The 57,671-nt window shown below is 42.8% G+C and carries 41 protein-coding genes and 2 pseudogenes (2 of these 43 cut by a window edge); 31 read left to right on the forward strand and 12 right to left on the reverse strand.

All coding sequences use genetic code 11. The features are described 5' to 3' along the window. A protein-coding gene (locus tag ABWT76_RS11175) for a hypothetical protein (protein WP_156331501.1) crosses the window boundary here: on the reverse strand, positions 1 to 12 show its 5' portion. Its footprint begins 159 nt before the window's first position; only the first 12 of its 171 coding nucleotides appear in the window; its start codon is at positions 10 to 12; its stop codon lies beyond the left edge, outside the window. Positions 13 to 435: 423 nt separating this feature from the next. Between ABWT76_RS11175 and ABWT76_RS11180 the strand changes: the two genes are divergently transcribed. Then, positions 436 to 5,478, forward strand: coding sequence for a PAS domain S-box protein (locus tag ABWT76_RS11180; protein WP_354636105.1), 5,043 nt, complete (start codon positions 436 to 438; stop codon positions 5,476 to 5,478). Positions 5,479 to 6,187: 709 nt separating this feature from the next. Then, the gene (locus ABWT76_RS11185) at positions 6,188 to 8,110 is read left to right on the forward strand and encodes an ATP-binding protein (RefSeq protein WP_354636106.1); all 1,923 of its coding nucleotides are present in this window, start codon (positions 6,188 to 6,190) and stop codon (positions 8,108 to 8,110) included. A 245-nt stretch (positions 8,111 to 8,355) separates the two neighbouring features. On the opposite strand, the gene ABWT76_RS11190 is transcribed toward ABWT76_RS11185, so the two are convergent. Next, the gene (locus tag ABWT76_RS11190; protein WP_354636107.1) at positions 8,356 to 10,080 is read right to left on the reverse strand and encodes an ABC transporter substrate-binding protein; all 1,725 of its coding nucleotides are present in this window, start codon (positions 10,078 to 10,080) and stop codon (positions 8,356 to 8,358) included. A gap of 236 nt (positions 10,081 to 10,316) precedes the next feature. On the opposite strand from ABWT76_RS11190, the gene ABWT76_RS11195 reads away from it, so the two are divergent. Beyond that, a complete protein-coding gene (locus ABWT76_RS11195; RefSeq protein ID WP_354636108.1) occupies positions 10,317 to 10,793 on the forward strand; it encodes a Rieske (2Fe-2S) protein in 477 nt (158 codons plus the stop codon). Positions 10,794 to 11,243: 450 nt separating this feature from the next. On the opposite strand, the gene cobA is transcribed toward ABWT76_RS11195, so the two are convergent. Continuing rightward, positions 11,244 to 12,017 (reverse strand): uroporphyrinogen-III C-methyltransferase, encoded by a 774-nt coding sequence (cobA, locus tag ABWT76_RS11200; RefSeq protein WP_354636109.1) that lies wholly within the window; start codon positions 12,015 to 12,017, stop codon positions 11,244 to 11,246. Between the two features lie 838 nt (positions 12,018 to 12,855). Then, positions 12,856 to 14,571, reverse strand: a complete 1,716-nt coding sequence (locus ABWT76_RS11205) for an ABC-ATPase domain-containing protein (RefSeq protein ID WP_354636110.1) — start codon at positions 14,569 to 14,571, stop codon at positions 12,856 to 12,858. Between the two features lie 199 nt (positions 14,572 to 14,770). On the opposite strand from ABWT76_RS11205, the gene ABWT76_RS11210 reads away from it, so the two are divergent. Then, the gene (locus ABWT76_RS11210; protein ID WP_054464682.1) at positions 14,771 to 15,685 is read left to right on the forward strand and encodes an alpha/beta fold hydrolase; all 915 of its coding nucleotides are present in this window, start codon (positions 14,771 to 14,773) and stop codon (positions 15,683 to 15,685) included. Between the two features lie 386 nt (positions 15,686 to 16,071). Here the strand turns inward: ABWT76_RS11210 and ABWT76_RS11215 are convergent, their stop codons facing one another. Then, positions 16,072 to 16,809 carry a Uma2 family endonuclease gene (locus ABWT76_RS11215; RefSeq protein WP_054464683.1) on the reverse strand — a complete coding sequence of 246 codons (738 nt, stop codon included), beginning with the start codon at positions 16,807 to 16,809 and terminating at the stop codon, positions 16,072 to 16,074. Between the two features lie 283 nt (positions 16,810 to 17,092). Between ABWT76_RS11215 and ABWT76_RS11220 the strand changes: the two genes are divergently transcribed. The 4 genes from ABWT76_RS11220 (at position 17,093) to ABWT76_RS11235 (ending at position 23,008) form a co-directional block, all read left to right on the forward strand. Further along, positions 17,093 to 18,388: a protein kinase gene (locus tag ABWT76_RS11220; RefSeq protein ID WP_354636111.1), complete on the forward strand. Its 1,296-nt coding sequence runs from the start codon at positions 17,093 to 17,095 to the stop codon at positions 18,386 to 18,388. Positions 18,389 to 18,722: 334 nt separating this feature from the next. Continuing rightward, positions 18,723 to 19,280, forward strand: a complete 558-nt coding sequence (locus ABWT76_RS11225; protein WP_354636112.1) for a COP23 domain-containing protein — start codon at positions 18,723 to 18,725, stop codon at positions 19,278 to 19,280. 300 nt (positions 19,281 to 19,580) lie between these two features. Continuing rightward, entirely contained in the window at positions 19,581 to 19,844 is a 264-nt protein-coding gene (locus ABWT76_RS11230; RefSeq protein WP_354636113.1) for a hypothetical protein, read from the forward strand. Between the two features lie 452 nt (positions 19,845 to 20,296). Next, positions 20,297 to 23,008, forward strand: coding sequence for a tetratricopeptide repeat protein (locus ABWT76_RS11235; protein ID WP_354636114.1), 2,712 nt, complete (start codon positions 20,297 to 20,299; stop codon positions 23,006 to 23,008). Between the two features lie 959 nt (positions 23,009 to 23,967). Here the strand turns inward: ABWT76_RS11235 and ruvB are convergent. After that, positions 23,968 to 25,212 carry a Holliday junction branch migration DNA helicase RuvB gene (gene ruvB / locus ABWT76_RS11240; protein WP_375341523.1) on the reverse strand — a complete coding sequence of 415 codons (1,245 nt, stop codon included), beginning with the start codon at positions 25,210 to 25,212 and terminating at the stop codon, positions 23,968 to 23,970. A gap of 181 nt (positions 25,213 to 25,393) precedes the next feature. Here ruvB and ABWT76_RS11245 point away from each other — a divergent pair, with 181 nt between their 5' ends. The 13 genes from ABWT76_RS11245 (at position 25,394) to ABWT76_RS11305 (ending at position 41,397) form a co-directional block, all read left to right on the forward strand. After that, a complete protein-coding gene (locus tag ABWT76_RS11245) occupies positions 25,394 to 25,933 on the forward strand; it encodes a hypothetical protein (RefSeq protein ID WP_354636115.1) in 540 nt (179 codons plus the stop codon). A 538-nt stretch (positions 25,934 to 26,471) separates the two neighbouring features. Continuing rightward, positions 26,472 to 27,269, forward strand: coding sequence for an ABC transporter permease (locus ABWT76_RS11250; protein WP_190878445.1), 798 nt, complete (start codon positions 26,472 to 26,474; stop codon positions 27,267 to 27,269). A gap of 124 nt (positions 27,270 to 27,393) precedes the next feature. Next, positions 27,394 to 28,923 carry an ABC transporter ATP-binding protein gene (locus ABWT76_RS11255; RefSeq protein WP_354636116.1) on the forward strand — a complete coding sequence of 510 codons (1,530 nt, stop codon included), beginning with the start codon at positions 27,394 to 27,396 and terminating at the stop codon, positions 28,921 to 28,923. 318 nt (positions 28,924 to 29,241) lie between these two features. After that, complete coding sequence (locus ABWT76_RS11260) at positions 29,242 to 30,276, forward strand: sulfotransferase (RefSeq protein ID WP_354636117.1); 1,035 nt, start codon at positions 29,242 to 29,244, stop codon at positions 30,274 to 30,276. Positions 30,277 to 30,371: 95 nt separating this feature from the next. Beyond that, positions 30,372 to 31,706 (forward strand): glycosyltransferase family A protein, encoded by a 1,335-nt coding sequence (locus tag ABWT76_RS11265; protein WP_054469648.1) that lies wholly within the window; start codon positions 30,372 to 30,374, stop codon positions 31,704 to 31,706. A 53-nt stretch (positions 31,707 to 31,759) separates the two neighbouring features. Then, positions 31,760 to 32,821, forward strand: a complete 1,062-nt coding sequence (locus tag ABWT76_RS11270) for a bifunctional 2-polyprenyl-6-hydroxyphenol methylase/3-demethylubiquinol 3-O-methyltransferase UbiG (protein ID WP_190878395.1) — start codon at positions 31,760 to 31,762, stop codon at positions 32,819 to 32,821. A gap of 89 nt (positions 32,822 to 32,910) precedes the next feature. After that, complete coding sequence (locus tag ABWT76_RS11275; protein WP_354636118.1) at positions 32,911 to 35,661, forward strand: glycosyltransferase family 2 protein; 2,751 nt, start codon at positions 32,911 to 32,913, stop codon at positions 35,659 to 35,661. Positions 35,662 to 35,770: 109 nt separating this feature from the next. Continuing rightward, a complete protein-coding gene (locus ABWT76_RS11280) occupies positions 35,771 to 36,070 on the forward strand; it encodes a nucleotidyltransferase family protein (protein ID WP_054469665.1) in 300 nt (99 codons plus the stop codon). Next, positions 36,057 to 36,410, forward strand: coding sequence for a DUF86 domain-containing protein (locus tag ABWT76_RS11285; protein ID WP_054469650.1), 354 nt, complete (start codon positions 36,057 to 36,059; stop codon positions 36,408 to 36,410). The genes ABWT76_RS11280 and ABWT76_RS11285 overlap by 14 nt, the downstream gene beginning before the upstream one ends. A 226-nt stretch (positions 36,411 to 36,636) precedes the next feature. Beyond that, positions 36,637 to 38,511 (forward strand): glycosyltransferase family 2 protein, encoded by a 1,875-nt coding sequence (locus tag ABWT76_RS11290; RefSeq protein WP_354636119.1) that lies wholly within the window; start codon positions 36,637 to 36,639, stop codon positions 38,509 to 38,511. A 79-nt stretch (positions 38,512 to 38,590) separates the two neighbouring features. Beyond that, positions 38,591 to 39,340 (forward strand): sulfotransferase, encoded by a 750-nt coding sequence (locus ABWT76_RS11295; RefSeq protein WP_054469652.1) that lies wholly within the window; start codon positions 38,591 to 38,593, stop codon positions 39,338 to 39,340. Positions 39,341 to 39,496: 156 nt separating this feature from the next. Next, positions 39,497 to 40,075 carry a class I SAM-dependent methyltransferase gene (locus ABWT76_RS11300; protein ID WP_231636942.1) on the forward strand — a complete coding sequence of 193 codons (579 nt, stop codon included), beginning with the start codon at positions 39,497 to 39,499 and terminating at the stop codon, positions 40,073 to 40,075. 83 nt (positions 40,076 to 40,158) lie between these two features. After that, complete coding sequence (locus tag ABWT76_RS11305; protein ID WP_054469653.1) at positions 40,159 to 41,397, forward strand: glycosyltransferase family 4 protein; 1,239 nt, start codon at positions 40,159 to 40,161, stop codon at positions 41,395 to 41,397. A gap of 240 nt (positions 41,398 to 41,637) precedes the next feature. Here the strand turns inward: ABWT76_RS11305 and ABWT76_RS11310 are convergent, their stop codons facing one another. Then, on the reverse strand, positions 41,638 to 41,856 hold the full coding sequence (locus tag ABWT76_RS11310) for a type II toxin-antitoxin system HicB family antitoxin (RefSeq protein WP_354636120.1): 219 nt from the start codon (positions 41,854 to 41,856) through the stop codon (positions 41,638 to 41,640). Between the two features lie 20 nt (positions 41,857 to 41,876). Further along, entirely contained in the window at positions 41,877 to 42,092 is a 216-nt protein-coding gene (locus ABWT76_RS11315; protein ID WP_054469655.1) for a hypothetical protein, read from the reverse strand. 351 nt (positions 42,093 to 42,443) lie between these two features. On the opposite strand from ABWT76_RS11315, the gene ABWT76_RS11320 reads away from it, so the two are divergent. From ABWT76_RS11320 to ABWT76_RS11330, 3 genes are all read left to right on the forward strand, one after another. Next, positions 42,444 to 43,331: a hypothetical protein gene (locus ABWT76_RS11320; protein ID WP_054469656.1), complete on the forward strand. Its 888-nt coding sequence runs from the start codon at positions 42,444 to 42,446 to the stop codon at positions 43,329 to 43,331. Positions 43,332 to 43,876: 545 nt separating this feature from the next. After that, positions 43,877 to 44,425, forward strand: a complete 549-nt coding sequence (locus ABWT76_RS11325) for a heat-shock protein (RefSeq protein WP_054469657.1) — start codon at positions 43,877 to 43,879, stop codon at positions 44,423 to 44,425. Between the two features lie 232 nt (positions 44,426 to 44,657). Beyond that, positions 44,658 to 44,804, forward strand: a complete 147-nt coding sequence (locus ABWT76_RS11330) for a hypothetical protein (RefSeq protein WP_156332045.1) — start codon at positions 44,658 to 44,660, stop codon at positions 44,802 to 44,804. A gap of 145 nt (positions 44,805 to 44,949) precedes the next feature. Here ABWT76_RS11330 and ABWT76_RS11335 read toward each other — a convergent pair whose 3' ends face one another. Both ABWT76_RS11335 and ABWT76_RS11340 read right to left on the reverse strand, forming a co-directional pair. Further along, positions 44,950 to 45,168, reverse strand: coding sequence for a type II toxin-antitoxin system HicB family antitoxin (locus ABWT76_RS11335; RefSeq protein WP_054469658.1), 219 nt, complete (start codon positions 45,166 to 45,168; stop codon positions 44,950 to 44,952). A gap of 370 nt (positions 45,169 to 45,538) precedes the next feature. Beyond that, positions 45,539 to 45,622, reverse strand: a complete 84-nt coding sequence (locus ABWT76_RS11340) for a type II toxin-antitoxin system YhaV family toxin (RefSeq protein ID WP_354636403.1) — start codon at positions 45,620 to 45,622, stop codon at positions 45,539 to 45,541. Positions 45,623 to 45,897: 275 nt separating this feature from the next. On the opposite strand from ABWT76_RS11340, the gene ABWT76_RS11345 reads away from it, so the two are divergent. Further along, positions 45,898 to 46,398 carry a universal stress protein gene (locus ABWT76_RS11345; RefSeq protein ID WP_354636121.1) on the forward strand — a complete coding sequence of 167 codons (501 nt, stop codon included), beginning with the start codon at positions 45,898 to 45,900 and terminating at the stop codon, positions 46,396 to 46,398. A gap of 127 nt (positions 46,399 to 46,525) precedes the next feature. Here ABWT76_RS11345 and ABWT76_RS11350 read toward each other — a convergent pair. Then, positions 46,526 to 47,329, reverse strand: a pseudogene (locus tag ABWT76_RS11350) (cell division protein FtsH); the annotation flags it as partial. Between ABWT76_RS11350 and ABWT76_RS11355 the strand changes: the two are divergent. The 6 genes and pseudogenes from ABWT76_RS11355 to ABWT76_RS11380 form a co-directional block, all read left to right on the forward strand. Then, positions 47,325 to 48,020 (forward strand): annotated as a pseudogene (locus tag ABWT76_RS11355) (flavin reductase); the annotation flags it as partial. The pseudogenes ABWT76_RS11350 and ABWT76_RS11355 overlap by 5 nt on opposite strands. 1,374 nt (positions 48,021 to 49,394) lie before the next feature. After that, the gene (locus ABWT76_RS11360) at positions 49,395 to 50,711 is read left to right on the forward strand and encodes a VCBS repeat-containing protein (protein WP_354636122.1); all 1,317 of its coding nucleotides are present in this window, start codon (positions 49,395 to 49,397) and stop codon (positions 50,709 to 50,711) included. A gap of 61 nt (positions 50,712 to 50,772) precedes the next feature. Next, positions 50,773 to 51,492 (forward strand): hypothetical protein, encoded by a 720-nt coding sequence (locus tag ABWT76_RS11365; protein WP_054469662.1) that lies wholly within the window; start codon positions 50,773 to 50,775, stop codon positions 51,490 to 51,492. Positions 51,493 to 51,508: 16 nt separating this feature from the next. Further along, on the forward strand, positions 51,509 to 54,607 hold the full coding sequence (locus ABWT76_RS11370) for a TIM-barrel domain-containing protein (protein WP_354636123.1): 3,099 nt from the start codon (positions 51,509 to 51,511) through the stop codon (positions 54,605 to 54,607). Positions 54,608 to 55,105: 498 nt separating this feature from the next. Further along, positions 55,106 to 55,510 carry a hypothetical protein gene (locus tag ABWT76_RS11375; protein WP_354635024.1) on the forward strand — a complete coding sequence of 135 codons (405 nt, stop codon included), beginning with the start codon at positions 55,106 to 55,108 and terminating at the stop codon, positions 55,508 to 55,510. A gap of 69 nt (positions 55,511 to 55,579) precedes the next feature. Then, positions 55,580 to 56,221, forward strand: a complete 642-nt coding sequence (locus tag ABWT76_RS11380; protein ID WP_354636124.1) for a transposase — start codon at positions 55,580 to 55,582, stop codon at positions 56,219 to 56,221. 404 nt (positions 56,222 to 56,625) lie between these two features. On the opposite strand, the gene ABWT76_RS11385 is transcribed toward ABWT76_RS11380, so the two are convergent. After that, positions 56,626 to 57,671 carry the 3' portion of a pitrilysin family protein gene (locus ABWT76_RS11385; protein WP_190880843.1) on the reverse strand. 454 nt of this gene lie beyond the right edge of the window, so only the last 1,046 of its 1,500 coding nucleotides appear in the window; the start codon falls outside the window, past its right edge — the gene reads right to left on this strand; it ends in the stop codon at positions 56,626 to 56,628.

A 57,671-nucleotide genomic window follows, 5' to 3' on the forward strand; every position in this document is an offset into this window, starting at 1 on the left:
GTTGTCATACATCCCATTTGCGTTCCTTCTGGTTTATACCGTGAAAAAGAGGATTATTGTTAATTTTTGTAAAAAAATCAGCAATTGACTGAGAAAGTCTCAGGATAATATTGTAGGCCAAATTTTGCCAATCATCGGTTAATCGGCAAATACGGCATTCATTGGCTATTACCTAGGGTTTCCGGAGTTGAATCGATCTATTGTAGGATGAGGCGATCGCCAAAGCAATTTTTTGGCCGGACAACCACCGAGATTCAAACAACTTAACCACAAAATTTTCTGGAAATTGGTTGTTAACCAGATATTATAGATAATGAGTTCGGATTAACTCGTAGTCGCTGTTGATAGATTGCTTAAATCTACAATTTCAACTGCTGTTGAACATTTATTGAACCTTTGTTGAACCTTAAATAGTTTCTTATCGGTAAGCATATTATGGCTAATGACCAGAGCAACTATAAATATAAATCCGCGAAAAATCAGCCAAAAAAAGCGCATATGGGGAAAGAAATGGCCAACTTAGCCGCCTTAACAGCCGAATTTAATCAGCGATACGATCATCTGCCTTTTCCTTGCTTTCTCTTGGATCGATTTGGCAATATTATTGCCGTGAATTCGGCGGAAATTTATCAACTAGGCTACACGGTTGAAGAGTTAAAGCAGACGGATATTTTTTCTTTAATATATTGGCCTAACTTTTCTAAAAAAAATCAGTTAATTAATTGGCTAAATTATAATATAAAACAACATAATATACAAGATACAATAGCAAAAAATTATGAATTAAACCAGTACGTAAAGCCAGATTGCTTAGGTCAAATTTGCTCAAAAAATAACCAGTGCTTCTGGTTTAAAATAATTCCCGTTGTTATCCAGTTGGGAGACAATGAATCTGACAAAGAATCTTACAAATGTTTGATTTGCCAAGATGTGACTAACTTTCATCTAGAGCATCAATCTCATGCGATTTTTTTGGATGAATTGATGCAAATGACTCAAGATGTAATTTTATATTTGGATGCCGAAGGCAAGATTCGCCGATTTAGTCAGACATTTCTGGAATTATCCGGCTATGAAGCGAAGGATTTACAGGAAAAAAGTATCTTAACGGTCTTAGACACCGGGAATAATTTTCAGGAATTAGGGGATTGGCAATGGTATCAAAGTCTTTTTACCAAAGAGGAAACATTAGTTAATGGCACCACGGAGCATTCCACCGCTAAGTTTATTCACTCGATTATCTGTAAAAATGGCTCAAAAGTCGAGATATTTTGGACGATTCATGGTGTAAAAAATTCCGCTACAGTTCCTTGGGAGTGGATTTGGTTTGGTCAAACAGTTTTTAACTATATTCCAGAAGTATCCGCTACTCTCACCCAAGCCGATCAAAAAATATCAGTAAAACCTAGTTTAGAAAATTTCGCCGATGCGGTGGCGGTATTTGATAAAAACTACCGATATATTTATATCAACTCAGCGATGAAAGAAGCGCTAAATTTAGAGAATAAACAAGTAATCGGCAAAACCAATAAAGAGCTAAATATCCCCGAAAAATTGAAGAAGTTCTGGGAAGACAACTTAGCGGCAGTTGTGCAAACGGGGAAAACCGTTGAAGATAAATTCTTGTTTCCCCTGGAACAACCTAAGTCAGGAGAAGCTAGAAAATTACAGAAAAATAAATCACAGAAAAATAAATTTGTGCATCAATGGTATGAAGTTTGCTGGTTGCCTTTATGGGGTTCTACTAACTCAGTGGATTGGATTTTTACCATTGCTCGGAAAATTAGCCATCCGCTTGCCGATCGCCCGGTGGGGGAATTGGCGGAAAATTCCTTATCTGAATATGCTCAGAAAACCATTGAGTCACATATTCAGATATACTTTGAAAATCTCGATTGGTTAATCAGAAACGCCGAAGATGTGAATCTAGATATTTCCAAGAAAAATTTAATTATTTCTTGGGAAATTTTAAATAAAGAAATCAAAAAAGAGGTGGCTAATAAACACCGCCTAGAGAAAGCATTGCAAGAGAACCAAGAACGATTAAATTTGATAATTAATACGAATGCTGATGGATTGATGATTTTAGATAAAGTGGGTAATATATTGTTTATTAATACAGCAGGAGCGGCGATTTTTGGGCGGCCTAAAAAAGATTTAATCGGCAAATGGTTAGGGCGACCAATTATTACCCATGAAATCACGGAGTTAGAAATTTTATTGCCGAATCTGCAAGTGGCGATCGCCCAAATGCAGGTGGTAGAAATTCCCTGGACTCAGGTGGAAACTTATACTCAAAATTGTTTAATCGAACCCATGACTGGGGAGGAAAAAAGTAGCTTAAAAGTTGGCCAAGAGCAAGACAAAAGAGATAGTATTGCCTATTTAAGTTCTTTGCGAGATGTCACCGAGCAAAAACAAGCATTCGATCGCCTATTGTGGATGCAACAAGCGATTGAAAGTGCTTCGGATGCGATCGCGATCGCGAACCGAACCGGAGAAGTGGTGTATCAAAATCCTGCCTTTGGTCAGCTATTTGAATATAAAGATTGCCAGGAAATTAATCAGTTAAATCCATCGCCAGATATTGAGGTATTTACCTCAAGCAATTATCCTAAATTTTTATCAAATATTTTACGGCACAGTCCCTTAATTTCTCCCCTTTTTACTGACAAAAAGCTGGCGGAAGAAGTGCTGAAATGCGTGAGAAATGGTCAGTCTTGGCAAGGGGAAGTGACAATGCAGTCGCAGACCGGGAAAGTGATGCAGATTGCCCTGAAAGCGGATACTATTGAAAATTACCCCGGTCATATTATTGGCTTAATTTGTACTTATACGAATGTCACCGAACGCCGCAAAGCAGAAGAGATGTTGCGAATATCCTGGGCGCAAAATCAAGCGATGTTCGAGACTATTCCAGATATGTTATGTCGCATGAGTAAAGATGGAACTTATCTGGAATGTAGCGAAAATAGCGCCACGAAGTTTTATCATAATTTATCGGATTATATTGGCAAAAATTGCCAGGAAATTCTGCCTTATTTTTTAGCGAAAGAACAAATGGCAGCGATCGCTAAAGCCTTGGAAACTAAAAAAGTTCAAGTGTTTGAATATCAGCTAGTTTTGCCGGGAGAAAATGGCGAAAACAGTCTCTATGATTATGAAGCTAGAGTGGCGGCAATTGACGACCATGAAGTCTTAACAATGGTAAGGGATGTCAGCGACAAAGCGGAAGTCCAGCGATCGCTCAAAGAGTCGGAAGAACGCTATCGCACTCTCACGGAAACATCCCAAGATATGATTTTTATTTTTAATCGGGATACATCGATTAATTATGTGAATACCTTTGCCGCTCATAAATTAGGCAGCGATCCAGAAAAATTAATCGGCAAATCGGTGCAAGAAATTTTTCCCCGTCCTTTAGCGGCGGAACTTGCCAATAAAATTTACCAAGTTTTGCGATCAAAAACCCAGATTACCTTAGAAGAAAAACTGGATCTTAAATGTCAACCCATATGGCTGCATTTTTCTTTAGTTCCCCTACGCAATGAGGCGGGAATTCTCACCGCAGTTTTGGCGGTGGCTCGCAATATTACAGAACGGATCCAAGGAGAAGCCGCCCTCAAAGAAAGCCAGGAAAAATTGCGCCAAAGCGAACAACAATTGATTCGGACTTTAGCCACAGCCCCCATTGGTATTGCCACCTGCGATCTCAATGGCGACTTTAAGAGCGTGAATCCGGCGTTATGTGAGATGTTGGGCTATTTTGCTTTGGATTTAAGAAAAATGTCGTTGGGGGATCTGGTTCCCGAGTGCGATCGCTCCCGGTTTCAAACTTGGATCAACATATTCTCAGAAAGCAATCTGTCTCAGTCGCAAAAAGAATATACTTTGATTCGCAAAGATGGCAGCGAAATCATCGCCACGATTCGAGTTGCCCTAGTTAGAGATCCACAGGAGAAAGCCCTTCAGTTGGTGGCGACTATTGAAGATATTACCGAACGCAAGCGATCGCAGGAACAGTTACTCCTTTTAAGTAAAGCGGTGGAAAGTGCCTCAGATGCGATCGCGATTACGGACTGTCATGGGCGATCCACTTATCACAATCCAGCATTTATCCAATTATTTGGCTTCTCTGCTGCGGAACTAGCCACCGTCGGTGGGCTGCCCATCCTCTATCGAGATCCGGATATCGCCCTGGAAGTCTTTAGTACCATCTTCCAAGAAGGTTCTTGGCAAGGGGAAGTAGAAATGTTGAGCTATCGGGGGATTGTCCGACAAATTTTTCTCCGCACCGATGCCATTCAAGATGCTACGGGAGAAATCATCGCCTTTTTGGGGATTTACCGGGATATCACCGATCGCAAACAGGCGATTGATGCTTTAGCGGAAAGCGAGGAACGCTTCCGCACTCTGGCGGATACTGCCCCGGTCTTGATTTGGTTAGCCGACCCTTATGGCAACTATACCTTTTTTAATCAGACTTGGTTGCAGTTCACCGGACGCACCCTCGAACAAGAACAAGGTCAAGGTTGGATGAACCAGATGCATCCAGAGGATTTTGACCATTGTTTACAGGAATATCTCAGGGCGATCGAGCAGGAGGAGGCCTTTCGACTCTTGTATCGCTTGCGCCGAAGTGATGGGGAATACCGATGGCTGCTGAATACGGGAGTGGCCCGGAAAACTCCCGCTGGAAATTTGGCCGGTTATATTGGTTGCTGCATTGATATCAGCGATCGCAAAGAATTAGAAGAAAAATTAGCCGAACGAGCGAAACAGCTAGAACAGTCCAACGCGGAACTCGAACAGTTTGCTTATGTCGCCTCTCACGATTTACAGGAACCCTTGCGGACGATCGCCAGCTATACTCAACTCTTGGCCAAACGCTATGAAGGAAAATTAGACGAAAAAGCTGACAAGTATATTCATTATGTGGTTGATGGCGCTCAACGAATGCAGACTTTAATCGATGATTTGCTAAAATATTCGCGAGTCAGTACCCGGCGCCAAGAATTTCAGCCCGTCAACTGCCAAGAAATTTTTGAACAGGCGATCGCACATCTGAAAGTCGCTATTCGGCAAGCCTCGGCGGAAATATTTATCGACCCTAGCTGTCCATGTTTGCCCACAGTCTTAGGGGATGAAACCCAACTCATCCAACTATTTCAGAACTTAATCAGCAACGCCATTAAATACCGACAACCAGAAGTTAGACCCATAATTAAAATTGCGGCAAAGCCTTGGCAAAATCATTGGTTATTTGCGATCGAAGATAATGGAATTGGCATTGATCCCCAAAACAATGAGCGGATATTCTTAATTTTTCAGCGCTTACATACTCGCAATGAATATCCCGGAACTGGGATTGGTCTGGCGGTTTGTCACAAGATTGTGGAACGGCACCAAGGTCGCATTTGGGTTGAATCCCAACTCGGTCAAGGTTCCACATTTTATTTTACATTGCCTCAAATCTAGTCATTAGTCATTAAAATGATATAAATAAAGCTCCACTGATTTCCCAAGCTTAACCCAGGAAAATCTAACTTAATTTAATCTGGTTTACGCTCGGTTTTGCCATCTCTTGAACCCGATGATGGCTGATGCTGATATCCTTGAGTAATGTGATTGGCATAATATGATTGACAATTACATCAGTAGAAAAAACATGATTAATGGCAATCCACCAATCCAAAAAACTGTGGCGCCAAAGCCGCAAATTCTTAATAATATTTTAATTATTAGAGCGGCAGAAATTCCTCAAGAGTTATTTATTTGCCTGATAAATACTAAATGTCATGGTTTTTTGTCAAAAGTTAGTGGCTAGAATGAACATACCATAATGGGGTGGCGATCGCCACACTCTCCTTCATCGCTGATTAAAAGGGTCAGCCAAATCTTCGGTGACAACTAAAAAAATATTGGATATAATAAAATTATTCAAGTTATTCAAGTAAAATTGGCGAATACCAGGTGCTTCCAGTCTTTTTACTCAATTGGAGGATTTATAGAAAAATAACTTTTTATATAAATGGTCTAGATAAACATAGCTTATGATTTGATTGGAGATTCAAGCAACTGACAAAAATGTCTATTCATCCTTAATTAATTCAACAATAATTAGGAAATTGTCCAATAAGAAAAATCAAACCACTAAAAAAATTGAAAAATATTCATAAAATTGGCCATGAACAAAAAAATTATCAATCTTTTATTAGTCGAAGATAACTTAGCGGATGCGGATCTGATTGAAGAACTCTTGGCAGATGCCCAGTTATCCAGATATAAAATTACCGCCGTTGAACGCTTATCTGAGGCGATCGCTCACCTAAAATCAGAACCGTTTGATGTCATTTTATTAGACTTATCATTACCGGATAGTCACGGTCTGGAAACCTTAGAAAAGGTCGTGTTAGCGGCGAAATCTTTGCCCGTGTTAGTGCTGACCGGATTAACCGATCGCGAACTAGCCGTACAAGCGGTGCGTGAAGGGGCACAAGATTATTTAGTTAAGGGTAAATTTGACTGTGATTTGCTGTCGCGAGCGATTAGCTATGCAGTAGAACGTAAGCAAACATTAGAAGAACTGCGTCGCAGTGAAGAACGCTATCATAAGTTGGCTTCTGAACTGGATTTGCAAGTGCAAGAACGTACCGCGCAATTGCAAAAATCCCTAGAAGTTGAAGCTATGCTAAAACGCATTACCGATAAAGTGCGGGATAGCTTAGATCCCAATCAAATTATCGAAACAGCGGTGCGAGAATTAGCCCAGGTGATTGGGGTAAACCTGACTCAAGTATCTCTTTATGATCCTAAAAGTCAAACTTTTAAGATTTCCTATCAGGCAACGGGTCAAGCCAGCGGAAAAAATCAAAATTTTTCGGCATATGTACCAGAAAAAGCCGAGTTATATCGTCAGTTTTTTCCCTTGAATTTCCAGTCTATGCCTCAACTTTACCAACAATTAATGAAGGGAGAATGTTTCCAATTTTCCGAGATCACCGAATATCCTAACCAAGAATCAGAAACGATTCTGGCTTGTCCCCTGCAAAATGTATTGACCAACAAAAAAAATTCTGAAAAGCGGGAAAATCAACCCAATATTTCCACAAAAAACTCTTTAAATCAACAGGATGAGAGAGTAATTTTAGGTTATCTTTGGTTAAGAAATGATGCGGATTATGAATTTAAGGATCTTGAGGTGAGACTGGTGCAGCAAGTGGCGGCACAATGCGCGATCGCCCTGCGGCAAGCCCAACTTTATCAAGCATCCCTAACCCAGGTGAAAGAACTGGAAAGATTGCATCAGCTTAAAGACGATTTTTTGAGTACGGTGTGTCACGAACTACGCACGCCAATGGCTAATATTAAAATGGCTTTGGATATGCTGGATATGTTCACTTCACAGCAAAATTCTTTGGCATTGTCTGGCAGCATTACGGGAAATTCTCTGAATAGGGAAGAGCGATCTTCCACCTTAACCAATATCAACACCGCCTCAGCATCAGAAAAAATTACCGCTTATTTACAAATGGCACAAGTAGAGTGCGATCGCGAAATCAAACTGATTAACGATCTATTAGATTTACAGCGTCTAGATGCAGAAATAGACACCCTCGATGGCATCCCCATTCAACTGCAAAATTGGCTGCCCCATGTTATTGAAGTATTTCAATACCGCATTGCGAAATCTGAACATATTCTAGAAGTCGCGATCGATCCAGAGTTACCCCCGTTAGTGACCGATCCCACTGCCTTGGGACGGATCATTTCCGAAATGCTAAATAATGCCTGCAAATACACTCCGGCAAATCCCGGTGAAGTGATTCGCCTCAGTGCCACTTGTAGGCAAAATAATCAGCAAAATAAATTTTATCTATCCGTCAGTAATTCCGGCGTAGAAATACCCGAATCAGAACTGGTGCATATCTTTGAAAAATTTTATCGAATTCCTTCTCCCGATCCTTGGAAACAAGGGGGAACGGGTTTAGGTTTAGCCCTAGTGAAAAAGCTAGTCTCTTATCTGGGCGGTTCAATTTCCGTCCATAGTGGCAATGGTCAAACCACCTTTACCCTAGAATTTTCACAGCATGATCAATGCGGGGAATAATAAAGAAATTTTTACAGTTTTTCTTAAATCAGAAACCGGGTTTCTTTTTTGCATCCCACAGATAACTCCTGATATTCACAAAAGAAACCCGGTTTCTTTGCCCCAACAGCAGAAACCGGGTTTCTTTCTCGCATTTCACAGATAACTCTTGATATTCACAAAAGAAACCCGGTTTCTTTGATGCTTGGGAAAAAGCGATCGCCCCAAACCCCCGTAAAAAGGGGGGATTTTTAGAATTTTGCCATTTATTGTTTACTAATTGTCCAAAATGGGGTTCTTTGGGTGGGTTCTAGGATGACATTTTGGAGATTTTTTTGGGCAAAGATATATGCTTTTCCTTGCCAAAGTGGGATAAATGGGATGTCTTGGGCGAGGATTTGTTGGATTTCGCTGAAGATTTGTTGCCGTTTTTCGGGGTTTTGTTCTTGACGTTGTTGGGCAATGAGTTCATTGACCCGATCGCTGTAATAAAACGAGCCCCAAAGTTGACTTTCTCCCGATTCACAGCCGGTGGTGGCTGACCCTTTGCTGCAAGATAAAAAGGGTTGAATGTAGTTATCTGGATCTAAAAAGTCTGGACTCCAATCGAGGATGAACATCGGATATACTCCTTTGTCCAAATTGTTGTAAGCGGTAGCAGATTCTACGCTTTTCAGTTCAATGGCGATCGCGCCACCTAATTCCTGTTCGGCAAAAGCTTTGATCGTCATTGCCACATCGCCATTACTTTTCAGATTTGACCGATACCAAATTTCTAATTTCAGAGGATTTTGGGCAGAATATCCCGCTTTTTCTAAGGCTGCTTTTACTTTGGCAATGTCCCCATCCCCATATTTTTCTTGAAAAACCGGCTGATAAAATTCCGTTAGGGTGGTGGGAATTAAGCTGTAAAGCGGTTCTATTTGGCCGCGAAATACTCGATTTTGAAATAGTGGCCGGTTAATTAAAGAAGCGATCGCTTGTCTGACTTCTAGTTTAGCTAATGACGCATTTTTCTGATTCATGGTTAACACATAAATCCCATTGCTGCGACCAGAAATTACCTGCCAACCTTTACTCGCGGCTTGGGATTCTAAGTTAGCAATTTGATCTAAGTCTAAAGTGCCGTAAGTCAGGTCGATCGCCCCGGTAAGAAAAGCGTTGTAAACATTGGCTGTACTAGAAAACTGCTGAATATCAACCCCTTGATTAACGGGTTTTTCGCCCCAATAATCTGGATTAGCTTCTAATTTAATCGAATCGGTTCCATAGCTGGCTAATTTATAGGGTCCAGTGCCAATAAAACTGTCTGATTTAAATTTACCTTGGCCAATTTCATAAGCCTGGGGCGATACCGCACAAAGTCCGGGAAATGTTAACAAAGCAGTAAAGGCCGCAAAGGGTTTTTTCAAGGTAATCGTAAGCTCATTTTCCCCCGTGGCTGCAACGGATTCCATGATTCCTGATAATAAAGAACTGGGCGATCCGCCATTTTCCGCAAAGCGTCGCAGGGAAAAGGCCATTGCTTCAGCGTTGAAGGCTGTACCGTCGTGGAATTTGACCCCTTGGCGAATGGGAATGGTGTAAGTTTTCCCGTCTGGGCTAATTTTCGGCAGTTCGGTGGCTAGTTGGGGGATAATTTCTGTGGTGCCGGTTTTGTAGGTGTAAAGCCGATCGCCCATATTATATAGGAAGGTTCCAGAGGCAATTTCATAGGCATCCGCTGGATCTATGGTGCGAAGTTTCTCCGTGGTGCCGATGGTAATGCGATTGGGGTCAGTGGTGCGGCTTTGTGGTTGGGGTTGACCGCAGCTAACCACCAGGAAACAGCAGATCGAGAATAGTCCGATAAATTTTAGCCACTTTAGCCCCTTTAGCCCCTTTAGCCAAAAGTGCGATTCGCTTTCGCGTCCGCCCTTGCGGAATCGCAGCGCCCCCCGTAAGGCTTTTCGGGGAATTTCGATTAAGGGAAATAGTATTTTTTGGTACATAAGGTTTCGAGTTAACCAACCCGGATTTTTGGGTTCAAACAACATTTTGGTTTGTGCTAAGTTTAATTCTAAAGTCGAAATCTTACGATATTGCCTAAGTTTTTGGCATATTGCACAAAATAATTGATAATTGACAATTAAACAAAATTATCAATCACCAATCACAAATTATCAATTATCAATTATCAATTATCAATTACTGCCAACCAACAAACAACAAACAACAAGTAACAATTATGAAACGTCGTTCTTTTTTAGGCTGGATGGGAGTAGGTGCGATCGCGAGTTCTTTGCCCGTAGCGATCGCCGCTTGTTCACAAGCTTCTGAGTCTGGATCCACGGACAATCCACCAACGACTAACACCGCTGCACCTCCAGCCCCAGAAACCGTGGCCACCGCTGATGAGTTTGTGGCAGTGGGGTCAGTGGCGGAATTGGATCAAAAAGGTTTCTTATTGAATAAGGTTGCGGACACCGAGGTGATTGTGGTCCGTAACCCACAAAGCACCGCAACTTTAGTCGCCCTGAATGCTTTATGTACTCACAAAGGTTGCAAAGTGGAATGGAAAGGTGAGGCTTCTGAGTTTTCTTGTCCTTGCCACGGGGCTAAATTTGCTTTAGATGGCGAAGTGACTAATGCGCCTGCGACTGAACCATTAGCCACTTATTCAGCCAAAATTGAAGGGACTCAGGTTTTGGTTAGCGTTGGGTAATTTTGGGTAATTTTGGCTAATTTTGGGTATGAATTGCCCGCCTGTGGTGCGTTACGGCTGGAATAGAGGTTGATTGTTTTTTCTCAAGTTACTTGCCAGCCTAACACACCCTACACCCTACACCCTGGGGAGAAGTGAAAAGTCGTAGGGGCGAATGGCCATTCGCCCGTACAAGTGAAAAGCTATGCCTAAATATCACTATTCACTATTCACTATTCACTATTCACTATTCACTATTCACTCTTCCCTACACCCTACACCCTACACCCTCCGTATGGTGCGTTACGGCTGGAATAGAGGTTAATTGTTTATGTCAAAGTTAATCGCCAGCCTAACACACCCTACACCCTACACCCTACACCCTCCGTATGGTGCGTTACGGCTGGAATAGAGGTTAATTGTTTATGTCAAAGTTAATCGCCAGCCTAACACACCCTACATTTTGCTACTTCAACCAAACACCACTGGACGACATTGGCTTAAGGTTTGATGCAAGTTGACTACATGACCGATAACCACGATCGCTGGGGAAGTAAACCCGGTAGCTTCGACTTGCTGCGCGATCGCCCCTAATGTGCCGATCAGTTCTTCTTGTTCGGGACGGGTGGCCCAACGAACCAGGGCCACGGGAGTTTCTGGACTTAAACCCGCTGCGGTTAATTCACTGACGATATGGGGCAGGTTGTGAACTCCCATATAAACGACAATGGTTTCCGAACCGTGGGCGATCGCCTGCCAATTCACTTCCGGGCGATATTTCCCTGCTGCCTCGTGACCCGTGACAAAAGTAACAGAAGAACTATAATCTCGATGAGTTAAAGGAATGCCCGCATAAGCTGGGGCGGCAATTCCTGCGGTGACTCCGGGGACGACTTCCACCGAAACACCTGCTGCTAACAAATCTTGCATTTCTTCGCCCCCACGACCAAACACAAAAGGATCGCCGCCTTTGAGTCGAACCACAATGGCGTGTTCATGGGCTTTTTCTATCAGCAATTGCGTAATTTCTTGCTGATCCATTGTATGAAATCCCCGCCGTTTGCCTGCATGAATTTGTTCGGCATTGGGATTAATCATGGCCAAAATTTGCGGGCTAACCAGGGCATCATAAACCACCACATCCGCACATTCTAAAAGGGTTTTCCCTTTGATTGTGAATAAGCCCGGATCTCCGGGACCTGCGCCCACTAAGTGTACTTTACCCAAGCATTGATTCTCATTCATAGTATTTCTGAGGTTATTCTGGATTCCTTGATGACGTTGTATGCAGTATTTTAAGGGTCAATAATGCTTAGAGATAATTGCATTTATTATCGGTATTTTTATCTAATTCAGGACTTAGGCAGCTAATCTATATGTAGGGTGGGCATTGCCCACCATATATATAGTGATTAAATTCTAGATTTGCGTAATTCCTATAATTTTAACCAATAAAAAACAATAGTTAAGCATAAGTATTGACTGGCAATTAGATTAATGTGACCTAAGTTAACGTGAGGATTACTATCATTAAACATTCAAATTTATAGGGATATGTTAGATTAAAATAAGAAGTAAAAATAAAAATAATCGCTGGAAAATTTGAAGATTATAAAATAATTAGGTGAACATAATTAATTGCACTTTTCGTTCCCCACCGTAAATCCTTGGATTCCCGCCTTCGCGGGAATGACAGCTTTTCTTCTCATGGGGTCTGTGGTGCATTTATTTCTGCCCGTAAACTTATTAGCTAAAGTAGTAGCTAAAAGATTACAATTAAAGCCAATTAATAATGCTTTAGTTTACGGCATTGCTCTAGTAATTTCGTATATTTAGTTACACTCGATCAGAAAACATGATTATAATGCATTGATTTTATTCTATGTTTGCATAAAAGTGCAGCATTATACTTGACAAAATCACTTTTTTTGTGCTTTTGATGACTTTTTGGGCAAAGAGTCATCAAAGGCGCCCTTGAGCAGCGCCTTTGAACGAAAGGTTTTTTCGGTGCGTTACGCTTCGCTAACGCACCCTACAATTTGTCCGGTTTTTTCGGTGCTACGAATCAAGTTTTTTCGGTGCGTTACGGCGTTTGCCTAACTACAACTTGTAAGGTTCGCAGACGATTGAGGGCAGCGGCTAATTCCAGGGGGCGAAATAGGGCTAAGTCCCCTTGGGGGTTGGGGGCTAAAATATCTAAGCCTTGGGTCTGAATATCGACCATGACCGCATTGAGGATTTCTGGGAGGGTTTTTTTGCCATTGATATAGTGCTGTTTGGCGTAAACCATTGCTAAGGCGATCGCCCGCAGTTGATCTCTGCTGACAATTTGTTCCACTGCCCCTAGGTCAATATCTTCGGTGCCAAAAGCCACCTCATCCACATCCCGAACTTTTAACCGGACATCCCGCTTACCCCGACTGGGATCGAGACTATTTGGGATAGGAATGCGGGGGGTAATTTGGCCAAACTGTTTGCCCCCTTCCGACTGACGACCTGTGGCGATTTCTTGGGCGACCAGTCGGGCTTTTTCCGTGACATCATCGCTTATGTAATTATCCATTGCCACTACGGTATCCGCTACATCAAAATAGTCGCCACTGCCCCCCATGACCAGAATGGTGGAAACTCCATGACCTTTGAGGAGTTGCTGGACTTTATCGATAAATGGGGTAATCGGTTCTTTGTCTTTGCTGATTAACGACTGCATCCGGCGATCGCGAATCATAAAGTTTGTGGCGGAGGTATCTTCATCGAGGAGTAATAGTTTTGTCCCCGCTTCCAGGGCTTCCATAATATTGGCCGCTTGGGAGGTACTGCCCGATGCATTGGTGGTGGAAAATTCTTTGGTGGATTGCCCTTGGGGTAGTTGATTAATAAAGGGGGAAATGTCCACACCGCATACTCCCCGACCATCTTCTGCCCGGATTTTCACGGCGGTGCGATCGGTGACGATTAATTCCCGACCATCCCCAGGGAGATGGTTATAAACCCCTAGTTCGATCGCCCGTAATAAGGTTGACTTGCCATGATATCCCCCACCAACAATTAAGGTGACACCTTGGGGAATACCCATTCCGGTGACTTTGCCCCGGTTGGGACAGTTAAACTCTACCCGCAACGTGGGGGGCGTTTTAAAGGGGATGGCATCCGGTAAAGGGCGATCGTCTACGCCACTGCGTCGGGCAAGGCAAGCCCCATCAGGGATAAAGGCAACTAAGCCCCGGCTAGATAATTGCGATCGCAGCCAGTCCGCATCTTCGACGGTTTCTACTTGTTCTCGGATGGTTTCCGCATTCAATTTTGCATAAATTAAGGCGTTTTGCACGATATGAGGGATATCCTCACAGAGAATTTCTGCCGCTTGACGCCCCAAAATGGTTCTACCTCTGGCGGGCAGTCCCACCACAAACCGCAGTTCTATCCATTCAGGGGAGATTAAACAGGAGGTGCGATCGAGCACTTCTTGCCCCAACCGGGCTAGGGAAATTTGGCCACTTTTACCACTGCCGCGATGCATTGACATTTTTTGGGCCCAACGAGCAAATTCGCGGGTCAGGTAATCTCGCAGGGCAACTTCTCGACTCTTACTTTGATACAGTTCGGGGGGAAAACCAGCGATATCCTGACTCACCTGTACCCGTAACTTACTGGGCGCCGCAAACGGATCTCCCTGAACATAATCTATATGTAGAGTAAAATCGGGAAACTCATATCGACCTTGAATATCTTTGTAAGCTTTATAGTTGCGATTATCAAGTTTAAGTAATTGCTGGTAGAGGCTTTGATAGTTGTCCATTTTCCAAGACTGAAAAAATCACTGCTGTCTATTCTATGAGAGCATATTCGTTTTGCAGAGAAAAGAACCAACAACAAAGAACCAACAACCAACAACAAAGAACAAAATTGCCGATTTTGTTACAAAATGTTAAGGATACTAGGCTCAACCTAGTGCAAATTACAATTGTTTTCCTTTTCAAAATTACCTTTTACCGCTAATGACCGTCACTGCTGAGACTGAAATTAATCTTTTAAACTTACCGGCGAAAACCTGGACTTGGCGCGGTTGGGATATTTGCTATCAACAGATGGGGTCGTCCGGCCCTGGGGTAGTCTTAGTCCACGGATTCGGCGCCTCCTGGGGACATTGGCGGAAAAATATCCCCGCCCTGGCAAGTCACTGCCGAGTGTATGCCATTGATTTGATTGGTTTTGGGGGTTCGGCTAAACCCACTCCAGGAGTGGAAATTGCTTATACCTTTGAAACTTGGGCCGATCAAATTGCGGATTTTTGCCGGGAAGTCGTTGGTGGTTCGGCCTTTCTGGTGGGGAATTCTATCGGTTGTGTGGCCGTAATGCAAGCGGCAGTATCCCATCCCGAAATTGCCCGGAAAGTGGCTTTACTCAATTGTTCCTTGCGGTTACTCCATGACCGAAAACGGGCGGAAATGCCTTGGTATCGCCGCGTTGGGGCTCCCATTGCCCAAAAAATTCTCAATGTTAAATGGGTGGCGCAGTTATTTTTTCGGCAGCTTGCGACCAGGGAAACAGTGCGAAAAGTTCTCCGGCAGGCTTATAAGCGATCGGAAGCTGTCACCGATGAACTGATCGATCTGTTGATGAAACCTGCGGCTGACCCTGGGGCGGTGGATGTGTTTGTGGCTTTTACTAGCTATTCCCAAGGCCCATTACCAGAAGATTTATTGCCAATTTTGCCTTGTCCCGCGTTGGTAATTTGGGGGATTGATGACCCTTGGGAACCGATCGCATTAGGAAAGCAGTTTGTTAAGTTCCGTACCGTAGAAAAGTTTATTGCCTTGGCAGGGGTAGGTCATTGTCCTCAAGATGAGGCCCCGGAATTGGTTAATCCCATTTTGCAAGAATGGATTTTACATAGTTCTCTTAGTCAGTAGATTGATTGTAGACATTCAGAATAGACAGCACTTGTCAGAGTTATGAAGTACAAAAAAACCCTGTCATTCCCGCGCAGGCGGGAATCCAGAAAACCTCTGTAGTTATGAAGTACAAAAAAACCCTGTCATTCCCGCGCAGGCGGGAATCCACAAAACCTCTGTAATCCCGATAATAACCGCTATATTCTTTTTCAACCGATCGCGTTTTATCTGCGATCGGTTTTTTTGATTCATGGAAATTTAAATTATACCAAGTAGTCAGGTAGGGTGCGTTAGGCGGTCAGAAACCAATTGATAATCAACAAGAATTATAGGTATTTGACCGCCGTAACGCACCTGATTATTTACGTCAAAGAGGAATGAGGAATATAGAACAAATAGACAAACTAAGCGGGAGAATTACTATCAGGATCGATTCCGGCTTCTCGGAGTAGCTGTCCTAACCGTTTAGCCCGTTCGATCGCCATCTCCTTTTCCTGACGTTCTTGTTGCAGTTGTTCCTCAGCAATAGCTGCCCGATTTTCGGCGGCAACTAACTGTTGTTGAACTTGGATATAATCCGCAAAAGGTTGACCATCTGGACGATATAATATTAATGTATCTGATGTAAGTTCAAAGCGAATTCCCAGACGCGGGGAAACCCAGCCATTAATTTCATCAATCACATCCAGCCATTCTTCAGAACGCAGCCATCCAGTTAAATGGTTGCTGTCTGGGTCATAGAGATAATATTCTTCTACCCCATAGCGGTTGTAAAAGAATAATTTGCGGTTCATTTCTTTGGCCGTATTGCCCGGAGACAAAATTTCAAATACCACTTGAGGGCTGATATTATTGTCTTTCCACTGCTGATAAGAACCACGGTCTTTTTTCTCTACTCCAAAAACTATCATTACATCGGGGGCTTGGCGTAGTTTATTATTCCCTTCTACCGGATACCAAAGTAAGTCTCCGGCCACAAAAACATCAGGGCGATCGGCAAATAACCAGGCTAAATTATACTGAATTACTGTCAGCCAACGAAATTGAATGGTATTATCGGCGATCGGTTGTCCGTCACTATCAGGATAAATGATTTCCGCATCGGTTTGGGTATCGGTTTGGGGCTGTAATTGTGTGACCATATTATTACCTACCAAATTTTCACCATAAATTATTTTTTACCATATATTAATCATTTTAGCTATTTTTTTATTTTTTTGTTAAAATTTATTAAAAGTTTAGATTAACAATAAGATTTGTTTTAATGTAACATAAAAACAAAAAATGTAAAAAAATCACCGCATAAACCTAGATACACGGTGATATTTCATCATTTTTATTTTACGCCGGATATTTATAGTACACAGATAACTGTGTAATGTTATAATGTAATGTTAACTAAACCAAGTATTTTTTAGATTACCCATGATTGGACACTTATTAGATGATCGCTATCAAATCACCCAAGAATTAGCCCAAGGTGGTTTTGGCAAAACCTATCTTGCCCAAGATACTAAGCTACCGGGACATCCTAATTGTTTGGTTAAGCAACTTTATCCCCAAAAAGGAGATCCAGCGTCTTTACAAAAGGCTTTTGAATTGTTTGAAAGGGAGGCAAAAGCTTTACAAAATTTGGGTCAAAAGTGCGATCGCATTCCTAGGTTATTAGCGTATTTACAGGACAATGGCGAATTTTATCTGGTTCAAGACTATATTCAGGGACATACTTTGTTACATAAACTATTGCCCGGTCAGCCTTGGCAGGAAGACAAAGTAATTCAACTGTTAATCGATATTCTGGAACCCCTGGAAGTTGTGCATCAACACAAGGTAATTCATCGGGATATTAACCCCAATAATATTATGCTCCGAACGGTAGATAGTCGCTTATTTTTGATTGACTTTGGGGCTGTTAAAGAAGTGGTGACTCAGGTGAGTAATCCCACGAGTGTCATTTATACTCCTGGTTATGCCCCACCGGAACAATTAATCGGAAAACCAGAGTTAAGCAGTGATATTTATGCGGTGGGAATTATTGCTATTCAAGCTTTAACGGGGATTAGTTACTCAGAATTAAAGCAATTACCAACCGATAGCAATAATGAATTAGTCTGGCAAAATCAGGCAAAATTTAGCCCAGCTTTGGGTTATATTTTAGAGAAGATGGTGCGGTTTAATCATCAAGAACGCTATGCCACAGCCAAGGAAGCATTAACGGCAGTAAAAGCTTTACTAGAACCAGCAATAACAACGCAACCATCACCACCGCCCCCACCCCCACCAAAACGCCCTTGGGGATTAATTTTATTGGGGATATTGGGCATATCAGTAGGAGTTGGGGCAGGGTTATTTTTAATTATGAATAAATCCGGGCAAAAATTACCGTTAAATGGGGTAGCAATTGAGGGCAGTTTGACTGAAGGCGATCGCACTTACATGGACTTAGCCCAAAACATCAATACCTATGCAGACTATTACTTGATTGCCGGGAAACAAGGGCAAACCGTCACCATTGAAATGACCAGCAATCAAATCGACCCTTATCTGGTATTGCGCGATCGCCAGGGCAAAGAATTAGCCTTCAATGATGATATTTCTACCCAAGATTCTACCGCCAAAATTGAGATAACTTTACCGGAAGATGGGAATTATACGGTAATTGCGCGATCGGCTGAATCCGGCGAATCTGGAAATTACCGGATCTCGGCTGTAGGTGACTAATAGCAATTTGTAAGGGCAATGTTTTTCCGTACCCCTGTAGGGGCGAAGCATGACCGCAGTAGATTTCTGCTTTTCAGCGATAACCTATATACGGTCATGCTTCGCCCTAACCCTGTAGGGGCAAAGCATGACCGCAGTAGATTTCTGCTTTTCAGCGATAACCTATATACGGTCATGCTTCGCCCTAACCCTGTAGGGGCAAAGCATGACCGCAGTAGATTTCTGCTTTTCAGCGATAACCTATATACGGTCATGCTTCGCCCTTTAATCCCCCGGCGGATATTAAGTCTTGATTCAGTAGCTAAAATAGTACAAGCATTTAGCAGGACTCCCTATGAATATCAAACTTTTGGGAACAGTATCTATCGCCAGTTTGCTGGTCGCTTCCTGTAGCAAACCAACCACTTCTAGTCAATACACCGCCCAAGAGACAAAATCCGATACCGGGACGGAGTTTATCTGTCGCGAAGGCTATGACCAAACGGCGGACAAGCGGTTGCCCACCACTTATGCCTTTACCGGAGGGCAAAAACGGGCAATTATTCGCTGGTCAACGGAATACTTTAGCGGGTCAGATTGGGATCCAAAATCTCGTTGCGATGAAGTTTCTCCTCGCTTCCAGACAGCTTACGAGAACGGAACTCTAAACTTTATTACCAACGGGACGTGGAATAATCAACCGGCTGTTTGTACGGCATTGCAAGATGGTGGGCCATGCGCGGATTTATTGATCACAATGCGACCTTCCGATGATTCTCGGCAATTTGCCACAGAGTTGGGGGAAGTTCTCAAGGGTCGGTCTACGGGGCCAATGCGTCATAGTTCGGGAAATTCGCAAGTTTATATCCAGGTTGATATTGAGGAGTTTATCCGCAATGCCCCGGTTGAGTAACCAGTTCGGTCATTCCCGCGTTATACACAATTTTTCTCTGTCATTCCCGCGAATGCGGGAATCCACTTTTTTTACCACTTTCGACACAGAGGACACGAAGATATACGCCATTCTCTGTCATTCCCGCGAATGCGGGAATCCATTTTTTTACCACTTTCGACACAGAGGACACGAAGATAATTGTTAGTTTATCCGTTGCCAACCATCAACCCATCCGTTGCCAACCCCCATCCCATCCGCTGCCAACCCCCAACCCAGCACACACATATATATACACACATATATATAGAGGAAACCACGATGAATCAATCTATTCAGATTGCCTTACCGGAAGAAACTATTCAACTGATAGATCGGTTTACGCCAATCAGCGAAAGTTCTGAAGCAATTCTCAGTCATCGTAGTCAGTTAATTAACGAAGCGGTCAAATCTTATATTGCCCAAAAACAAAAAGAAATTCTGAGACAACAGTTAAAAGAGGGGGCAATTCAGCGAAGTGAACGCGACCTCAATTTAGCCGAAGACTATTTTCATCTGGAGGAAGAAGCTTGGCAGAATCTGTAGGGGCACAAGTAGGGGCGCAAGCATTGCGCCCCTACGGATTTACCACAAAGGCACAAAGGACACGAAGATAATTGTTAGTTTATCTGTTGTGTGTGGTGCGTTACGGCTGGAATAAAGGTTATTTGTTTTTTCCCTAAGTTATTTGCCAGCCTAACACACCCTACGTCATTCTCTGTCATTCCCGCGTTTTTCTCTGTCATTCCCGCGAATGCGGGAATCCACTTTTTTTTACCACTTTCGACACAGAGGACACGAAGATAATTGTTAGTTTATCTGTTGTGTGTGGTGCGTTACGGCTGGAATAAAGGTTATTTGTTTTTGCCTTAAGTTATTTGCCAGCCTAACACACCCTACGTCTACGTCTACTACGTCTACGCCTGCCAACTCTTAAGCCCCCCTTTTTAAGGGGGGTTGGGGGGATCTACCAACATACACATATATATATACAGATCATGCATCGCCATTCTTTATCCCTAATTACATCCCTAACTAGCTTGGGCTTATGGCTAATTCCCGCATCAGCCCTATATCTCGGTGGTTGTTCCTCCCCAACCGCAACAGTGACTAATCAGGTTTATACCCCGGAACAGCTACAACAAATCGCCCGTTCCATCGCCGTGAAGGTGTTGAGTGGCGATAACCGAGGGTCGGGAACCTTGATTAGTCGCCAAGGAGATGGCCAAAATCAGGTCTATACGGTGTTGACCAATAGCCATGTAGTCACCCCCGGACAGCCCTACCGCATTGAAACCCCGGATGGGCAAGTTTATCCGGCAGAGTTGAAGGGTGGGGAGTTGGTGGAGAATTTTGCCGGGAAAGATGCGGCTTTGTTGGAGTTTCGCAGTAGCAACGACTACCCGGTGGCAACTCAGACCGGGAATAGTCCCACGGTGGGGGATAAGGTGTTGGCGGCTGGGTTTCCTTATGATGGGGATGGGCTGGTTTTTGCCCCAGGGACCGTGGAGTTATTGTCGGATCCGGCTTTGCAGGGGGGATATCAAGTTGGCTATAGCAGCGAAATTCAGCAGGGGATGAGTGGTGGCCCGGTGTTGAATAGTCAAGGTGAGTTGGTGGCAATTAATGGCATGGCCGCTTTTCCCATTTTGCAGCAGGCATATACTTATATGGACGGTTCCCGGCCCGATGATGGCTTGCGGCAACAGATGAATCGCTTGAGTTGGGGGGTTCCGGTGGCAATGTTAGTTCCTCCCAACTCCAATACCGGACAAAATCGCCCTCTGACTGGGTTAGCGGCAGAGGTGGATGAGATAGCAGCTAAAATTACCGTCCGCATTGAAGCGGAAACAGGCAATGGGTCGGGAGTGATTGTTGCCCAAAAGAAAAATTTATTATCTGGAAATACCTATTATGTCGCTACTGCCACTCATGTGGTGGAAAACAAAGCCAAGTATGAAGTAGTGACACCAGACGGAAAACGCTATCCCGTGAACTATGGCAAAGTGAAGCGATTTCCGGGAGTAGACTTGGCAGTGTTGCAGTTTAGCAGCCGAGAAACCTACCCCGTAGCAACTCTGGCTGAGTATAAGTTAGGAGTGGAAGAAAGGCAGTTTGTATTTCTCTCAGGATGGCCCGGAGTGAAACCGGGCAGCCCCTTTCAGCGAGAATTTACTGCGGGAAGGGCTTTCAGTGAGGCTGGAGGGTCGGTTAAAGTTCAAAGTGCTTCGTCTCTAGTCGAAGGTTACGAGTTGGTGTACACCAATTTGAGTAAAAAAGGTATGAGTGGTGGACCGGTATTGGACACCCAGGGGCGAGTGATTGGGATTAATGCGGCTGTCGAGGGAAATATGTTGGGCTATAGCTTGGGAGTACCCATTAGAACTCTGGTGGGTTTGGCTTCTCAAGCAGGGATTGAATCAGAATGGTTGAAGGTAGAAACTGTTCCGCCACGGGAATTAACTGAACAAGAAACGATAGATTCTGTTATCGTTACCGTATTGACTCTGGAAAAACCTTCTTCAACTGGAACTTATGGAGATTGGGTAAATTATGGCAACCAGTTGTGGCGAGTGGGTTTCAATGAACTAGCAATTGAGGCATTTGACCAAGCGACTAAAATTAAGCCGAAGTCATATCCCGCTTGGTATGGAAAAGGGTTAGCCCTGAAAGGGGACGAAAAATACCGAGAAGCTATTGCCGCTTTCGATCAAGTTATTCAAATTCAATCTAATATCTCCGAAGCATGGCGAGAACGGGGAGAAGCTTTTGCCCGGTTAAAGGACTATCCTCAAGCCCTGGCATCTATTGATGCAGCCATTAAGCATAGTCGGCAACCGGATTTTAAGCTTTCTGGGCTGCGCGGCGATTGGCTGAGTGAATTAAAACGCTATCCAGAAGCAGTTGATGCCTACAGTGAAGCGATAAAAATTAAACCTCATTTGTTTGCCTACTACAACCGGGGAAATGCCTGGAGTAACCGAGAAAACTATGAAAAAGCGATCGCTGACTACACCCAAGCCATCAACCTTGACCCTGAACTTGCCGCAGCCTACAGCAACCGGGGACTTGCCTGGAGAAACCTCAAAGACTATCAAAAAGCGATCACCGACTATACCCAAGCCATCAACCTTGACCCAAAACTTGCCGCAGCCTACAGCAACCGAGGAATTGCCTGGGCTGACCTAAAAGATTATGAAAAAGCGATCGCTGACTACACCCAAGCCATCAACCTTGACCCTAAAGATGCCGCAGCCTACTACAACCGGGGAATTGCCTGGAGTGACCTAAAAGATTATGAAAAAGCGATCGCTGACTACACCCAAGCCATCAACCTTGACCCTGAACTTGCCGAAGCCTACAACGGTCGGGGAATTGCCTGGGCTAACCTAAAAGAGTATCAAAAAGCGATCGCCGACTTCAACCAAGCCATTAACCTTGACCCTAAAGATGCCGAAGCCTACTACAATCGGGGACTTGCCTGGGCTAACCTAAAAGAGTATGAAAAAGCGATCGCTGACTTCACCCAAGCCATCAACCTTGACCCCAAACTTGCCGCAGCCTACGGCAACCGGGGAATTGCCTATATTTATTTAGGAGATAAAGAAACAGCGATTGAAGATACGAAAAAAGCTGAACAGCTATTTTGTCAGCAAGGTAGTCCTAAATGTGAGTCAGTGCGAGATTTTCTCAAACAGCTTGGCGAATAGTTTGGGGTGAACCTTTGTGTCTCTTTGTGTCTTTGTGGTTCAATTCTCTATTTTTTTTACCACAGAACTCTGTCGGACATGGGGATAAATAGGTGAACATAATTAATTGCACTTTTCGTTCTCCACCGATAGGCTTTGGATTCCCGCCTTCGCGGGAATGACAGTTTTTCTAATGAACCTTTGTGTTCTTTGTGTCTTTGTGGTTCAATTCTCTATTATTTTTTACCACAAAGGCACAGAGGACACGAAGATGGAAATAGGTGAACATAATTAATTGCACTTTTCGTTCTCCACCGATAGGCTTTGGATTCCCGCCTTCGCGGGAATGACAGTTTTTCTAATGAACCTTTGTGTTCTTTGTGTCTTTGTGGTTCAATTCTCTATTTTTTTTTACCACAGAACTCTGTCGGACATGGGGATAAATAGGTGAACATAATTAATTGCACTTTTCGTTCTCCACCGATAGGCTTTGGATTCCCGCCTTCGCGGGAATGACAGTTTTTCTAATGAACCTTTGTGTTCTTTATGTCTTTGTGGTTCAATTCTCTATTTTTTTTACCACAAAGGCACAGAGGACACGAAGGAAGAAATAGGTGAACATAATTAATTGCACTTTTCGTTCTCCACCGATAGGCTTTGGATTCCCGCCTTCGCGGGAATGACAGTTTTTCTAATGAACCTTTGTGTTCTTTGTGTCTTTGTGGTTCAATTCTCTATTTTTTTTACCACAAAGGCACAGAGGACACGAAGGAAGAAATAGGTGAACATAATTAATTGCACTTTTCGTTCTCCACCGATAGGCTTTGGATTCCCGCCTTCGCGGGAATGACAGTTTTTCTAATGAACCTTTGTGTTCTTTGTGTCTTTGTGGTTCAATTCTCTATTTTTTTACCACAAATGCATAAAATAAACACAGATATAAGCAGAATAAATAAACCAAATTTTTGCCAATGATTCTGTTAAATATTCAGAGATAATTGTTGTTCATTGTTGGGGTGATGATAACCTAAATGTTGCCATGCGGCAGGGGTGGCAATGCGACCGCGATGGGTGCGATTAAGATAGCCAATTTGTAATAGATAGGGTTCGTAAACTTCTTCAATGGTTTGGGCATCTTCCCCCGTGGCAGCCGCTAGAGTATTTAAGCCCACTGGCCCGCCATTAAAGTTAGAAATCATTACCGTTAATAAGAGGCGATCGCTCCAATCGAGTCCACGAGGATCGACATTAAAAAGTTCCAAGGCTTCTTGGGCTAATTCGGCTGTAATAGTAGGGGCTTTTTTCACTTGCACATAATCGCGAACTCGTTTAAGCAATCGATTAGCAATGCGCGGGGTGCCACGGGAACGGCGGGCTATTTCGATCGCCCCTGTTTCGGTGACGGGAATATTCAGAATATTGGCCGTTCTTAATACTACTAAAGTCAGTTCATCTACTTCATAAAATCGCAGCCGTTGAATCAGACCAAAGCGATCGCGCAACGGTGAAGTTAAATTACCCACCTTGGTCGTTGCCCCCACCAAAGTAAAGGGTTTTAAAGGAATACTGCGAGTTTTGGCACTTTGACCTTTACCAATCGTAATATCTACCCGAAAATCCTCCATTGCCGGATAGAGAATTTCTTCACTCATGCGAGTTAAGCGGTGAATTTCATCAATAAACAGCACATCTCCGGGTTGCAAATTCACCAACAAACCGACAATATCTCGCGGACGTTCCAAAGCTGGGGCACTGGTAATTTTACAAGTAACTCCCATTTCTGAAGCGAGAATCATCGCCATTGTAGTTTTGCCCAAACCGGGCGGGCCATAAAGTAGCAAATGATCCAAAGGTTCCTGGCGGGATTTTGCTGCTTGAATCGCAATATCCATCACTTCTTTCAGGTCTTTTTGGCCAATATAGTCGTGTAAGCTTTGCGGTCTGATCGTTTCATCTTGGGAAATATTTTTTCGATCTTCCGGGGTTTCTTCGGCAAGTAAAAGCGAAGTATTCTCGGACACATCTCCTGGGCTAAACGGGGACATTTTTGGAGTAAATGCTTCCCCCCTACTGGATTCTTCTTTTGTCGGTGGTTCGACTGCTTTTGATGAGGCTTTGGATGAGGCTTTTGATTTGGGCTGCTTTGACGGTGCTGAGTTTGATGGGGCTTGATTTGGCTTGGGTTCAGGTTCGCCAGAGGGTTGTTTGGAAGAAATAATTGCCATAAATTTCAGGTAAATCAGAGTCAGAAGCAAGATAATATCGATTTATTGTTAAGATTTGTGATTAATTGTTGTCCTTTGTCCTTTGTCCTTTGTTCTTTGTCCTTTGTCCTGGGAAACAATAAGAAATAACCAATCGCAAATGACCAATGAACAATGACAGTGAATTAATAGTGGAGTGCTGATGACAGTAAAGCTGAGTGATTCGATTTCCGATGATGTGACGTTTGAGCAGGCGATCGCCTTAACCCAATCCTTGCTTTCCCATATGGAACAAGGGCATATCCCAGAATCAGATATCTTGGCCACGATGCAAAAGCTGGTCAGCACTCTGGCCGGAGCACGGGGTTTTTTTGTATCTTATCTCACGGACGATCGCCCCTTTGCGGATCTGCCTACTGAAGCGACCCTAGCAGCCTTGACCACTTCTCCAGAGATTGTATCTGAATTATTGGTGAAAAATTTGGCCATGTCTTCGGCAATGGTGCTGACCCACCGTCGTCGAGATGATGAAACGATGGCAAAACAGTCAGAACGAGTCCGGGAAAGATCCAGTCAGTTAATCACATCTTTGGGCTTACCGGAATTTTCTCAAAAATTAGCGCAATTACTTGTGAGTGTCCAGACTGGGGAAGGAATTTATCAGTCATTTCTAGACCGATGGAACTATGACCCAGAACAGCGAGAGGCAATAGCTGAAGCGATCGCTAAAGTAAGTAGGTGAACATAATTAATTGCACTTTTCGTTCCCCACCGTAAATCCTTGGATTCCCGCCGCAGTTTACCCCCGCGAAGGCCGCCATCGGCGGGAATGACAGTTTTTCTTCTAATGGGGGCTGTGGTGCATTTATTTCTGCCCACCTACTTAAAAGCGGCATTAAAATTAGCAGTCTAGTCGGATATTTGCGAACCGTCCATGTATGTGGATATGTGGATACAACCATAAGGGCGCGGGGGCGACCACGGGGGGATCGCCCCTACATCCGCCCGCAATGCGCCCCTACAGATAAATCAAAATCAATCAAAATAAATCATTGTCTGAATTGGCTATGAGTAGTTTTGACTGCTAAAGTGAATAGCAAAGCGTCAAAACTTCCTGGAAATACCTGGAGATGTTTTAGCGCTGGTGGTGTGAACGAATTTGTTTAGGTGTTTAGCTGTTTAGATGTTTAATTCTTTAGTTGTGGGTGAGGAAGTGAAAATTGGTCAAATCAATTAAAAGTTTTGCCCGTCGAGGTAGCCAGTTTTATGGGCAACCATCGATCGATCCCCAGTGGGGTTTTAAGCTTAATTTGCTAAAAACTCTAGTCGTGCGCGAATTAGAAGGACGCTATAAAGGTTCGGTACTGGGGAATTTGTGGCCGTTACTGAATCAGCTTTCCCAATTGCTGATTTACACTTATGTGTTTTCCATTGTTTTAAAAGTTAAATTGCCCACGGATGGGTTGCCAGAAAATAGCTTTTCTTTTGGGATGTGGTTATTTGCTGGTTTGTTGCCTTGGATCGCGTTTACCAGTGGCTTTATTCAAGCCAGTAATTGCGTGGTGGGACAACCGAATTTAGTCAAAAAAGTGGTGTTTCCCTTGGGGTTATTGCCCTTAGTGCCAGTATTAGCGGCATTTATCGAAAGTTCCTTGGGGTTAATGGCCTTAATTTTCCTTTTGGGAATGTCCACTTCGATTTTGCATAGCACTTTATTATTGTTGCCTCTGGTTTGGGTGACTCAATTATTGTTAACCGCAGGTTTGGCTTATTTAGCTGCGGGATTTACGGTATTTTTGCGCGATATTCCTCAAACTATTGGGGTGGTGCTTAACTTGTGGTTTTACATGACTCCCATTTGTTATCCCGCGAATATTATTCCCGAACAATGGCGTGATTTTATATTTTGGTTTAATCCTGTTGCCGCGATCGCCGAACTTTATCGCGATGTGATTTTAGTCGGTGAAGTGCAACACTGGGCAGAATGGGGGGTTGCCTCGATCATTTCTACCATTATTTTCTGTGTAGGAATTTGGTCTTACCGCAAATTACGTCCCGCTTTTGCAGATGTAATTTAAATTAGGCTAAATTGCGCTAACTTATGCTAAATTACCCTAATTTATGCGCCTTTTTGCTACCTATTTTTGCCTATCCTGTTTAGGTGCGATCGCTGTTATTCAACCATTACCATGAGATAAAACCATGAGTGAAGTTGCTATTACCATCCAAAACGTTTCTAAATGCTTCAAGCGATATCGTCATCCGGTCGATCGCTTAAAAGAACTATTATTTCCTGGAAAACAAAGGGCAGATGAATTCTGGGCATTGCGAGATATTAGCCTAGAAATTCCTAAAGGAAAAACCTTGGGCATTGTCGGCGCCAATGGGTCGGGAAAAAGTACCCTATTACAAATCATTGTGGGTACCCTATCCCCCACCACAGGTCATGTCAATGTTCAAGGAAGAATATCTGCCCTTTTAGAACTAGGCAGCGGCTTTAACCCAGAATTTACCGGCAGACAAAATATCTTTTTCAATGGGCAGGTACTCGGTTTAACCCAAAGACAAATTGAAGACAAATATGATGATATTGTCGGCTTTGCGGATATTGGCGACTTCATCGATCAGCCGGTAAAAACTTATTCTAGTGGGATGTTTGTCCGGTTAGCTTTTGCCGTAGCCACCAGCGTTGAACCGGATATTTTAGTAGTTGATGAAGCCCTCGCGGTGGGAGATGAAGCATTTCAACGTAAGTGCTATGCCAGATTAGAAAAAATCCAAGACCGAGGGGGAACAATTTTATTTGTTTCTCACTCTGCGGGCACGGTAATTGACCTATGTGATTCAGCAGTTCTTATGTCAGAAGGCGAACTGCTGCTTTACAATACTCCTAAGTATGTGATCGATAAATATCATAAGTTAATTTATGCCCCGACGGAAAAGATCCAAAGTGTTCGGGAAGAACTTCGCCGGTTAAATCAAAAACAATATCATCAAAATCTCAGCCCAAATCTCAGCCCAAATCTCAGCCCAAATCTCAGCCCAAATCTCAGCCAAGATACTATTACTCCCAATCTGACCCAAAATATCGGCCAAAATTCAAGCGGAGTAACTCAGCAAGCTGGTGAGGTTATTACGGAAAAAACGGCGGCAGAAATTATCCAAGAATTGCCCACATTCGCCCTCCAGTCAAAGCCATTTTATGACCCGAACCTGAAACCGGCGGAAACGATTTCTTATTTATCTCGTGGGGCGAAAATCTCTAATCCTCAGATTTTGACTCGCCGCAAGGAACCTGTGAATAACTTAATCGGCAGAGAGAATTATATTTATACTTATGAGGTAGAGTTTTTACAGGAAGCGTCGAAAGTCCGATTTGGGATGTTAGTTAAGACGATTAAGGGTTCAGAATTAGGCGGTGCTTCTTATCGCTTTCCCGAAGAAAAGCTAGAAGATGGAGTGGTGAAAGCGGGCACCAAAGTTGTGGTTAAATTTAGATTTAATTGCTTGTTAAATCCTGGAGTTTACTTTTTAAACGCGGGAGTTTCTGGCATTGTCAATGGACACTTTACTTATTTAGCCCGCTGTATTGATGTGGGGATGTTCCGAGTGCTCCCAGAGGAAGATTCTGACGCCACTGGGATCATTGACTTTATGATTAAACCCAACCTGACCGTTGATCAAGTTGATGAAACTTTATCCGTTTCTCCAGAGATGGAAATTATGGTATAAATAGCTGTCAACTGTCCCTTTTTAACGGGGGACTAAGGGATATTTGATCAATCTCCCCCCTTTTTTAGGGGGATCTGAGTAATACCAATTTCAAAAATTCATCCAACAGCCCCTAACATTGGGTGGGCAAAAAATTTTAACCACCCTACTATATATGATGGTGTAATTTTGCCCACCCTACAATATCTAACCAACATCTACCCAACAACAAACAACAAACAACAAACAACAAACAACAAACAACAACCAACAACCAACAACCAACAACCAACAACCAACAACCAACAACCAACAAACAACAAACAACCAATAAAGTAAATGTCAGAACCGATAATTATTACAGGAATGCACCGTTCGGGAACATCCCTAACTGCTTCTTTTATTCAAGCAATTGGGGTAAATATTGGCCAAAATATGTTTCCGGCTGATATTTGTAATGTGAAAGGCTATTTTGAAGATATTGATTTTCTAGAATTTCAGCGATCGCTGCTGCAAAAATCTTGTCCTCCTGGGGATCCAGGCTGGCCCGATTGGGGTTGGACAGAAAGCGAAACCCTCGATCGCAGCCTTTGGCCATCTTATATTCCAGAGGCGAAAAAGTTAATTGCCAGTCGTCACGGAAATATTTGGGGATGGAAAGATCCCCGGACTTCTTTATTGCTGGAATTTTGGCATCAATTATTACCCAATACCCGATATATTTTGGTTTATCGATCGCCTTGGGATGTGGTGGATTCTATTTTGCGGCAAAATCGCGGGGTGTTTCCTCAACGTCCAGAATATGCCCTGAAAAGTTGGGGATTTTATAACCGGCATTTGCTATCTTTTTATCGGCAACATCGCGATCGCTGTATTCTGATTAATGTCAATGGCTTTGTGCAACAACCAACTCGATTGATGCAACTCTTAGAAGGGAAACTGGGTTTAATCCCACGAGAACCTTGGGATGCGGCGAAATTTGCGAAAATTTATGATGCGAATTTACTACGGAGTTTGCCCACAGATCACCCAATCGTGAGACTGATTAACCATTTGATGCCAGAGTTTGCCAATTTGTTGGCAGAGTTAGATCAAATTGCCGATATTCCTAGAGGCGATCGCGGCGATCACGAGTTAAATGCGGATCCGCTGCCAATTTTGCCCGTAGAAGCTTTGCCGTTGTTGATGCATTATCAATCCCTGATACAGCATCAAGAATCTCACCAAGAACAAATCCAACTCCGGTCAGAAGTGGCCCAATTACGGTCAGAGTTAGACCGCTTAACCTTAGAGTTGATGACGATTAAGCGATCGCGGAGTTGGAAATTGGCGCGAAAATTGGCTCATTTCAGTCAAAAATTTAGACTTAAGTAGGAGAAAAAGATTCCTTTAGATATATAATTTTAGATATATAATTGCTCAAGCCGGAAAATTTTGCTGGAAATAGCCCTTAATCAACCGAGGAAAATATGGAGGCATCCGAGCCAAATCTGACCTATCCGATTAAACTTTCCGTGGTAATTCCTTGTTATAATCACGGCGAATTTATCTTAGAGGCGATCGCCAGTGTGGAAAGTTGCCAAGCTAAAGTCTATGAAATTCTGATTATTAATGATGGTTCAACGGATCCCTTGACCCAAAAAGTCTTACAGGCTTTAAGCGATCGAGGATATCCGGTGATTCATCAGGAAAATCAAGGGTTGGCGATCGCCAGAAATCATGGGATTTCTTTGGCCAAAGGTCGCTATATTTTGCCCTTAGATTCAGACAATAAAATTAGACCCAACTATATAACTAAAGCCATTGAAATTCTGGATACTCAGCCAGAAGTAGGGGTAGTCTATGGGAATTTTGAGTTTTTTGGCGGTGTAACCGGCATTAAAAAAGTTCCCGAATTTGATATTAACCTGATCCTCCGAGGAAACTATATTGATGCTTGTGCGGTGTTTCGCAAAACCGTTTGGGAAGAAGCGGGCGGCTATGATGACAAAATCCCGGAACAATTGGGCTATGAAGATTGGGATTTTTGGTTAAGTGTCGCCGAAAAAGGCTGGCATTTTTATCATATTGATCAGGCTTTGTTTGATTATCGCTTGCGTAGCAATTCAATGGTAAGCGGCTGTAATATTCCAGAGAAACGCTGGGAATTATTTCGCTATATTAGCACCAAGCATATCGGCCTTTATCAGACAAATTTTGCCCATATTTTCGCCAATGTTGAATATGACCATTTAGTTGAACGGGACAAAAGAGAAGCCCTAGAAGCTAAATTAGAGGAAATTCAACTAGAACTGGATTTAGAGCGATCGCGAAACTGCGATCGCCTAGTTCAATTGACAGAAACACAAAATACCCTAACCTACTGTGAATCAGAACTTCAGCAAACAAAAAATCAACTGGCAGCTACCCAGGAAAAATTGCAACAACTAGAAAATGCTTATAAAATATTGTTAATTGAAAAAGAAGAAATAGCATTAAAACAAAAACAAACTGAGGTAAACTTACAAGGAGAAATAACGCGATCGCAAAATGAATTTTCTAGCCAGCTTCAACAAGCTAAAGCCCAATGGCAAAGTCAAATAGCCGCTGTAGAAGAAATAAAAAATCAACAGCAAAATCAGTTAGCCCAAACGTTATCCCAAACGGAAGCAAATCTGGCACAATCTCAAGCAGAAATTCAACGGTTAACCCTAGAATTGCACCAAGCTCAAGAAATGATTCAAGCTATGCAAACTAGCAAATTCTGGCAATTAAGAACAAATTGGTTTAGAATAAAACAGGCTTTAGGTTTAGCTAAAACTTAAATTGTCCATATAAAAATAATCGTTCAGCAATCGTTCAGCCATCAAGAGGTAATATGAATCGAAACGAGAAAATCTTACGACATATTAACAAAAACGGCCAGGGAATTGAAATTGGTCCTAGCTATAACCCGATCGCGCCTAAAAAAGCAGGCTTTAAAGTCGATGTTATCGATCATGCAAGTCGCGAGCAGTTAATTGCCAAATACGATGGTCATGGAGTCAATCTTGACAACATTGAAGAAGTTGATTTTGTTTGGCAAGGAGAAAGTTATGCAGAACTCACCGGCAAACATAAGTATTACGATTGGATTATTGCCTCTCATGTGATTGAACATACCCCGGATCTTATTGGGTTTATTAATGATTGCGATGCCATTTTGACAGATGATGGAGTTCTCTCCCTCGCTATACCCGATAAGCGCTATTGTTTTGACCACTATCGAGCGATTACGGGAATTTCCAAAGTGATTGATACCCATTTGAGTCAAGCTACTTTTCATACCCCAGGGACGGTGGCCGATCATTTTTTAAATGCGGTATCTCGATCGGGCAGAATAGCATGGGAATCCCACACGAGCGGAGAATATAAGTTGCTTCATTCAATGGAATATGTGCGGCAAATAATGAATTGCGCGATCGATGGAAAGACCTATATAGATACTCATGGTTGGTGTTTTGTGCCGCATTCTTTCAGGTTAATGATTCACGATCTTTTTCATCTGGGTTTCATTTCTTTGCAAGAGGTAGATTTTTATCCCACTGAAGGTTGCGAATTTTATATAACCCTAGGCAGAAAAGGAAAAGAGACTCATCAATCAAGACTGGAAATGCTGGAAGCGATCGACATTGAACTAAGCGAAGCTAACACCGGCGAATCTATCGATTTATGGGAAAAGCGATTTTATGAACTGGAACAAGTTCGCCAACAACTACAAATACAATTAGAACAAAATCAAATTCAGCTACAGCAAACCCAGGCAAAATTAGCTATTTCTCAATCCGAACTGCAAGCATCTCAAAAGATGATTTCGGCTATGAAAACCAGTAAGTTCTGGAAATTACGGACAAATTGGTTGAAAATAAAAAAATCATTGGGTTTACCCGCTAATGAATAAGCATAATTATGCTTAAATTAGGAAAATTTATTAATAAATTTCTCATAATTACCTAAAAATGTTCTCAAATTATATCCAGTGTTATTAATATGTCAAAGACTATAGAAAACGTAAAAAATCAATGGGGTCGGTTTAAGGCTTTCTCAAAGTTATTATCTGAAATTTTACAAGCACAAGGAACCCGACCAGCCCTTGCCTTAGTTTTTCAGAGAATTTCAGAAAAACTTGATCGTCGCCCTCCAGAGATTCTGGCAGAAACCCCAGATATTATTGACCTTTTCAATGAATACTATCAGCAATGGCGAGCATGGCATTGCCCCAGAAAATCAGACTTAGAAATGATGGCGGCTACTGTTCCGGTGATTAAGCATAAGCCGTTGATTACGGTGGTGATGTCAACTTTTAATAATCCTGAATATTATTTAAGATCGGCGCTTGAGTCGGTAAAAAATCAGCTATATCCTGAGTGGGAGTTATGTATTGCTGATGATGCTTCAACGGCAACTAATGTTAAAGAAATATTGGCCGCTTATGCAGCGTCCGACCCACGGATTAAAGTGGTATTGCGGCCAATTCAAGAAAATATTTGCGCGGCAGCAAATTCTGCTCTAGAAATTGCTACAGGAGAATTTGTGACATTTTTAGAATCCGATGCCCAATTAACTCCTGATGCTTTGTATCAAATCGCGATCGCTGTTAATCAGCATCCGCAGATAGATGTACTCTATAGCGATGAAGATAAAATTGATGAAGATGATAATTTACGAGAACCTTGTTTTAAACCGGATTGGTCGGGGAATCGCTCATTTTTATTTTGGATGTATGGGCGACACTTTTGCATCTATCGCCGATCGCTTATAGAAAAAATCGGCGGATTTCGCCGAGGATTTGAAGGCAGTCAAGATTATGACCTGTTGTTAAGAATAGCCGCCCAAACCGATCAGATTCTTCATTTGCCGCAAATTCTCTACCATCGGCGAATTAATTTGGCATCTCAACCGCCAAAAACGCCCGTACCAGCTTATATTTATGAGGGGACAAAAAATGCTTTAGCACAAGCAGTTCAGTCAATGGGCAATCGCGCCTTATTGACCCCAGACCTGTTGGTAACCGTTGGCTATTATCAAATCGACAATCAAGAATATGGCCATGAAAAATATCAGGCTTGGTTAATGAAATATGGGGCAAGACCTTCGGATCTGCAACAAATGAAAGAAACGGTGGAGGCGTTGACCCTGACACCGACCATCAGTGTAATTATGCCCGTGTATAACCCACCGGAGACTTTTTTAAAAGAGGCGATCGAATCCGTCATTAATCAGGTTTATCCTTATTGGGAATTATGTATTGCTGATGATTGTTCTACTCAAGGGTATATTAAACCAATTTTAGAACATTATGCCGCCAAAGATGCCCGTATTAAAGTGGTATTTCGCCAGGAAAATGGCCATATTTCCGCTGCTTCTAATTCGGCAATAGCGATCGCCACGGGAGAATTTATCGCTTTACTAGACCATGATGATTTACTGACTCCTGATGCTTTGTACCAAGTGGTCTTAACGATTAATCAACATCCCGATGCGGATATGATTTATTCTGATGAAGGTAAAATTGATGAAAATAATCAACTCAAAGGCCCTTATTTTAAACCAGAGTGGTCTCCTGATTCATTCCTCTCCCGAATGTACACCTGCCATTTAGGAGTTTATCGGCGATCGCTTATCGAAAAAATTGGCGGATTTCGGGTCGGTTATGAAGGCAGCCAAGATTATGACCTGGTGTTACGATTTACCGAACAAACCGATAAAATTTATCATATCCCCAAAATTCTCTATCATTGGCGAATTCACTTAGCCTCTGCTGCCAGTAGTGCTGAGGCCAAACCTTATGCTTATGAAGCCGCGAAAAAAGCTTTAACTGACGCCATTCACCGTCGGGGAGAACCAGGAATTGTCACCGATGTTCCTATATATTTAGGTCATTATATTATTCGCTACCAAATCACCGATTATAAACTCGTGAGTATTATTATTCCTACCCGAAATATGGGGGAAACTTTAGACCAATGTTTAACCTCTATTTTCACCCAAAACACTTATCCCAATTATGAAGTAATTGTCATCGATAACGGCAGTACAGAGGAAAAACTGGCTGAGGTAATTGCCCAATGGCAGGAGAAAGAACCGACAAGATTCAAGTGCTATCCTCTGGATATTCCGTTTAACTTTTCCGCCATCAATAATTATGCGGTCAAGCAAGCCCAAGGGGATTATTTACTATTCCTAAATAATGATACCGAAGTGATTACCCCGGACTGGATCGAAGCAATGGTCGAACAAGCACAGCGATCTTCAATTGGTGCCGTGGGAGGTTTATTACTTTATCCCGATGATACCATTCAACACGCGGGAATCATTTTAGGATTGGGTGGAATTGGTAGCCATAGTCACAAGCATTTTCCACGCACGACCCCCGGTTCTTTTGGTCATGTAATTAGTATCGGTAATGTTTCCGCTGTAACCGGGGCTTGTTTAATGTGTCGCAGAGAATTGTTTGAGATGGTGGGGGGATTTGATGAAGAATTATCCGTGGCTTATAATGATGTGGATCTTTGTTTAAAAATGGTGGCCAAAGGCTATCGCAATGTTTATTTGCCCCATGCGGTACTTTATCACCATGAGTCAAAAAGTCGGGGCTATGAAGACACCCCAGAAAAGCAAGCCCGATGGCAAAAAGAAGCGCAACTTCTCTATAGTCGTTGGCAAAAATTTATTGACAACGACCCTTGTTATAGTCCCCATTTAACTCGCGATCGCGAAGACTATACGATTAGAGAATAAAGCCGGTGATAAACCCGGTTTATCCGGCGAAACCGGGTTTTTGGCCATCCTATATTTGCTAGTAAAAAAAAATCATAAACCTATTTTTTATAAGCAAAAATATTTTTATATGATTAACAAAACAGATATTTTTTTATCTTTAAAAAAACATCATTTAATTCTCCAAAAATTTGGTGTTATTAAATGTGGTTTATTTGGTTCATTTGTTACTGGAAAAGCAACGGAAAAAAGTGATGTAGATTTATTAATAGTTTTCGATCCTGAAAAGAAAACCTTTAATAATTTTATGGATTTGTGCTTTTTCCTGGAGGATCTTTTTGACCGCAAAGTAGATGTTCTGACACCGGAATCTTTGAGTCCTCATTTTGGCGATCGCATTTTGCAGGAGGTTGAGTATGTCTCGTTCTAATAAAGATTATTTACTGCATATTATGGATGAAATCATTTATTTATTGACAACATCGGAAAATTTAGAAAAAGAGGCGTTTGGCAATAATGAGACATTCAAAAGGTCTTTTGTAAGAAGCCTAGAGGTGATTGGAGAGGCTACCAAAAAATTGTCAGAAGATTTCAGATCCGAGTATCCTGAGATGCCATGGCGACGTATGGCAGGAATGCGTGATAAGTTAATTCATGATTATTTTGGCATTGATTACGATGTGGTTTGGGATGTCGTCAAAAATGAAATCCCCAATCTAAATTGGCAAATTACCAAAATTATCAAGGAGTTAGAAGATAGGCAAACATGAATCAAAAGTAAAAAAATTCTGGTTCAATAGCTGAAACAAGGGAATGCCTATAATCAAGCTTTCCCTCCAATGGCGATCGGTATCAGCTTTTCCCGGAAAGCTGACGGCTGAGTTTTTCAACTTCTGAGTAGGGTGGGCAAAATTTGCCCACCCTACCACTGAGGCAAATTTTGCCCGCCCTACCACTACTGACTACCTCTGGTTAACTGGATCGGTAAAAGCAATCATGCTAAATCAAGCTGTTTCTCGCTCCTTAGAGCAATTATCCAAGATTAAGCGCTTATCAAAGCGTTTGTACGAAATTTTGACCCAAAAAGGGGCTCGCTATGCCCTAGCGAGAACCTTCAGAAAAATCTATTTTAAATTAGAACCCCAAGCACTCCCTTCTCAAGGTGCCCCAGAAGTAGTTCACCCAGTAGCGGATTATCATGTTTGGTTGGGTCAGCGCTTCCCCCGCTCCTGGGATTTGCAGCAAATGGCAGAAGCGGTGAAAGCTTTTAGAAAAACGCCGTTGATTAGCATTATTATGCCGGTTTACAATACCCCAGAAAAGTTTTTGCGGGACGCCATTGAATCGGTGTTAAATCAAGCCTATCCTTACTGGGAATTATGTATTGCTGATGATGCTTCAACGATTCCCTATATTAAGCCAATCTTAGAAGAGTATGCCGCCGCTGATAACCGAATCAAATTACTGTTTAGAACTGAAAACGGCCATATTTCTGCCGCTTCTAATTCAGCTTTATCTTTAGCAACCGGCGAATTTGTGGCACTTTTAGATCATGATGACATGATAACTTCTGATGCGTTATATCATGTGGCGGTGATGTTGAATGTGCATCCTGAAGCGGATATGATTTATTCTGATGAAGATAAAATGGATGCCCAAGGAAATCGGCAAGATCCCTTTTTTAAACCCGATTGGTGTCCTGATTCATTTCTCTCCCGAATGTACACCTGTCATTTAGGAGTTTATCGGCGATCGCTCATCGAAGAAATTGGCGGATTTCGGCTGGGTTATGAAGGCTCCCAAGATTATGATTTGGTATTGCGGCTGACGGAAAAAACTTCCCACATCTTTCATATTCCTAAAATATTATATCACTGGCGCATTCACTCAAAATCAACCGCCAGCGAATTAGCCAATAAAAATTATGCCACGACTGCTGCATTTAAATCACTTTCTGAAGCCTTAGAAAGAAGAGGAGAACCGGGAAAACTTATCCCCACGGAAGGAGGTCATTGGATTGTCCGCTATCATATCCAAAATTATGATTTAGTCACGGTGATTATTCCCACCAAAAACTTGGGCAACATTCTCAATACTTGCTTAACCTCAATTTTCGCGAACACCACCTATCCCAACTATGAAGTATTAGTCATCGATAATGGCAGTACGGAACCAGAAACCCTGGATATTCTTAGTCAGTGGCAAGCGAAAGAACCCGATCGCTTTCGTTGTGAACCGCTGGATATTCCCTTTAATTTTTCCAAAATTAATAACTATGCAGTAAAACAGGCGAAAGGCAAATATATCCTACTTTTAAATAACGACACAGAAGTCCTCAAACCTGACTGGATGACCGCAATGGTTGAGCAAGCCCAAAGACCTTCCGTGGGGGCAGTAGGCGCCTTACTACTCTATCCCGATGATACCATCCAACACGCGGGAGTTGTGATTGGTTTGGGTGGGGTTGCCGGTCACAGTCACAAGCAATTTCCGGCGGATAGTCCAGGATATTTTTATCAAATTCAAACCGTGAATAACTATTCCGCTGTCACCGCTGCTTGTTTAATGTGTCGGCGAGAAGTTTTTGAGGAAGTTGGAGGGCTAGAAGAAGACCTACAAATTGCCTTTAATGACGTAGACTTTTGCCTCAAAATTGCCGCCAAAGGCTACCGAAATATTTATCTACCTCATGTAGTATTGTATCACTATGAATCAAAAAGCCGAGGTTATGAAGATACCCCAGAAAAAATCGCCAGATTTGCCAAAGAAATTGACTATATGAAAACTAAGTGGAAAGATTGGACAGAACACGATCCTTGCTATAGTCCCAACTTGACCCGCGATCGCGAAGATTATAGTATCGGATATTAATCATTATCCTGGATTTTCTATTTTAGCTTAGAATATCCAGGATTGCCAAATTACTGAATCACTATCATCCTGAAAAAATATGCCAGACTTTCTGATTATTGGTGCCCAGAAATGTGGCACCACCTCTCTATATGTTTATCTGACTCAACATCCGCAAATTTTACCGGCTGCTCAAAAAGAACTGCATTTTTTTGACTTTAATTATGCCCAAGGGATTGACTGGTATTTAGCCCAATTTCCCGCCAAAACCAATGAAAAAATCACCTTAACTGGAGAATCCAGTCCTTACTATATTTTTCATCCCTGGGCACCGCAGCGGGTTAAACAACTTTTTCCTAACATCAAATTAATTGTTTTACTGAGAAACCCGGTAGAAAGAACCTGGTCACACTATCATCACGAAGTGCGCTGGGGATTTGAAACTCTAGATTTTGAAGCAGCTATAGACAGCGAAGCGGAACGTCTGAGTGGCGAACTGGAAAAAATGCTTGCCGACCCTAATTACTATAGCTTTAATCACCAACATTACACTTATTTATCTCGCGGCATTTATGTAGAACAATTACAAGCTTGGATGGAACTTTTCCCCCGGAATCAGTTCTTAATCCTTAACAGTGAAGAATTTTATGCAAATCCGGCGGCAACCCTGAAGCAAACTTTAGAGTTTTTAGGCTTAAGTCCCTGGGACTTGGGAGATTATCCACCATATAATATTGGTGAATGCCCCCCAATGTCTAACCAGATCAGAATAAAATTGGTCAACTATTTTACCCCTTATAACCAAAAACTTTTTGAGTATTTGCAAGTTCACTGGAACTGGAGTGATTAAGTAGTGATGAAATAAAAATCAAAAAAATAAAACCGGACAACTAGGCGTTGATTATGAAGGGGCTTGGGATAGCTATGCTAATGCTTGGCTATTCATCCCGAATTATAACATATCGGCGATGAATGGATTGGCAAAGGCGCCGGGGCTGCCCAATCTTTGGCTGAATATGAATCCTTGATCGAAAGCCAATTTATTCAGCCTTATATTACTTCAGATGATCCGGTGTTAGAGATAGGAGTTGGTGGGGGAAAAACCAGTAAACTCTTGAAAAAATCCTGTCGTGAACTAATTTGCGCGGATATTTCTAGCCAGATGCTTCAAGCTACGCGATCGCGCCTAGGAGATGACCGAATTTCCTATATCAAATTAGATGGATTAACCCTGAATGGGATTGCTCCCGAATCCGTGGATGTATGTTTCTGTTACGATACAATGGTGCATATCGAACCCAGGGATATTTTTAACTACCTAAATCTCATTCCTCATGTCATGCGGGGGAAACGCTTATGCGTGTTTCATCACACGAATATTCTCAGTGATTTAGGTTGGGAAAAATTCTTAAGTGAGTGGCAGAATAACCTGCTCGGTCAAAGACATGGCTGTGCTTTTTCCGTGATGAGCGATAAGATTATGGAGAAATTTCTCCATCACCTTAACTATGAGGTCATTTTGCAAGATACTAAGTCTGTACCCCGTGATTGTGTCTGGATTTGTAAAGCCCCGGCGATCGATTAATGCTCAAATCATGCTCAAGAGCGATCGAATGGTTCCAGCCATCACTATTTTATTTTCATCTAAGGAATAGCTGACAGTCAATCATGCGAATTCTCTTTCTACATCCTAACTTCCCGGCTCAATACCGTCATGTGGCCACAATTTTAGGGCAAAATCCTAAAAATCAGGTGGTATTTGGCACCAAAAATGAACGACCTGAATGGGAAATTCCCGGGGTCAAAAAATCCCTATTTACCCCTAGTCGTGATGCCCATGCGGGAACTCACCACTATGTCCGTCCTTTAGAAAGTGCGGTGGTTCATGGACAAGCGGTTTATCGCATGGCAGATCAACTTAAAGCCCAAGGATTTGTCCCAGATATTATTTGTGGTCATTCTGGTTGGGGGCCAACCTTATTTGTCAAAGATATTTTTCCCGATACCCCATTACTCTGTTATTTTGAGTGGTTTTATCATGCTTATGGTTCCGATGCCAATTTTGACCCCAATGACCCTCTAAGTGTGGATGATGTCGCTCGAATTCGGATTAAAAATGCGCCGATTTTAATTGATTTATATTCTTGTGACTGGGGAATGTCCCCAACTTATTGGCAGCGATCGCAATTTCCCCCTGAATTTCACAGTAAAATTTCCGTGATCCACGATGGGGTAGACACGGAATATTTCAAACCCAATCCAGGGGCGAAATTAGTGTTACCAAATCTAGACCTTTCTCATGTGGATGAATTAGTCACTTATGTATCCAGAGGGATGGAACCTTATCGGGGATTTCCAGAATTTATTGAATCAGTTGCTTATATTCAAGAAAGACGGCCAAACTGTCATATTGTGGTAGTGGCATCGGAGCGAGTTTGCTATGGCAAACCTTTACCTGATGGCATGACTTATAAAGAATATATGCTGAAAAAAGTCCCCCTAGATTTATCCCGCATTCACTTTGTGGGTTCGCTACCTTACGGTTTATATTTAAAAGTCATTCAAGCCTCTGATGTGCATATTTATCTAACTCGACCTTTTGTTTTATCTTGGTCAATGATTGAATCTATGTCCACCGGCTGTTTAGTTTTGGGTTCCGATACTCCTCCCGTAGCGGAAGTGATTCAAGATGGAGAAAATGGCCTACTGGCTGACTTTTTCTCACCTAAACAAATCGCCGATCGCGTTGATGAAGTCTTTGCCCATCCCACCCGCATGGCTGAGATTAGAAAAAAAGCCAGAGAAACAGCTTTAGAACGCTACTCTCATCAAGTATTATTGCCGCGACATATTCAACTAATTGAAGATGTCGCTAACGGGGTTTTATCTACCAAGCAACTGCAATAATATCATCGGATAAAATTGCACCAGCCAGGACACAAAGAGCACAGATAACTTGCTGCCTTTGTGTCCTTTGTGTCCTCTGTGGTTTTTCTTTTTCCCGGTTTCCTATATCTTCCCGAATAAAATAAATTTGCAACGTTGAAAACGACACAAAAAGAAACCGGGTTTCTATCCCAAATTTAATTAACCCCACCAACCGCTTAATAGAAACCCGGTTTCTGTCACCCCACGGGCAACCAATATTTAAGCAATTTGCAGGGTCTTAGGAGCGGGAATAGACTCACTTTCTGCTTGCCACGCTTCCAAGTACATTTCAATAACTTCTTCGCCGTTAAGAATTGCCTCTTTACGGGTTTTACCATGAGTGCAAGGCATGAGAACGCGATCGGCAAACTCTGGAATCGTCACCAAGAAAAGCCGATCTTCATTCGACCATTGAATCATCATGCTATAGTGATTCATAAATTATTTAGTGCGTGATTTCACAATGTTTCTGGATCGAGTTCTTTTACCGGCATGGTATTCAACCATTGCTGAAGCTGCGAGTTTAGCCAGAATGTCTGGAGAATTAGCATAAGCTTCATCAAGGGCGCCGTTCGTCTTCTAGTTCTTCCAGAATCATTGCCGCGATCGCCGAAAAGGCGATCGCTCGGTAAAGTTTTTAATTGGGCGATCGCCCGTTCAAGTAATTCAGTCATTGCCACCTCACTCTAAAACTAGAAAATTGCACCAACAATGATGATCGCATTCTGCTGGCAGCGCCAAATATGGAGATTTTAGATCAATTGGAAGAACGAGAGGCGATAAATCTGCGGTTGGGGTGGTTCACATAAACTTTGCGTTGCGGATCTTTGACGCTTGAAGAGCCTCTCTACTTACTTTTCAAGCATGGTGATGCGGCTTTTCAGTGGATGTAGGTATATAGTATCGATTTCCCAGCTAATAAATTGTTGAGGCAAAACTCTTGCCATAGGGTTAACCCTATGGTACTATATTATCTACCATAGGGTTAACCCTATGGCAAATAGTCGTAACTTAAGTATTTACTCATGTCTAAGCAAGCAAGCATTAAAAGTAAGGAAATTACAATTGGTGGAATTCCTATTCCGGTTTACATGATGTCCGATGGGGAATATCGTTGGTCGATGCGACAAGCGAGTAAAGCAGTTGGATTTAATGAAGGTTGGTTAAGTGATACGCTGCGTACTCAAGGCAATGCTCTGGCTAAGTTGAGAGGTTACGGATTCAAAGGAGAGATTATTGAATCTCAAGGACAAGGGTTTATCGAGAGTAATTTGATCCCCACAGAAGATTTCATGGCAATGATTATGTACGCTGCCGTAATCGGTATGCGTAAACCAGCAATTACTCTCTTGGCTGCTGCACTGCACGAGACTTTCGAGAGACGAGCGGATCATGCTTTTGGTATCATTCGAGATGAAGATGAATATATTCAGAAGTTTGAGTTTCGCTACGCTTCAATCATGTTGAATAAAGATTTACGCTCCGCAATTGGCGCATGGATTGAGGCAAATCAAGACTCTCTTCAGGAATACATAAAGCAATATTCAATCAAAGGAGGACAGAGGGGGATTTACGCTTCCGCTCTGGGTAAGATTTATCAACATCTTTTTGGGATGCCAAAAAAGTCGATTAATCAAATTTTGGATGTTAAATCCTACGAAACACCTAAAGATAACCTCCATGTTACTCAACTTCAACGCATAGCACAAATTGAAGATTTAGCTGCCAAATATATTAGCCGCAAAGGGTTGAACCCAATTGAAGCTATTGATGCTGCCACTGAAGCTCTGATGATTGATGTAGAAGAACCTCGACTCGGCGATCGAATTACTCCACAAGATGTCCACCAAGTATTGGGTGCAAAACAAAGTGCAAAACAAAAATTAAAAGTATCGCCGCCAGATCGGAAATAATTTCTGCACTGAATTTAGACTTAAATCACCATAATTTAGGGAGCGTCAGATATTAATATTTCTGACGTATCCTACCACTTCGATTTTTGTATTGCCGATACCGAGAGCAACACAAGCGACACTTAAAAGTTATCTGATGATTCAAAAACTAAAAAATATTACAGCAGTTTGCGCTTTTTTGAGGTACGTTAAGATCCCCCTAACCCTACGAACGATCCCCCCAAACCCCCGATCAAAGGGGGGCTTTCGGGGCAGTCAACGCTTCGTAAATTCCCCCTTTGATCGGGGAGCCACTGCGGTCTTGGGGTCTCCCCAGGTAGAGCAAGTGCGAGACGTACTGCATAGCAGAGGAAAACGCTGTATATATATATTTTATTGAAAATGTAAGCAAGAATTAATTGAAGAAAGTAAATTTTAATTTAGCCGCAAGTTACAGCGGAAATAATTTGTCGAAAAATTAGGTATAAGCAATTTGTTTTATTCATATTTTAAGTGAAACTGCTATATATTTCTACATATATTTTTTCATTAATATTTTGTTGATTATGAATTTTAAGACCGTCAAAGAAGTGACATTATGGCCAAGTTTTGTCCTAAATGGTGAAACATTAGATTTATCACATCTGAATGCTCATTGGGTTGAGTATCTGGACAAAAGAGACGAAAACCAGCCCATCAGCTACCAGTTTATAGTAACTTATGGCTTACATTGTTTCACTAAACAATTAGATGATATTTCTAGCGAAGGATCAGAATTATTGATGTACAATGCACCCAGAGAGTCTAGACCATTTAATCTTGAAAGATACAAACTTTCTAAACAATTACCGAGTATTATCAAGTCATTGGGCGATCGGGAAACTTTAGTTTGCCACGCAGGGTATGGAAATTTTGCTACCGTTAAAGTTTTGGAAGAAGAAGATATTCAGATTGATTATTTCGTGGTTTTTGCTGCCTTCAGAGAAAGTAAAAAACTGAGATTACACATAGTCAGTGCTTATCCTAGATACGAAGGCATAGGTAGAGTGAAGAAAGTAGGCTTCTTCGTCATAGCAAACAAGTTATTGCATAATCAGAAATTACCCAAGCCCTAAAATAACAAAGGCTCCTGACTAGGGAGCCTTTGTTAAAACACATATTTTGACGAAAAGAATCAAAATAGTTTTAATCTATTCGTCAAACATGGAAAATTGATGAACAATAGTCAGAACGTCTTTACCGGAATTTCCTCGACCCTGGTGGGTAACGGGATGTCATGCTTAGAGCATGTCTGCTGCATCCATTGATCTAATTATAGCTCATGGTTTTGATTTGCGTCAAGTTTGATTGACATTTTCAGATCGAGCGGTCAGCAGTCAGCTTCTCAGCAGTCAGCCAACACTGAAAGATCGATCGCCTATCTGCTTATCCGTCGGCTTTTCAATTGCGCGATCGCCCGTTCAAGTAATTCAGTCATTGCCACCTCATTGTTAAAGAATTTCTGGATAAATAGCCGCTAAACGATTAGTTTCACCTTTTGCCTCTTTAAGTAAGTCATGCCAATCGTCTGGAGGACAACCACTTTCAAGCATTTTCTACATAGAAACCCGGTTTCTGTCACCCCACGGGCAACCAATATTTAAGCAATTTGCAGGGTCTTAGGAGCGGGAATAGACTCACCTTCTGCTTGCCACGCTTCCAAGTACATTTCAATAACTTCTTCGCCGTTAAGAATTGCTTCTTCACGGGTTTTGCCATGAGTGCAAGGCATGACAACGCGATCGGCAAATTCTGGAATCGTCACCAAGAAAAGCCGATCTTCATTCGACCATTGAATCATCATGCTATATTGATTCATAAATTCTGCGTGATTTCACAATGTTTCTGGATCGATTTCTTTTACCGGCATGGTATTCAGCCATTGCTGAAGCTGCGAGTTTAGCCAGAATGTCTGGAGAATTAGCATACGCTTCATCAAGGGCGCCGATCGCTTTCTAGTTCTTCGAGAATCATTGTGGCGATCGCATCTTGGCGATCGCTCGGTAAAGTTTTTAATTGGGCGATCGCCCGTTCAAGTAATTCAGTCATTGCCACCTCATTATTAAAGATTTTCTTGATAAATAGCCGCTAAACGATTAGTTTCACCTGTCTTACTTTTGGCACCCCCCTAAAAAGCCCCCCTTTTTAAGGGGGGTTGGGGGGATCGATCCGGTATAAAAGCAATATGTCTATTTATCATCATTCACCCAAACGAAGACAATAACTTTGCTTTCTTGATGATATCGAAAAAATAGTCGGTACTGCTGAAAAATTCACCCAAACCTTCTCGATTGAATAATCTGATAATTTTAATCGTTCTTTCAAAAAACTGGCAAAAATCCATAATATCATCATAAATATCATCATATAAACTTGCACCACAAAGGACACAAAGAGCAAAAATAGCAAAGATAATTAACTTCCTTGGTGTCCTTGGTGTCTTTGTGGTTTCTTTCTCTCTTCCCCAATTCCATATCCGCCAAGTGATGAAAAATTAACCATCAGAGTTAATCTATAGATTGACATCTCTCATTGGGGATCAAACATAATGGGCTTTCACAAAATTCTCGTGGCGATCGACCACTCACAACAATCACCCCTGGTCTTTAACCAAGCGCTCGATTTGGCCAAAAAAGAGGGGGCGCAACTGATGGTATTTCATGTGATTAACATCCAAGGACAGGGAGAAGTGGCTCCCATTTTGGGGACGGGGGTGGGTTTGGATCTGGCAGCGGGTAAAACCCTGCAAAAAATACAACATGAAAGTTTTCAAGCAGAAATTCAAGCGGTCAAAAAAGAGTTTCAAACCTATCGGCAAAAGGCAGAAGCCCAAGGCATTGAAGCGGAATTTAGATATGATCTGGGGTCTGCCGAATCCTTAATTTGTCAACTGGCCGCCGAATGGCAATCGGATTTAATTGTCTTGGGTCGTAGAGGTCGTCGAGGACTGAAAGAAATCTTACTCGGCAGTGTCAGCAGCTATGTGACGCATCATGCAACTTGCTCAGTCTTAGTTGTCCAAGGCATTCACGCGACTGAATCAGATTAATGTTTTTGGGGTGTGGGGCCGCCATCGGGAAACAATTAACAATTGATAATTGATAATTATCAATTATCAATTATCAATTATCAATTATCAATTATTCCCTCTGCTCCTCTGCCGACGGCGGGCTCCTCTACAGTTGAGGCACAAACTGCTCTTTTTCGGGAACATTGGTGTATTCAGCCACGATTTGACGGAATTCTTCACCGTCAATGGTTTCTTTTTCCACCAATAAATCCACTAAGCGATCCATGACTACCCGGTTTTCTTTGATGATTTTGGTGGTCATGTCGTAGCAATGTTCGACAATGCTTCGCACCTGAGCATCAATGCGGGCGGCAATTTCTTCGGAGTATTCAGAACGGGTCATTAAATCCCGACCTAAGAACACCTCACCTTGTTGGGTTTCCAGGGACAATGGCCCTAAATCCGACATCCCGAAGCGAGTGACCATTTGGCGAGCCATTCCGGTGACTTGTTGCAGGTCATTTCCGGCGCCGGTGGTGACTTCCGCATCCCCAAAGATGACTTGTTCGGCGACCCGACCGCCCAGAGCACCCATGATCCGAGCCATGAGTTGAGACTTGGAAATGAGAAACTGCTCTTCCCCAGGGGTGAACCAGGTCAAACCTTGGGCTTGCCCGCGAGGAATTAAGGTGACTTTTTGTACGGGGTCGTGATTTTTGACCAGGGTGCCCACGATCGCGTGTCCAACTTCGTGATAAGCAATCAAGCGTTTGCTCTTGCTGTCCACTAGGGGAGTGCCTTCCATCCCGGCGATGACGCGATCGACGGCATCATCAATTTCCAGCATGGTAATCGCTTCTTTGCGGCGACGGGCGGTGAGAATGGCGGCTTCGTTGAGCAGGTTAGCCAGGTCAGCACCCGTAAAACCAGGAGTCCGACGGGCGATCGCCTCTAAAGAGATTTCATTAGCCGGGGTGTTTGGATCGTTTGGTTGGAGTGGAGAAGCGATCGACTTACTGGAAAGCAAACTAAAAGACGCGGGCTATCAATTTGGCTTTGATCCCATTCGCGTCAAATTTACCCCCACCGATGTTACTTTGCAAACCTGCGAGGAAGCCGCCATTGACTTTGCCCAAACCCTGAAGCGATCGCAGAAACTCCGCACCGCCAAACCCTCGGTGACTGCCGGAGGAAGCGATCGCACCGCCCAAGCTGTAGGTCGCATCGTCGGTTCCCTGTGCGTTGTTTCCGTCAAACGGGGAGATGTCACCAGTGGAATGTTAGCCTCTTAGGTTTCCCAAGCCACCTTTAATCCCCCCGGTCTGACCATTGCCGTAGCCAAAGACCGGGCAATGGAATCCCTAACTCATAATAGAGATAAATTTGTCTTAAATATCTTGGCCGAAGGTCGGCAATTGCGAAAGCATTTTATGAAACGCTTTGCCCCAGGGGAAGACCGTTTTAGTGGCTTAAACACCACGGAAGCAGCAAATGGTTGTCCCATTATATGTGATGCTCTGGCGTATTTAGAATGCGTGGTCAAAGACCGCATCGAATGTGGCGATCATTTGGTGATCTATGCGGTGGTTGAAAATGGTAAATTACTCAACGATAACGGTGTAACAGCGGTGCATTATCGCAATACCGGCAGCCATTATTAATTAGTCATTGGTTGTTAGTTGTTGTTGGTTGTTAGTTGTTGGTTGTTGGTTGTTGGTTGGGGAACGGGGAACGGGGTTCGGAGTTCGGAGGAGAGAGGAGAGAGAAGAGAGAGTTTTCAGAAGCATCCTCTTTGCTCTTTCCTCTTTCCTCTTTCCTCTTTGCTCTTTCCTCTTTCCTCTTTCCTCTTTCCTCTTTGCTCTTTCCTCTTTCCTCTTTCCTCTTTCCTCTTTGCTCTTTCCTCTTTCCTCTTTCCTCTTTCCTCTTTCCTCTTTCCTCTTTCCTCTTTCCTCTTTCCTCTTTCCTCTTTCCTCTTTCCTCTTTCCTCTTTCCTCTTTCCTCTTTCCTCTTTCCTCTTTCCTCTTTCCTGTTGCCTGTTGCCTGTTGCCTGTTGCCTGTTGCCTGTTGGCTATTGGTTGACTGGCACGGGCGTTGATATGAAAGCTTAGAATAATTTCAGTATCATTAAATACAATTTTGGGGGTTTCACCAGTGAATATTCACAAAATGGCGGCTCATTCCAAGACCTGGATCTTTATATTTCAAAAAAGGAAACTATTATATACAGTTTAAGATTGATTAGGTACAAAGTAAAAATATGTCATTCCCGCCGGATCGGGAATCTAGATAAGTTATGTAAAAATTTATGTAAAAATATGTCATTACCGCCGGATCGGGAATCTAGATAAGTTATGTACCTCACTAACGTAACAAACGCTGGATTAAACTCTGAAAGTAAAGCCCAAGAAAATCTTATCGTAAGGATAATTTAGGTAAATGGTATTACCAAATTACCCAGACTTTACAAATTGTCACCTAAATGGGGCTTGACAAAAAAATTATGATTCTGTATCTTAGTTTGAGTCTGATGACAGTCTGATTAGGATACAAGAGTCAAATTTTTGACTTTTCAGCCATTCTATTCTCATACCAGGAAGTAGATTCGCTCTGATTCAATGCAGACCGAAAGGCAAACCGTGATCAATTTCGATATTTCGTCGATCAGTCATTTAATGAGACGGCAATAAAGAGATCGATGTACACCAAAAATACATACCTAAATTTAGACCGCTGGTATTGCCAGATACTCCCTAAGAGTGGCGATGAATTGAAGCCGTAAACATTACTGGAGACTCACTCAAAGCATACATATCTTACAGCGCTTTTCAGATCGATAAACCATATTGAGACAGTCCGGCAAATTAAAATCAACCATATGTTGTTCTTTGCTTAAAAGAACAGCGGTCTAAGATATGGTCTGAATCCAGGGGAAATCACTCGGGATCGAAACAAACAATAATTGCCAAAAAACTTTGTTTGCCAAAATATAGGTTTTTTGGGAAAAAATTACCCAAATAATCAGATCTGAAACAAATATGACAGACAACCTTCCGATTCCTAAATTCAGAAGGGAACTTGTAGAAGATCGTCGTCAAGACGGCTACTGGATTGAAGCAGTCAACATCGATAATGGCTCTAACCCCGATATCATCGGATATGGAATGGGTCTAGGAGAAGTGACTTGGTATCGAAACAGTGATTGGAAAAAGACACTGATTGCCAAATATATCGGTCCCGTTGGTATGCATCATGCCGACGTGAACGGGAATGGGCGAGACGATATCATCATTTGTTACCAGTACGGTCAGACGATGATCAATTGCGATCCCGATGGTGGCAAAATTGCTTGGTTGGAAAATCCGGGCAATAACGAGCCGTATTGGAATAGCCACTACATTGGCCGCGCCACTTCCATGCATCGCTTGCGGGTCGGTTATTTTACCCAAGAAAGCAAACTACAAGTTCTCGGATTGCCTATTGTTGGGCGGCCCAATGATGTCCACTCGATTACGCCGATCAAACTATTTACTCAGCCAGATGACCTTTACGGGGCTTCCCAATGGCATGAAGAAACCCTGAAAATATACGACAAACAATACTACGAAGCCAATCAAACCAAGCCAGATCCCAACGATCCATCTAAAGATCGGTTACTTGTTTTCCATGTGATTCATGGTGTGTCGCTCAAGAAGTATGGCAAGAAGTCCGGATCCAATCTTGATTCGGTTCTGGTTGCTTCGGAAGAAGGGATTACCTGGCTGTACTTCTGTCCCGAGGACAACGTATGGTATGGCCAAATTCTCGGTACGGGTGAACTAACCCAAGTCAACCGAACGGGTTTCAAAGGAAGTGGTAACGTGGATGCTGGCAAGATCGGAGATGACGATTTTGCTTACATCCCCACCGTCGAACCGTTTCATGGCAACACGGTCTGTGTCTATTACAAAACAGAATACACAGAGGAGAATAAAAACTCCCTGACGGGTTGCACCTGGAAAAGAGTCGTGCTCGATGTTTACGGCGATCCCAACCAGATCGGAGAAGGTCCAGGACATTTCACCATCTGTGCAGATTTTGATAACGATGGAGAGGACGAGTTTCTCGTTGCCCTGCGCGGTCCGATGCCTTGGCAAGGAGTCTTTTACTATAAGGCGATCGATGTGAAAAATGGCATCTTCGCTAAATGGCGGGTCTCCGAGGATTCTGCCGCTCGTATAGCTGTTGCTGATTTTGATGGCGATGGACGCTTGGATTTTGCCACTATCGGTTATTCCGTAGCTGGATACTATTGTGCGGATAATCCATCTATTGTGGTTTACTACAACGATTTTGCTCCGCACAAAGGAGGTTAAGCGATCGCGCGATCGCTTCAATTACTGTACCCCAAAATCGCCAATTTTTTCTCGCAAACAAATGTCAACTAACAAAGTCAAAGTTCTTAACTTTTCCGGGGATTATATAGACGCGAAGTTCGTTGAAAATGTGGAAAACTATCCCATTCATAACCGTACTATCGTCGTTAACCCAGAAGAAACTGATGCTTACTTGAGCGAAGCGAACCGCAGTATTATTCCGTGTTTCTCATCCACCATCCTGGAAAATACGACGATTAAAGAAGCAAAGTCCTTACTGTTGCTTGAGGTGGTAAACACCAAAAATATCGGCAATATTGTCTTTGAAACTGGGTGGGATCTATTAGGGAATTTTCCCGACTCTGGCTTTCCTAAAAACGTACAGTTGTGGAAGTCTCCCCAAGACGAAGCGGGAATTCTAGAAGTCGATCCATATTTTATGTCCCGGCAGAAAAGTGTGCCGAGTCAAAAAGAAAAGTTCTCGGTTAAAGTGAACCTCTGGTTCGCACCTTCCCATACCGATTGTGCCATCCATAACACACATGATTTTCTGGAGATTCACACCCAAATCTTTGGACAGGGACGAATGCAGAAGTTCAAAGTGAAAAGTTTTGACAGTCTGTATGAAGACCTGATTATGACTGAGGGATATACCCAGATCGTTCCATTTTGTGAAGTTCACGAAAACCAGAAATATACCTATCCCTGGCATCAGTATTATTCAGACACCGATTGCATCTGGATGGCGATTGAATATCACCCAAAAAAAAATTCTAACTAACAGGAGTAGTCAAGTCATGTCCAACGACATTTTTCCACCAAAAATCGAAAACGGTAAGGCAAAGAACGTTTACAAATTTCTCAAAGTCGAGGAATATTTTGGCCGCTACCAAGAATGGGACAAACTGGGAGCAGTAGAAGGACATTCCTTCGATAAGGATAAAAAGACTTTAAGCCTTAATTTCAGTAAGGCTGGTGGCGGCAACTGCGTCATGTTGATCCAGTGCGTTCAAAACGATACCTTCCGAGTGCGCTTTAACCCCACAAAATCGAAAGTAGACCAATACAGCGATGTCAGTCACTTGCTCGAAAAGGCCAACTTTGATCTTGAGGACGAAGAGTTAAAGCAAAACTTTATCTTTGATGTAGATTGCAAAGAGGCTAACGGTCAGATTGTTTTGACAACCAAGTCTCAATATAATCCCATCGTGATGAAAGTGGTTGTCACCATCGCTCCATTCGGCATCAAAGTCTTCAACATCTCCGAATCCAATTCAGAGTTTGCAGAGATTCCCGTTTGGCAAACCGCAGACACCCCAATTTACTACACTCCTCATTCACTAGACCCCAACAACCCAGAGGATTATGCTGTCATCCAAGCGGTGAAGAAGCCTGCCAACGCCAAGTATTTTGGATTTGGCGAACAGGGGGGAACCAAACTCAGCAAGAATACCGACCAGTTGAATTATTTCAACTTCGATAATATGCGGTATCGGCAGATTTACGAGCGCGGACCTTTAGATAACCGGGAGCCTCTTTACCACTCCGAGCCATTCTTTTACGAGTTCAATGGCATTCCCGACAGCAATAATGTCAATGCCGTTCTCCTGGACAACCCCAGTCAAGTATTCATCGATATCGGCTATAGCAACTCCAGTCGCTATATGTTCGGCACTCGCTTTGGCGATCTTGACTACTACGTCTTCTTAGGAGAAGATCCGAAGAACATCTTAGATAGTTTTACCGCCATCGTCGGTCGCCCCGGGTTGAAACCACGCTACGCCCTGGGATATCATCAAGGTTGCTATGGGTACGAATGTGCCGCTGACCTCAAGTGGGCTGTGGAGAAACATCGGGCTTGGGGCATTCCCCTTGATGGGCTGGCTGTAGATGTGGATCTCCAAGATAACTACCGGACTTTCACTATCAAGCCGAATTACCAAACTAATAAGAACTGGCCTCACGAGCAAACGTTTGGCAATCACCAGGAAATGTTCAGTTGGTTGCGCCAGCAAGGTGTGAAGTGCAGCACCAACATCACCCCCGTGATCAGTAGCCAAGACCTGGGCAACCCAGGTTACTACTCAACCTACAAAGAAGGACTAGAGAACGGCTACTTTGTTCTGGACAAGCGCTACGATGCGGACAATCCCGACAGCAAGCACTACCAAGTCTACGGTAGCAGTCATGAATTCTGTCCCAATGGTGGCTGGGTTGAAGGTTACAACAGCGGCCAACCTTACATCGGTGAAGTTTACTACGGAGACTTTCAAGGAAAACCCCTGGGAAGCCCAGGTCACTACTCCGATTTCGCCCGTCCAGAAGTGCGTGAATGGTGGGGCAAGCAATATAAATACCTGTTTGAGCAGGGGTTAGAATTTGTCTGGCAGGATATGACCACCCCGGCAATCCGCGACAACCGTGGAGATATGAAGGGCTTCCCCTTTAAACTCATGGTCCACAGCGACTTCCAAGGAGAACTGGAGTTGAAGCCTGCCCTCAAAGTGTGGAACTTGTACTCCTACAATCTGCACAAAGCCACCTACGAAGGACTCAATAAACTGCCCGGACGGGAAAACAAACGCAACTTTATCATCGGACGGGGCAGCTATGTGGGTTCTCACCGATATGCAGGGTTGTGGACAGGGGATAACTCTTCCGACTGGGATTTCCTCCAGATGAATATTTCCCAAGTCCTGTCTCTAGGGATGCATGCCTTGGCAATCACGGGGCAAGATATCGGCGGTTTTGAACAGTCAGCGGCTGACGAGAAGCAGAAGTGGGCTTCTCCAGAACTGGTGATTCGCTGGACTGCGGCAGGTGCTTTCTTACCCTGGTTCCGCAACCACTACGTTCGCAAAGGGCGCAAAGAGTTCCAAGAAGTCTTCCAGTATGTAGAGTGGTTTAAAGCATGGGGGAAAGAGATTCCAGCCCCCCAAGACTTGTACTACATGGTGCCGGAAATTTGCGGGCATTATATTAAATTGCGCTACCGGCTGATGCAGTTGTTCTATGATGCATTGTTTGAGAACACCCTGGATGGTCTGCCCATTTGCCGTCCTTTGTTCCTCAACGATCCCCAGGACCAATCTCTCTACAACGATAAGGAGCAATTCCTGAACGACGAATTCTTCGTTCGCAATGATCTGCTCATTGCTCCAGTGTTGCGGCCTCAGTCTGAAGATAACAACAATGGTCGGCGGGATGTCTATCTGCCCGCAGGTAGCAACTGGTATTGCTTTGTGGACAACGTTATGCCTCTTGGTGCGGCTGTAGAAGGGGGCACAACGATACGGGATTTTGATGCCAATCTTAATACCCATGGCAATCACATTCACTTTATCGTTCCCATGTACGTCCGGGGAGGAGCAATTATTCCTACAATTGAGCTAGAACAATATGTGGGACAGTTGAATGCAGAAGGTAAGCCCAATCCGATTACCCTGAATGTTTATCCAGGGAAGGAAGGGGAATACACGATGTATTTGGATGATGGCGTGAGCCGTTCTTCCGCCCCGAAAGCAGAAGTGGACGACGAGAAAGCCAACGACGAATATCGTGAGACTCAAATTACCCACCGCTACACCAGCCAAAAGACGCGGGAGATTAAAGTCGAGCGGATCCATGACGGATATACGCCCAAGTACGAAACCTATTTCTTCGTGGCAGTATTGCACGATCCAGGGGAAGCCAAGGGAAGTTCCGGTCCGTTGAAGAGCGTTACCATTGCCGGACAACAGGTGCAGGCTATCTCTAGCGGCAGTGCCGATCAACGGAGTCATGCTCTCCATAATGCGGCCAGCAATGCCTGGTATTACAACGAGAATATCAACATCAGTTACATCAAGGTGTTTGATAACAGTTCGTCGATTACCATCAAGGCAGAATATGTCTAATCTATGCCAGGAGGTGAGAAACCCTCCTGCTAATCGCTAAATTCAGCCCTTGCTTGGGGTTTAAACTCCTGGCAAGGGCGCTGATTTTGGGGGGTTTGAAACTGTAACGTAATTGTTGGACAGAGTTACCCATTGCTACTCAAAAATGGGTAGCTTTTTTCTTGCCGTCAGATATGGAGACATCACTTAAGTAGTCGGACATTTTGGCCGCAGGACTAATTTTCGTAAACATACTAGAAACCCTTGTGGCACAATAATTACTGGATAGATGTTCGGGGCATACTCGCCCTTATCTACGTTTTGGCTGATTAGAGATTTTTGGCCAGCCGGATTGACAAGTTTAATTATATTCATATATCATTGTCAAAGTGAAACATTTACTCTTGTCGAGTCAAATGCAGTTAGTTGAGAAGCATATAATTAACCGACAGCATAAATTTTGGCAGGAATGCGACTATTTAGCATGGCAATCGAAAAATCTTTATAACTCGGCTAATTATGTCCAGCGTCAATACTTCTTTGAAACTAGAAAGTATTACAACTCGATTGATATTTACCACCAGACGAAGAACAAAGATAGCTTATCGATACCTACCAACGAAGGTTAGTAAACAGATTGTCCGTCGAGTTGCTGAAACTTGGAAAGCTTGGTGCAGAGCGTTAAAAGATTGGTCTGGGCATCCTGAAAAATATTTAGGTAAGGCGAAAATCCCAGGATACAAGCATAAAGAACGCGGTAGAAATGTGGTGATTTATCCCAAGGATGCGATCTCCTCTCCACTGCTATCTCGAGGCATTGTCAAGCTATCTCAGACTAATATTGAGTTGACCACTGAGGCTAATAATATAAACCAAGTACGAATTGTTCCTAAACTTGACCACTATGTAATTGAGATTGTTTAAACGGTTAGCGAGCCAGATAAATTTGATGGTAAATATCTAGCTGGTGTAGACCTGGGTTTAAACAATTTGGTGGCTATAACATCCAATCATCCCGGTATTAGACCGCTGTTGATTAATGGTAGACCATTGAAAAGTATTAACCAATTCTTCAATAAAAGAGTAGCAAAAGCACAATCAATCAAGGCTTGTCGGCTGGTAAAACAGCTAAACAGCAAGCGAGATAGAAGGATTGACAACTACCTTCATACTGTGAGTCGGCGTGTTATTGATTGGTGTCAGTTAAATGAGATTGGTCAATTAATCATCGGGAAAAATCAACGATGGAAACAAGCTCTCAATATTGGGAAAAAGAATAATCAAGAATTTACCAATATTCCTCATGCCAAACTGATTAAATTATTGACCTCACAATTAGCAGGGATTTCTGTAGTTTTAACTGAAGAAAGCTACACTTCTAAAGCGAGCGCTTTAAATGGCGATTATTTGCCGAATATCCAGGCTAAAATAGAAGCAAAAGTTGTGTTTAATGGTAAGCGTGTTAAACGTGGTTTATACTTGACTTCCACTGGTAGAATCATCAACGCTGATATCAATGGAAGCATGAATATAGCTAGAAAAGTAATTCCCGATGCTTTTGAGGGAATAGAGGGATTGCCGTTTATTCCTGTAGTTTTAGACCTTTGGACTAAAATTACAAACGTAGCTGTCTAACACTGTCTACCTTTGGGTAACTTTGTCCAGAGTTTTACGAGCGGTGATAAACCAACTTATTTTTGCTCTCGGTGAAACTGCCAAAATTGTCGCGGTTCTCAGGTTTTTTAGGCGATCGCGTTTCTTTTTTTGGCTGAAAATTTTTTGGGATCAAAATATATCTGCTGAAGATATCTGCTGAAGATGCAATTTGAAAGCTGGGAATTTGGCGGCGATCGATTCAGATGATATCTGTAAATAATCTAAACAAATCAGTAAGACTGCATATCTATATTATCTATATTAAGTTAGATTAAGGTAGCGAAAATTCAGTTAATATCGGGTGGTCAATGCCCACCCGATGTCATTATCATCACCAAAAAACCAGCAAAAATCAAGCAATTTAACCGGATTAATTTTGGCGATTAACTCCTCTGAGGTTCAGGGATAGAAATGTCAATTGAATTGACGTTATTTGTGGGATTTAAACTAGACAAAGGAGGCTGAATTGCCGGATCATTGCCCACCACTAAGGTGACAATTTTATCGGGCTGTAAATATTGTTCAGCGACTCTTTGGACATCCGCAATGGTCGTGGCTTCAACTCCATTTTGATACTGAAAGATAAAATCTTGGGGATAGTTGTAATACTCATACCGCATTAAACGCGATAAGGTTTGACCGGGAGATTGAAAATTAAACACGAAAGAATTCAAGGTGGAATCTTTGGCGTAGTTTAACTCAGTCTGGGTAATGGGTTCGCGGCGAATTTGTTCAATTTCGCTGAATACGGCTTGAATGAATGCAACCGTTGCCTCAGAACGGGTTTGACCCCCAGCTAAGAAAATCCCCGGATAGTCAAAGCGAGGACTCCAATAAGCATAGACAGAATAGGCTAGACCTTTTTCAGACCTGACTTTGTTAAACATTCGGCCTCCAAAGCCATTAAGTACCCCATTGAGTACGGATAAAGCGGTGTAGTCAGGACTATCTAATTGACCGCCTAAATGTCCCATTTGCACATAACTTTGGGTAAGCTGAGGCTGATTAACAAAAAATATGCCACCGGGTTTGGCTGGGTTTGCCAATACTGGTGGTGACTGATTGATAGCCGCAACATTGGGGTTAGGTTTCCAGTTGCCTAGTTGCTGTTCGATTAGCGATCGCATCTCTTGGGAATTAAAATCTCCCACAATCCCTAGGATGATATTATTAGGATGAAAATAAGCCTGATAAAATTTCAGCAAATCTTGACGAGAAATATTATCTAGATGCTGATATTCTATGGTGCGAGCATAAGGGCTTTCACTCCCATAAATCAATTTTTGAAATTCTCGTCCGGCGATTTCATTCGGATCGTCATTCCGCCGAGAAATTGCCCCGCGCCGTTGGTTTTTGGCTAAGTCAATTTTATCTTGGGGAAAAATCGGTTCTCGGAGGACTTCCGCAAATAAGCCAAACACTTCTGGCA

This window comes from Planktothricoides raciborskii GIHE-MW2 (genome assembly GCF_040564635.1).
Taxonomy (GTDB): domain Bacteria; phylum Cyanobacteriota; class Cyanobacteriia; order Cyanobacteriales; family Laspinemataceae; genus Planktothricoides; species Planktothricoides raciborskii.

What these genes read in the sequence shown, in the direction of transcription:
- ABWT76_RS11180 (WP_354636105.1), top strand. Translation starts at nt 436, where the DNA reads ATGGCTAATGACCAGAGCAACTATAAATATAAATCCGCGAAAAATCAG.
- ABWT76_RS11185 (WP_354636106.1), top strand. Translation starts at nt 6,188, where the DNA reads ATGAACAAAAAAATTATCAATCTTTTATTAGTCGAAGATAACTTAGCG.
- ABWT76_RS11190 (WP_354636107.1), bottom strand. Translation starts at nt 10,080, where the DNA reads ATGTACCAAAAAATACTATTTCCCTTAATCGAAATTCCCCGAAAAGCC.
- ABWT76_RS11195 (WP_354636108.1), top strand. Translation starts at nt 10,317, where the DNA reads ATGAAACGTCGTTCTTTTTTAGGCTGGATGGGAGTAGGTGCGATCGCG.
- cobA (WP_354636109.1), bottom strand. Translation starts at nt 12,017, where the DNA reads ATGAATGAGAATCAATGCTTGGGTAAAGTACACTTAGTGGGCGCAGGT.
- ABWT76_RS11205 (WP_354636110.1), bottom strand. Translation starts at nt 14,571, where the DNA reads ATGGACAACTATCAAAGCCTCTACCAGCAATTACTTAAACTTGATAAT.
- ABWT76_RS11210 (WP_054464682.1), top strand. Translation starts at nt 14,771, where the DNA reads ATGACCGTCACTGCTGAGACTGAAATTAATCTTTTAAACTTACCGGCG.
- ABWT76_RS11215 (WP_054464683.1), bottom strand. Translation starts at nt 16,809, where the DNA reads ATGGTCACACAATTACAGCCCCAAACCGATACCCAAACCGATGCGGAA.
- ABWT76_RS11220 (WP_354636111.1), top strand. Translation starts at nt 17,093, where the DNA reads ATGATTGGACACTTATTAGATGATCGCTATCAAATCACCCAAGAATTA.
- ABWT76_RS11225 (WP_354636112.1), top strand. Translation starts at nt 18,723, where the DNA reads ATGAATATCAAACTTTTGGGAACAGTATCTATCGCCAGTTTGCTGGTC.
- ABWT76_RS11230 (WP_354636113.1), top strand. Translation starts at nt 19,581, where the DNA reads ATGAATCAATCTATTCAGATTGCCTTACCGGAAGAAACTATTCAACTG.
- ABWT76_RS11235 (WP_354636114.1), top strand. Translation starts at nt 20,297, where the DNA reads ATGCATCGCCATTCTTTATCCCTAATTACATCCCTAACTAGCTTGGGC.
- ruvB (WP_375341523.1), bottom strand. Translation starts at nt 25,212, where the DNA reads ATGGCAATTATTTCTTCCAAACAACCCTCTGGCGAACCTGAACCCAAG.
- ABWT76_RS11245 (WP_354636115.1), top strand. Translation starts at nt 25,394, where the DNA reads ATGACAGTAAAGCTGAGTGATTCGATTTCCGATGATGTGACGTTTGAG.
- ABWT76_RS11255 (WP_354636116.1), top strand. Translation starts at nt 27,394, where the DNA reads ATGAGTGAAGTTGCTATTACCATCCAAAACGTTTCTAAATGCTTCAAG.
- ABWT76_RS11260 (WP_354636117.1), top strand. Translation starts at nt 29,242, where the DNA reads ATGTCAGAACCGATAATTATTACAGGAATGCACCGTTCGGGAACATCC.
- ABWT76_RS11265 (WP_054469648.1), top strand. Translation starts at nt 30,372, where the DNA reads ATGGAGGCATCCGAGCCAAATCTGACCTATCCGATTAAACTTTCCGTG.
- ABWT76_RS11270 (WP_190878395.1), top strand. Translation starts at nt 31,760, where the DNA reads ATGAATCGAAACGAGAAAATCTTACGACATATTAACAAAAACGGCCAG.
- ABWT76_RS11275 (WP_354636118.1), top strand. Translation starts at nt 32,911, where the DNA reads ATGTCAAAGACTATAGAAAACGTAAAAAATCAATGGGGTCGGTTTAAG.
- ABWT76_RS11280 (WP_054469665.1), top strand. Translation starts at nt 35,771, where the DNA reads ATGATTAACAAAACAGATATTTTTTTATCTTTAAAAAAACATCATTTA.
- ABWT76_RS11285 (WP_054469650.1), top strand. Translation starts at nt 36,057, where the DNA reads ATGTCTCGTTCTAATAAAGATTATTTACTGCATATTATGGATGAAATC.
- ABWT76_RS11290 (WP_354636119.1), top strand. Translation starts at nt 36,637, where the DNA reads ATGCTAAATCAAGCTGTTTCTCGCTCCTTAGAGCAATTATCCAAGATT.
- ABWT76_RS11295 (WP_054469652.1), top strand. Translation starts at nt 38,591, where the DNA reads ATGCCAGACTTTCTGATTATTGGTGCCCAGAAATGTGGCACCACCTCT.
- ABWT76_RS11305 (WP_054469653.1), top strand. Translation starts at nt 40,159, where the DNA reads ATGCGAATTCTCTTTCTACATCCTAACTTCCCGGCTCAATACCGTCAT.
- ABWT76_RS11310 (WP_354636120.1), bottom strand. Translation starts at nt 41,856, where the DNA reads ATGAATCACTATAGCATGATGATTCAATGGTCGAATGAAGATCGGCTT.
- ABWT76_RS11315 (WP_054469655.1), bottom strand. Translation starts at nt 42,092, where the DNA reads ATGACTGAATTACTTGAACGGGCGATCGCCCAATTAAAAACTTTACCG.
- ABWT76_RS11320 (WP_054469656.1), top strand. Translation starts at nt 42,444, where the DNA reads ATGTCTAAGCAAGCAAGCATTAAAAGTAAGGAAATTACAATTGGTGGA.
- ABWT76_RS11325 (WP_054469657.1), top strand. Translation starts at nt 43,877, where the DNA reads ATGAATTTTAAGACCGTCAAAGAAGTGACATTATGGCCAAGTTTTGTC.
- ABWT76_RS11335 (WP_054469658.1), bottom strand. Translation starts at nt 45,168, where the DNA reads ATGAATCAATATAGCATGATGATTCAATGGTCGAATGAAGATCGGCTT.
- ABWT76_RS11345 (WP_354636121.1), top strand. Translation starts at nt 45,898, where the DNA reads ATGGGCTTTCACAAAATTCTCGTGGCGATCGACCACTCACAACAATCA.
- ABWT76_RS11360 (WP_354636122.1), top strand. Translation starts at nt 49,395, where the DNA reads ATGACAGACAACCTTCCGATTCCTAAATTCAGAAGGGAACTTGTAGAA.
- ABWT76_RS11365 (WP_054469662.1), top strand. Translation starts at nt 50,773, where the DNA reads ATGTCAACTAACAAAGTCAAAGTTCTTAACTTTTCCGGGGATTATATA.
- ABWT76_RS11370 (WP_354636123.1), top strand. Translation starts at nt 51,509, where the DNA reads ATGTCCAACGACATTTTTCCACCAAAAATCGAAAACGGTAAGGCAAAG.
- ABWT76_RS11375 (WP_354635024.1), top strand. Translation starts at nt 55,106, where the DNA reads ATGTCCAGCGTCAATACTTCTTTGAAACTAGAAAGTATTACAACTCGA.